This is a genomic window from Enterobacter cloacae complex sp. FDA-CDC-AR_0132, assembly GCF_003010695.1.
Taxonomy (GTDB): Bacteria; Pseudomonadota; Gammaproteobacteria; order Enterobacterales; family Enterobacteriaceae; genus Enterobacter; species Enterobacter ludwigii.
Genome location: NZ_CP027618.1, coordinates 691,426 through 749,096, shown reverse-complemented (window position 1 = coordinate 749,096; position 57,671 = coordinate 691,426). Strand labels below are relative to the sequence as shown.

The 57,671-nt window shown below is 54.7% G+C and carries 51 protein-coding genes and 1 pseudogene (2 of these 52 only partly in view); 31 read left to right on the top strand and 21 right to left on the bottom strand.

The features are described from left to right. Both AM379_RS03545 and manA read left to right on the top strand, forming a co-directional pair. Positions 1-634, top strand: partial view of a glycoside hydrolase family 1 protein gene (locus tag AM379_RS03545; protein WP_032678911.1) — the 3' end only. Its footprint begins 785 nt before the window's first position; 634 of the gene's 1,419 nt are visible here — the last part of the coding sequence; its start codon lies off the left edge, out of view; the stop codon is at positions 632-634. Then, a complete protein-coding gene (gene manA, locus AM379_RS03540; RefSeq protein WP_047743579.1) occupies positions 631-1,797 on the top strand; it encodes a mannose-6-phosphate isomerase, class I in 1,167 nt (388 codons plus the stop codon). Before AM379_RS03545 ends, manA begins: the two co-directional genes overlap by 4 nt. A gap of 77 nt (positions 1,798-1,874) precedes the next feature. Here the strand turns inward: manA and AM379_RS03535 are convergent, their stop codons facing one another. From AM379_RS03535 to AM379_RS03515, 5 genes are all read right to left on the bottom strand, one after another. Further along, complete coding sequence (locus AM379_RS03535) at positions 1,875-2,945, bottom strand: ABC transporter ATP-binding protein (RefSeq protein ID WP_020883751.1); 1,071 nt, start codon at positions 2,943-2,945, stop codon at positions 1,875-1,877. Continuing rightward, positions 2,938-4,707: an ABC transporter permease gene (locus tag AM379_RS03530; RefSeq protein WP_020883752.1), complete on the bottom strand. Its 1,770-nt coding sequence runs from the start codon at positions 4,705-4,707 to the stop codon at positions 2,938-2,940. The genes AM379_RS03535 and AM379_RS03530 overlap by 8 nt, the downstream gene beginning before the upstream one ends. A 78-nt stretch (positions 4,708-4,785) precedes the next feature. Further along, on the bottom strand, positions 4,786-5,874 hold the full coding sequence (locus tag AM379_RS03525) for an ABC transporter substrate-binding protein (protein ID WP_020883753.1): 1,089 nt from the start codon (positions 5,872-5,874) through the stop codon (positions 4,786-4,788). 168 nt (positions 5,875-6,042) lie between these two features. Then, on the bottom strand, positions 6,043-6,744 hold the full coding sequence (locus AM379_RS03520) for a response regulator (protein WP_014171487.1): 702 nt from the start codon (positions 6,742-6,744) through the stop codon (positions 6,043-6,045). Positions 6,745-6,747: 3 nt separating this feature from the next. Continuing rightward, positions 6,748-8,385 carry an ATP-binding protein gene (locus AM379_RS03515; RefSeq protein WP_032678909.1) on the bottom strand — a complete coding sequence of 546 codons (1,638 nt, stop codon included), beginning with the start codon at positions 8,383-8,385 and terminating at the stop codon, positions 6,748-6,750. Positions 8,386-8,563: 178 nt separating this feature from the next. On the opposite strand from AM379_RS03515, the gene yjdI reads away from it, so the two are divergent. Together yjdI and AM379_RS03505 are read left to right on the top strand one after the other, a co-directional pair. Continuing rightward, positions 8,564-8,794 carry a 4Fe-4S mono-cluster protein YjdI gene (yjdI, locus tag AM379_RS03510; RefSeq protein ID WP_020883756.1) on the top strand — a complete coding sequence of 77 codons (231 nt, stop codon included), beginning with the start codon at positions 8,564-8,566 and terminating at the stop codon, positions 8,792-8,794. A 10-nt stretch (positions 8,795-8,804) separates the two neighbouring features. Then, a complete protein-coding gene (locus tag AM379_RS03505; protein ID WP_047743577.1) occupies positions 8,805-9,077 on the top strand; it encodes a GNAT family N-acetyltransferase in 273 nt (90 codons plus the stop codon). A gap of 28 nt (positions 9,078-9,105) precedes the next feature. Here AM379_RS03505 and AM379_RS03500 read toward each other — a convergent pair whose 3' ends face one another. Then, the gene (locus tag AM379_RS03500; RefSeq protein ID WP_014171483.1) at positions 9,106-9,717 is read right to left on the bottom strand and encodes a LysE family translocator; all 612 of its coding nucleotides are present in this window, start codon (positions 9,715-9,717) and stop codon (positions 9,106-9,108) included. Between the two features lie 116 nt (positions 9,718-9,833). Here AM379_RS03500 and AM379_RS03495 point away from each other — a divergent pair, with 116 nt between their 5' ends. Beyond that, a complete protein-coding gene (locus tag AM379_RS03495) occupies positions 9,834-10,307 on the top strand; it encodes an Lrp/AsnC family transcriptional regulator (protein WP_032670215.1) in 474 nt (157 codons plus the stop codon). 32 nt (positions 10,308-10,339) lie between these two features. Here AM379_RS03495 and AM379_RS03490 read toward each other — a convergent pair whose 3' ends face one another. Both AM379_RS03490 and AM379_RS03485 read right to left on the bottom strand, forming a co-directional pair. Continuing rightward, positions 10,340-11,569 carry an amino acid permease gene (locus tag AM379_RS03490; protein WP_047743576.1) on the bottom strand — a complete coding sequence of 410 codons (1,230 nt, stop codon included), beginning with the start codon at positions 11,567-11,569 and terminating at the stop codon, positions 10,340-10,342. Positions 11,570-11,687: 118 nt separating this feature from the next. Then, a complete protein-coding gene (locus AM379_RS03485) occupies positions 11,688-12,149 on the bottom strand; it encodes a multidrug/biocide efflux PACE transporter (protein ID WP_014171480.1) in 462 nt (153 codons plus the stop codon). Positions 12,150-12,252: 103 nt separating this feature from the next. Between AM379_RS03485 and AM379_RS03480 the strand changes: the two genes are divergently transcribed. The 3 genes from AM379_RS03480 (at position 12,253) to AM379_RS03465 (ending at position 15,392) form a co-directional block, all read left to right on the top strand. Further along, a complete protein-coding gene (locus AM379_RS03480) occupies positions 12,253-13,119 on the top strand; it encodes a LysR family transcriptional regulator (RefSeq protein ID WP_014171479.1) in 867 nt (288 codons plus the stop codon). 93 nt (positions 13,120-13,212) lie between these two features. Further along, positions 13,213-14,391 (top strand): acetyl-CoA C-acetyltransferase, encoded by a 1,179-nt coding sequence (locus AM379_RS03475; protein ID WP_020883759.1) that lies wholly within the window; start codon positions 13,213-13,215, stop codon positions 14,389-14,391. Positions 14,392-14,708: 317 nt separating this feature from the next. After that, the gene (locus AM379_RS03465) at positions 14,709-15,392 is read left to right on the top strand and encodes a porin (protein WP_014171477.1); all 684 of its coding nucleotides are present in this window, start codon (positions 14,709-14,711) and stop codon (positions 15,390-15,392) included. Positions 15,393-15,544: 152 nt separating this feature from the next. Here AM379_RS03465 and AM379_RS03460 read toward each other — a convergent pair whose 3' ends face one another. Further along, positions 15,545-16,720, bottom strand: coding sequence for an oligogalacturonate lyase family protein (locus AM379_RS03460; RefSeq protein ID WP_020883760.1), 1,176 nt, complete (start codon positions 16,718-16,720; stop codon positions 15,545-15,547). Positions 16,721-17,018: 298 nt separating this feature from the next. Between AM379_RS03460 and kduI the strand changes: the two genes are divergently transcribed. From kduI to araE, 3 genes are all read left to right on the top strand, one after another. Next, positions 17,019-17,855, top strand: coding sequence for a 5-dehydro-4-deoxy-D-glucuronate isomerase (gene kduI, locus AM379_RS03455; RefSeq protein WP_020883761.1), 837 nt, complete (start codon positions 17,019-17,021; stop codon positions 17,853-17,855). 63 nt (positions 17,856-17,918) lie between these two features. Then, positions 17,919-18,680, top strand: a complete 762-nt coding sequence (gene kduD / locus AM379_RS03450; RefSeq protein ID WP_014171473.1) for a 2-dehydro-3-deoxy-D-gluconate 5-dehydrogenase KduD — start codon at positions 17,919-17,921, stop codon at positions 18,678-18,680. Between the two features lie 295 nt (positions 18,681-18,975). After that, entirely contained in the window at positions 18,976-20,409 is a 1,434-nt protein-coding gene (gene araE, locus AM379_RS03445) for an arabinose-proton symporter AraE (RefSeq protein ID WP_257791443.1), read from the top strand. Between the two features lie 38 nt (positions 20,410-20,447). Here araE and AM379_RS03440 read toward each other — a convergent pair whose 3' ends face one another. From AM379_RS03440 to AM379_RS03425, 4 genes are read right to left on the bottom strand one after another with little or no spacing between them, the layout of a single operon-like run. Then, positions 20,448-21,734, bottom strand: coding sequence for an ABC transporter substrate-binding protein (locus AM379_RS03440; RefSeq protein WP_050737351.1), 1,287 nt, complete (start codon positions 21,732-21,734; stop codon positions 20,448-20,450). 14 nt (positions 21,735-21,748) lie between these two features. Then, positions 21,749-22,876, bottom strand: a complete 1,128-nt coding sequence (locus tag AM379_RS03435; RefSeq protein ID WP_014171470.1) for an ABC transporter ATP-binding protein — start codon at positions 22,874-22,876, stop codon at positions 21,749-21,751. A gap of 12 nt (positions 22,877-22,888) precedes the next feature. After that, positions 22,889-23,791 carry a carbohydrate ABC transporter permease gene (locus AM379_RS03430; protein WP_025203331.1) on the bottom strand — a complete coding sequence of 301 codons (903 nt, stop codon included), beginning with the start codon at positions 23,789-23,791 and terminating at the stop codon, positions 22,889-22,891. Then, positions 23,784-24,674 carry a carbohydrate ABC transporter permease gene (locus tag AM379_RS03425; protein WP_014171468.1) on the bottom strand — a complete coding sequence of 297 codons (891 nt, stop codon included), beginning with the start codon at positions 24,672-24,674 and terminating at the stop codon, positions 23,784-23,786. Before AM379_RS03425 ends, AM379_RS03430 begins: the two co-directional genes overlap by 8 nt. A 541-nt stretch (positions 24,675-25,215) precedes the next feature. Between AM379_RS03425 and wzz(fepE) the strand changes: the two genes are divergently transcribed. After that, complete coding sequence (wzz(fepE), locus tag AM379_RS03420) at positions 25,216-26,340, top strand: LPS O-antigen length regulator Wzz(fepE) (RefSeq protein WP_040018883.1); 1,125 nt, start codon at positions 25,216-25,218, stop codon at positions 26,338-26,340. Between the two features lie 41 nt (positions 26,341-26,381). Here the strand turns inward: wzz(fepE) and AM379_RS03415 are convergent, their stop codons facing one another. After that, positions 26,382-26,705 (bottom strand): cupin domain-containing protein, encoded by a 324-nt coding sequence (locus AM379_RS03415; protein WP_063156816.1) that lies wholly within the window; start codon positions 26,703-26,705, stop codon positions 26,382-26,384. Positions 26,706-26,841: 136 nt separating this feature from the next. Here AM379_RS03415 and AM379_RS03410 point away from each other — a divergent pair, with 136 nt between their 5' ends. Next, positions 26,842-27,534: an aspartate/glutamate racemase gene (locus tag AM379_RS03410; protein ID WP_068794984.1), complete on the top strand. Its 693-nt coding sequence runs from the start codon at positions 26,842-26,844 to the stop codon at positions 27,532-27,534. On the opposite strand, the gene AM379_RS03405 is transcribed toward AM379_RS03410, so the two are convergent. Further along, positions 27,529-28,452 carry a LysR family transcriptional regulator gene (locus tag AM379_RS03405; protein WP_063156815.1) on the bottom strand — a complete coding sequence of 308 codons (924 nt, stop codon included), beginning with the start codon at positions 28,450-28,452 and terminating at the stop codon, positions 27,529-27,531. The two genes, AM379_RS03410 and AM379_RS03405, sit on opposite strands and share 6 nt — an antisense overlap. 122 nt (positions 28,453-28,574) lie before the next feature. Here AM379_RS03405 and lysA point away from each other — a divergent pair, with 122 nt between their 5' ends. Next, entirely contained in the window at positions 28,575-29,837 is a 1,263-nt protein-coding gene (gene lysA / locus AM379_RS03400; protein WP_025203335.1) for a diaminopimelate decarboxylase, read from the top strand. On the opposite strand, the gene AM379_RS03395 is transcribed toward lysA, so the two are convergent. Further along, the gene (locus AM379_RS03395; protein WP_032678896.1) at positions 29,807-30,844 is read right to left on the bottom strand and encodes a LacI family DNA-binding transcriptional regulator; all 1,038 of its coding nucleotides are present in this window, start codon (positions 30,842-30,844) and stop codon (positions 29,807-29,809) included. The two genes, lysA and AM379_RS03395, sit on opposite strands and share 31 nt — an antisense overlap. A gap of 300 nt (positions 30,845-31,144) precedes the next feature. On the opposite strand from AM379_RS03395, the gene AM379_RS03390 reads away from it, so the two are divergent. The 4 genes from AM379_RS03390 (at position 31,145) to AM379_RS03375 (ending at position 35,242) form a co-directional block, all read left to right on the top strand. Continuing rightward, positions 31,145-32,470, top strand: coding sequence for a PTS sugar transporter subunit IIC (locus tag AM379_RS03390; RefSeq protein WP_020883770.1), 1,326 nt, complete (start codon positions 31,145-31,147; stop codon positions 32,468-32,470). A gap of 7 nt (positions 32,471-32,477) precedes the next feature. Continuing rightward, on the top strand, positions 32,478-33,905 hold the full coding sequence (locus AM379_RS03385; RefSeq protein WP_106504345.1) for a glycoside hydrolase family 1 protein: 1,428 nt from the start codon (positions 32,478-32,480) through the stop codon (positions 33,903-33,905). Between the two features lie 90 nt (positions 33,906-33,995). Beyond that, positions 33,996-34,769, top strand: a complete 774-nt coding sequence (locus AM379_RS03380; protein WP_014171459.1) for a GntR family transcriptional regulator — start codon at positions 33,996-33,998, stop codon at positions 34,767-34,769. Further along, positions 34,766-35,242 (top strand): GNAT family N-acetyltransferase, encoded by a 477-nt coding sequence (locus AM379_RS03375; RefSeq protein ID WP_106503464.1) that lies wholly within the window; start codon positions 34,766-34,768, stop codon positions 35,240-35,242. Before AM379_RS03380 ends, AM379_RS03375 begins: the two co-directional genes overlap by 4 nt. Here the strand turns inward: AM379_RS03375 and galR are convergent. Then, entirely contained in the window at positions 35,203-36,219 is a 1,017-nt protein-coding gene (gene galR / locus AM379_RS03370) for an HTH-type transcriptional regulator GalR (RefSeq protein ID WP_106503463.1), read from the bottom strand. The two genes, AM379_RS03375 and galR, sit on opposite strands and share 40 nt — an antisense overlap. A gap of 424 nt (positions 36,220-36,643) precedes the next feature. Here galR and aas point away from each other — a divergent pair, with 424 nt between their 5' ends. After that, complete coding sequence (gene aas, locus AM379_RS03360; protein ID WP_106503462.1) at positions 36,644-38,803, top strand: bifunctional acyl-ACP--phospholipid O-acyltransferase/long-chain-fatty-acid--ACP ligase; 2,160 nt, start codon at positions 36,644-36,646, stop codon at positions 38,801-38,803. After that, positions 38,796-39,989: a lysophospholipid transporter LplT gene (gene lplT, locus AM379_RS03355; RefSeq protein ID WP_025203340.1), complete on the top strand. Its 1,194-nt coding sequence runs from the start codon at positions 38,796-38,798 to the stop codon at positions 39,987-39,989. The genes aas and lplT overlap by 8 nt, the downstream gene beginning before the upstream one ends. Positions 39,990-40,066: 77 nt before the next feature. Here lplT and AM379_RS03350 read toward each other — a convergent pair whose 3' ends face one another. The 4 genes and pseudogenes from AM379_RS03350 to AM379_RS24305 all read right to left on the bottom strand — a co-directional run. Further along, positions 40,067-41,107, bottom strand: coding sequence for an NADP(H)-dependent aldo-keto reductase (locus AM379_RS03350; protein WP_047956049.1), 1,041 nt, complete (start codon positions 41,105-41,107; stop codon positions 40,067-40,069). 132 nt (positions 41,108-41,239) lie between these two features. Beyond that, positions 41,240-41,458 carry a YgdI/YgdR family lipoprotein gene (locus AM379_RS03345; RefSeq protein WP_020883776.1) on the bottom strand — a complete coding sequence of 73 codons (219 nt, stop codon included), beginning with the start codon at positions 41,456-41,458 and terminating at the stop codon, positions 41,240-41,242. Between the two features lie 128 nt (positions 41,459-41,586). Then, positions 41,587-42,279: a DNA mismatch repair endonuclease MutH gene (gene mutH / locus AM379_RS03340; RefSeq protein ID WP_032678891.1), complete on the bottom strand. Its 693-nt coding sequence runs from the start codon at positions 42,277-42,279 to the stop codon at positions 41,587-41,589. A gap of 154 nt (positions 42,280-42,433) precedes the next feature. Beyond that, positions 42,434-42,499: pseudogene (locus AM379_RS24305) on the bottom strand (hypothetical protein); the annotation flags it as partial. Between the two features lie 463 nt (positions 42,500-42,962). Here AM379_RS24305 and rppH point away from each other — a divergent pair. The 11 genes from rppH to recB all read left to right on the top strand — a co-directional run. Beyond that, positions 42,963-43,493 (top strand): RNA pyrophosphohydrolase, encoded by a 531-nt coding sequence (rppH, locus tag AM379_RS03335; RefSeq protein WP_013098553.1) that lies wholly within the window; start codon positions 42,963-42,965, stop codon positions 43,491-43,493. A 12-nt stretch (positions 43,494-43,505) separates the two neighbouring features. After that, positions 43,506-45,752, top strand: coding sequence for a phosphoenolpyruvate--protein phosphotransferase (gene ptsP, locus AM379_RS03330; RefSeq protein WP_014171450.1), 2,247 nt, complete (start codon positions 43,506-43,508; stop codon positions 45,750-45,752). Positions 45,753-45,965: 213 nt separating this feature from the next. Then, positions 45,966-46,841, top strand: coding sequence for a prolipoprotein diacylglyceryl transferase (lgt, locus tag AM379_RS03325; RefSeq protein ID WP_014171449.1), 876 nt, complete (start codon positions 45,966-45,968; stop codon positions 46,839-46,841). A gap of 6 nt (positions 46,842-46,847) precedes the next feature. Next, positions 46,848-47,642: a thymidylate synthase gene (thyA, locus tag AM379_RS03320; protein WP_032678890.1), complete on the top strand. Its 795-nt coding sequence runs from the start codon at positions 46,848-46,850 to the stop codon at positions 47,640-47,642. 184 nt (positions 47,643-47,826) lie between these two features. After that, entirely contained in the window at positions 47,827-48,291 is a 465-nt protein-coding gene (locus tag AM379_RS03315) for a prepilin peptidase-dependent protein (RefSeq protein WP_032680368.1), read from the top strand. Next, the gene (locus AM379_RS03310; RefSeq protein WP_106503461.1) at positions 48,282-48,842 is read left to right on the top strand and encodes a prepilin peptidase-dependent protein; all 561 of its coding nucleotides are present in this window, start codon (positions 48,282-48,284) and stop codon (positions 48,840-48,842) included. Before AM379_RS03315 ends, AM379_RS03310 begins: the two co-directional genes overlap by 10 nt. Continuing rightward, on the top strand, positions 48,839-49,240 hold the full coding sequence (locus AM379_RS03305) for a DUF2509 family protein (protein ID WP_106503460.1): 402 nt from the start codon (positions 48,839-48,841) through the stop codon (positions 49,238-49,240). Before AM379_RS03310 ends, AM379_RS03305 begins: the two co-directional genes overlap by 4 nt. Further along, entirely contained in the window at positions 49,225-49,548 is a 324-nt protein-coding gene (locus tag AM379_RS03300) for a prepilin-type N-terminal cleavage/methylation domain-containing protein (RefSeq protein ID WP_106503459.1), read from the top strand. The genes AM379_RS03305 and AM379_RS03300 overlap by 16 nt, the downstream gene beginning before the upstream one ends. A gap of 12 nt (positions 49,549-49,560) precedes the next feature. Continuing rightward, positions 49,561-52,935, top strand: a complete 3,375-nt coding sequence (recC, locus tag AM379_RS03295) for an exodeoxyribonuclease V subunit gamma (RefSeq protein ID WP_106503458.1) — start codon at positions 49,561-49,563, stop codon at positions 52,933-52,935. Positions 52,936-53,074: 139 nt separating this feature from the next. Beyond that, positions 53,075-55,957 carry a pitrilysin gene (gene ptrA / locus AM379_RS03290; RefSeq protein WP_020883783.1) on the top strand — a complete coding sequence of 961 codons (2,883 nt, stop codon included), beginning with the start codon at positions 53,075-53,077 and terminating at the stop codon, positions 55,955-55,957. After that, positions 55,954-57,671, top strand: partial view of an exodeoxyribonuclease V subunit beta gene (gene recB / locus AM379_RS03285; RefSeq protein WP_106503457.1) — the start only. The gene runs 1,825 nt beyond the window's last position; the window shows 1,718 of its 3,543 coding nt (coding positions 1-1,718); it begins with the start codon at positions 55,954-55,956; its stop codon lies off the right edge, out of view. The genes ptrA and recB overlap by 4 nt, the downstream gene beginning before the upstream one ends.

Genomic DNA, 57,671 nt, shown 5'->3' with positions numbered 1-57,671 from the left:
AGAACTGTGCGAAATCTTAACCGCAAACGGCTGCTTACCAGAGGTTTCACGGCAGGATGTGGAGACGATCCTGCAGTCGAGAATTGATTTTCTGGGGGTGAATTATTATGTGCCGAGAAGGGTGAAAGCGCGGGAAAGCGTTTACGCGCTCGATTACTTCACGCCGGAAGTCTATTTCGAAAATTACATTGATCCTCAGGGACGGTTTAACCCTTATCGCGACAATAACGAGATCCACCCGGAAGCTATCTATGACATTGCCTGCAATATTCGCGATAACTACGGCAACATCAAATGGTATCTGGCGGAAATTGGCATCGCGATGGATCTGCAGTCCGAAGGGCCGGTGCAGGCCGATGGCGTGATAGATGACACCTTCCGTATCGCTCTGATGGAGGAACATCTGGCTCAGCTGCATCGTGGTATCGCTGACGGCGCCAACTGTTTTGGTGTTCATCAGTGGACCTTCATTGATAACTGGTCCTGGATCAACAGCTTCAAGCGGCGATATGGCTTCTGGCGTCTGGATTTAGCCACCGGGGAGCGACAAATCAAACGTAACGCATTGTGGTTTGCGCAGCTGGCGGCTGAAAATGGCTTCACCCCTGGCGAATGTGAAAAGGATACGCAATGAGTCAGCCTTTTTACCGGATGCGTAACGGCATCAAAAATTACGCCTGGGGCAGTCGCGTAGCGCTTAATCATCTTTTTGGCCTGCTCAACCCTGACGATCAACCCCAGGCCGAGGTCTGGATGGGAAGCCACCCCGCAGGCTGCTCGGAGATTGAAACCGATACAGGGTTACGCTCTTTACAGGACCTTATTTCACAGAGGCCGGCAGAGATGTTGGGCGCGTGCGCGGGAGAAACTGCGGGGCAGTTGCCCTACCTGCTGAAGTTGCTGTCAGCGGAGCGCGCACTGTCGCTGCAGGTACATCCCAATAAGCGCCAGGCAGAAGACGGGTTCGCCCGTCAGGGCAACCTGCCCGGAGAGGATTACACCGATGCGAACCATAAGCCCGAGCTGGTTTTTGCCCTGACGCCTTTTATGGCCATGAACGGCTTCCGGCCGTATCAGGAGATTGCTAATCACTTTTTGCGCCTGGATGCCCCGGCCCTGACGTCCGCGCTGTCGCTGTTTCGCAACAACCTGCATGCTGAAGGGCTTAAGGCCTTTTTTACGCGTCTGATGGCGCTTGAGCCGGCGGAAAAAGAGGGCGTGCTGACGTGTCTTGAAGCGCGACTTGCATGCGGGGTGTTTGCTCCGGTAGCGCCCTTTATCGAACGGCTACTGCGAGACTACCCGGGGGACATCGGGGCTCTGGCCCCGCTGTATCTGCACTGCATTACGCTTGCGCCGGGTGAGGCGATGTTCCTGCGCGCCGGTACGCTACATGCTTATGTGAATGGTACGGCAGTTGAGGTCATGGCCAGTTCTGACAACGTGCTGCGTGCGGGCTTAACCCCCAAGAACATCAACGTGGCAGAATTGGTGCGCTGTACGGTGTTTGACGAAACCCCAGCCGACCGCCTCAGGATGCATCCGCAGCGGGAAGAGGGGATGCAGCAATACCCGATCCCGGTAACGGATTTTCGCTTTAGCGTCATTGAACATTGCGAGCAGCAAAACATCCGGACAGACCGTGCGCAAATTCTGCTGGTGCTGAAGGGGAGTGCCACGCTCAGCCACGCCGAGGGTGCCACCATGACGCTGAACGCCGGTCAGTCCGCGTTCATCCCGGCGGTCACAACCTTATGGACGTTGACTCAGCACGGGCAGTCTTGCCTGGTAAGCTGATGACGTAAGGCTTTCACTGCCGTGTGCAGGCAGTATGTCGGGCATAAAAAAGGCTGCTTATCGCAGCCTTTTTACATTTAGTTTTTCGGGAAGATCCACACGTGCTTTTCAGGCAGCGAAAGGTGGCAGTGCAGCGGGTCCCGGGCCTCGTGACCATAGGCGCGAATGACAAAATCATCCCCCGGCGTGCGGAACAGGTATTCCCAACGGTCACCGAGATACATGCTGGTCAGTAACGGGAGCGCCAGCTGGTTTTCCCCCGGCCCCTCGACCACCGCCACGCGCTCGACGCGGATCACCGCGGTGGCGTCTTCACCGCTTCGTACCCCTTCACCGGCCTGGCCCCACAGCACCCAGCCTTTGCCTTCGATACGCGCTTTGCCGTCGCGTACTTCCGTTACCTTGCCGTGCAGGCGATTATTGCTGCCCATAAACTCAGCGGTAAACAGCGTTTTCGGCGAGCCGTACATCTCCTGCGGTGTGCCCTGTTGCTCGATTTTACCGTTGTTAAGCAGCAGGATACGGTCGGAAATCGACATCGCCTCATTCTGGTCGTGCGTTACCATCAGCGCGGATAAGCCCAGCTTGATAATCAGTTCACGCAGGAATACGCGAGCCTCTTCGCGCAGCTTGGCGTCGAGGTTAGAGAGCGGTTCATCCAGTAAAATGACCGGCGGGTTGTAGACCAGCGCCCGGCCAATTGCCACGCGCTGCTGTTGTCCACCGGAGAGCTGGTGCGGGTGGCGTTTGCCCAGATGGCCCAGCCCGAGCTGGTCCAGCACGTCCTGTACGCGCTGCTGGATCTCTTTGGCCGGAACCTTGCGCAGCTTGAGCGGATAGGCCACGTTTTCAAAAACGGTTTTGTGCGGCCACAGCGCATACGACTGAAACACCAGGCCCAGGTTACGCTCTTCCGCCGGGATCTCACTGCGCGGCGTGCCGTCATAGACTTTGTTTTTGCCAATGATAATCGAGCCCTGAGTCGGTTTTTCCAGGCCCGCCACCGCACGCAGCAGGGTGGTTTTCCCGCTGCCGGATGGCCCCAGCAGGGACACCACTTCGCCGCGGTTGAGGTTCATGGAGACCCCTTTTAAAACAGGATTGTCACCGTAGGTCAGGTGCAGATCGTTAACCGCTAATTCAATCATGTATTTTGACTCCGAAACGAAGGGCAATGCCCAGACCTACCACCACCAGCAGGATGTTAATAAAAGAGAGCGCCGCCACAATATCAATGGCTCCCGCGGCCCAGAGGGATACCAGCATTGAGCCGATGGTTTCCGTGCCGGGTGAAAGCAGGTATACACCCGTTGAATATTCGCGTTCAAAAATCAGGAACATCAGCAGCCACGAACCGATAAGGCCGTAGCGGGAGAGCGGGATCGTGACATGGCGGGTGATCTGGCCACGCGTAGCCCCCGTACTGCGGGCGGCCTCTTCAAGCTCCGGCGCGACCTGCAGCAGGGTGGACGAGATGAGTCTCAGCCCATACGCCATCCAGACCACCGTATAGGCCAGCCAGACGCTGAAAATGGTGCTGCGCAGCGAACGTAGCCAGACAATCAGGTTTTCGCGCATCCAGTCGCTCCAGGCGAACCCGGAAAGCCAGCCCGATTTCAGCGAGTTATCCAGCCACATTGGCAGGAACAGGAACACCCAGAGAAAGGCCAGACCCGCGAGCAGGCCAGGCACGGCGCGCGGCACCAGGACGCTGTAATCCAGGAAACGCGTGGTATTGTCCGGTTTGCGGTGCATGGCGATACCGACAAACAGGTAGCACGCCACGGCCAGCGCGCCGCCAATGACCCCAATGGACATGGAGTTGACGATGGCGCGCAGCAGGTTCGGCTGCGCCCATATCGTGCGAAAAGTACTCAGGGAAAGCTCGTCCCACAGCGAAACGCCCACGCCCCAGTTTGAGATAAACGCGCGCAATACCACGCCGAGCAGGGGAACGCCGATCGTGACGGTAAGCCAGAAGGCGACCACCGCGCCCGCCACCCAGCGCCATTTACCCAGAGGTAAGGCCCGGGCCTGAGACGCTTTGCCTTTCATGGTCACGAATCGGTTGGCGGTACGCATCAGGCGACGCTGCAGCATGACCAGCGGAATGGTGATACAGATAAGCACCACCGCAACCGCCGCCATCAGGTGGTAGGAAGGGGTACCAAGCTTGTTGGTCAGCTGGTACAGGTAGGTTGCCAGCACCATGTTGCCTTCCGGATCGCCGAGGACCAGCATCAGACCAAACACTTCAAGACCGAGGAAGAACAGCAGAACGATGGCGTACAAAATGGACGGTCGCACCATCGGCAGGCTGACCGAGGTCATCACCTGTAACGGCGACGCACCCGCGGTACGTGCGGCCTCTTCCACATCGGAACCGACGCTTCGCAGCGCGGACGAAATATAGAGATAGGCATGCGGAACATGCGTCAGGCCAGCAATGACCACGATGCTCGACATGTCGTAGATATTCCACGGTACGAAACCAATCAGCGCCTGCGCCCAGAGGGATAAAAAGCCCACCGGACCGGCGGCCACCACGTAGCCGAATCCCAGCACCATTGGCGACACGAAAACCGGAACGAGGATCAGCGGTTCAATCAGGCGGCGGCCGGGCAGGTCGGTACGCACCATCAGAAAGGCCAGCACGCCCCCTAACGGAATGGCGATGATGACCAGCCCGAAAGCGAGAATAAAACCGCTTTTCAGCGCCTTATAGAAATCAGGGTCGGTGAAGATAAAACCAAATGATTCAAGGCTCCACTCTTTTGCCGGTGAAAAGAACGGGGCGGACAAGAAGCTCTGTATCACGATAAACGACAGCGGCGTGTAGATAACCAGGGCGGTTATCAACACGACAATACCGCGCGGCAGGCTTTGCCACTTTCTGCGTAATGTATTCATGGGGTATCCCTGGTGTTGCAGCCCAGCAAAACGAACTCAGGTAACAGGAGCGCGACGACCCGCGTCGCGCTCAGACGCTTATTTGGCGGCGGCGGTACGCCACTGTTTGATGTACTCCAGGCGTTTTTTCGGCTGCAGATACTCCAGCAGGCTTTCATCAACCGGGATAGGTTTCAGCGCATTGCCGAGCACTTTCGTCAGGCCGTCGATATCATTTTTGCCGTCGATATCGTTACGAATGGACGGGATATCCGCCTGGCTTGCCAGAATACTTTGTCCTTTTTCAGACAGGACGTAGTCCAGCCACAGTTTCGCGGCATTGCTGTTTTGCGCCTGCTGGCTGATGAACGACACGCGTGATAACACCAGGGTGTAATCTTTTGGATAGGCGATCCCCAGCGACGGATCGTTCTTCGCACGCGCTTCCGCGTAGGAACCGAGGATATTAAAACCGATCAGGTTTTCCCCTGATGACACCCTCTCCATCATGGTGCCGGTTGAAGACTGAACGGCTAGGCCCCCTTTGGCGATATCGGCCAGGGTTTTGAAGTAGTTAGGATCGGCCTTGTGATCCTGCACCGAGAGCATAAAGCCCAGACCCGATTTTTCGATGTCGTAGGTGGTGACTTTGCTCTTGAATTTATCCGTCTGGCTGGCAATAAGCTTAGCCAGCGCCGCATGGGAATCTGGCACGTCGCCCGCCGGGATCAGCCGTTTGTTGTAGATAAACACGACGGGTTCATAGGTGGTGCCGTAGGCTTTATCTTTCCAGACCGCCCATTTCGGCAGCTGGCTTTGCTCCGGTGATTTGTACTCCATGGCGTAGTCGGTAGCGAGCTTCAGCCCGGTGTCCATGGAGGAGCTCCAGACCACATCGCCGCTACCGCCACCCGAGGCCTGTTCGCTGATAAAACGGTTGTACAGCTCGGTGCTGTTCATGTCGTTATATTCAACTTTTATGCCCGGATAGGTTTTTTCGAAGCCCTCAATCAGCGGCCCGGCAGCTTTGGTGTCGGTGGTGGAGTAGATCACCACTTTGCCCTCTTTGGTCGCGGCATCGACCATTTTTTGATAGTCAGCAGGATAGCCCTGCGGCAAAGCAGACAGTGCGGAAGCAGAACACAGTACGGTAGCGGTAATCAGAGAAATTCGGAAGATGTTCGACATTATAGTTAACCTTTTAGTTACATTTGAGGAACTAATTGTCAACATAGCGTATGGCTCCGCGCCGACAATAGGGGGGCGCGGGTTGCGGTTCCGAAGTGTGATTGTCGGCGTCGTTTCAGCAATTAACACCATAAAATCCGCGACGCTTAGCAAACGAACGGTTGCGGATTACGTTTTCTCCGCCGCTTTGCGGTAAAGCCTTCTGGGATGACCGATATTGCCATACAGCATTTCGATGCTGATTAACCCACTTTCCACGCAGTATTCCAGATAACGGCGGCCCGTGGTTTTGCTGATCCCGACGTATTCCACCACCTCTTCCACCGACATTGTTTTTTCGGGGTGTTCCGCAAATAAACGCTTAATACGGTCCAGGGTGTGGGGCTCAATACCCTTTGTGGACGGGGTCTGCGAGGTGTCCGCGGCGGGGAGGTTAAACAGGCGATCCAGCGCATGCTGGTCGACAACCTTCACCTGCTGCACGGTGTGGATGAAACGCATAAAACGCTCCAGCGAGGCGTGCAGACGCTGGAAAAAAACGGGCTTAATCAGGTAGTCAAACGCGCCGCTGCGCATGGCATGGCTACAGGTCTGCATATCGCTGGCTGCGGTGATAAAGATCACCGAGCATTCATAGCTTTTCAGGAGCGGGTTATCGATTAACGCCACGCCTTTACCGTCCGGGAGATAATTGTCCAGCAGTATCAGCCTCGGCTGATGCTGGCGTATCAGGTTACACGCCTGCTCAATCGACGCGGCAATGCCCACCACGCGCAAATGGAAATTTTGCTCGATATACTCGCGATGCAGTTCCGCCAGGTGCGGCTCATCCTCAACAATCACAACATCAAGTGCTCGGGTCGTGGTCATGCGTTAGCCCTGTCGAACGGGGAGTGGATTGGGAATAAACACAGAGAATATCGTGCCTTGAGGAGCGTTATCCGTTATCTCAATGCTGCCGCCCGCCTTGTTGATATAGCCTGCCACCAGAAACAGGCCAATACCGTGCTCTGTGCCCACAATGTCGTTCTCGCTTTCCGGCTTACTGCTGAATCCCTGGCGGAAAAGATGCGGTTTCATCGCCTCATCCACCCCGCAACCCCGATCGGCCACCTCTATCAGCAACTCCTGGTTGCGATCGGAAATGTAAAGCTCTACAGGTGCGGGAACCGGGGCTTTCAGGGTGGCGTCAACGGCGTTATCCAGCAGGTTGCCAATCACCGACACCAGCTCCGTTTCCGTGATGCTGGCAGGCATGCGGGTGAGCTGGCAGGCGGGATCAAACTGCAGTTCAACGCCCTTTTCCCGGGCGCTGACATATTTCCCTAGCAGCAATCCGCACAGGGCCGGCGAGACAAAATGGGCTGAGACGAAGTCCAGCACGCGCTGCGCTCCTTCTGACTGTGCCTGGATGTAACGGATCGCCTCGTCATAGTGTTTCATCTGCAGCAACCCCACCAGCGTGGCGGTCCAGTTCAGCTGTTCATGACGCATAATGCGCAGGTTATCCGCATAGCGTTTAATCTGGCTTAGCTGGCTGCTGAGAGTGTTGATATCATTCTTGTCGCGAAAGCTATAAACCCAACCGCTTTCAACACCAGGTTCAACCTCAATCGCCACGCGGTTCACAATCACCTCGCGCTGGTTAAGCACCGCAATCTGGTCGTGGCTGCCGCGGCTAACCGAGGCGTAGCGCTGAGATAAAAAACCGGGGGACGTTTGCAGAACGTCTTCCAGCGGTTTGCCGATAAGCGCTTTCTCACTTTGATGAATATCCAGCATCTCTCTGGCGGCACGGTTAATTAAAATCAGCTGCTTTTCTTCATTGACGGCAAATACCCCTTCATACATTGCTTCCAGCAGCGCGCGTTGCTGTAAGACCAGTTGCGCAATATCTTTTGGCTCAAGGCGGAACATCTGCTTTTTAAGATTGCGGGTAAACAACCAGGAAAAAATAAACAGTAACAGCAACAGACCCATACCGTATAACCCGGACTGCCAGAGAATACGCGCATTGATATTAGCAATGTACGACGTCAAATAACCGACCGAGACAATCCCAATCACCTGATGCTGCGCATTAAAGATGGGCGCTTTGCTGCGCAGTGATACCCCAATCCCACCCTTACGCACCGAAATAATTGTTTTGCCTTGTAATACCTCCGCATTATCCCCGCCGATCATCGGTAAATTGATGCGTTCCGGTGATTCTGAATGATAGAGATGCTGTTCCCGGGTATCGCCAATGACAATATAACTGGCATCACTTTCGGCCCGTATAGGCTGAATTAAACGGGCGATGGCGGGGATATTTCTGGCCGCGACGTTTTCCGCCAGACCCGGCATCAACGCGATTTCGCTGGCCTGAACCCGGGCGCGCTGGCCGAGATCGTGATGCAATTGCCGGTCAATAAAATGAAACAGGATGGTTCCCAGCAGAACTAACAGCAGGCAGGAGAAGCACACCAGCGCTAAAAAAAGTTTTACCTGAAAAGAGAGTCTGCGTTTCATACGACCTGACGCGGGGAGTCTGATTAGAGCGGTCTGCGCAGACTGACATGAGGAAATGGGGGATGCAATCTGGCGAAAACAGAGTTGTGACCTGGCTTTTCGTTTTGGGGGTTATAGCTATCAGGATCGCGTAAGGCTATGCTTCATTCAGCACCCGAATAATTACAGAGGCAATGTCGTGGATAAAGCGCTACTGGATGCAGGCTACCGGGCCTATACCGGAGAGAAAATTGACGTTTACTTCAACACCGCGATCTGCAAACACTCAGGAAATTGCGTGCGCGGGAGCGCTAAGCTCTTCAACCTGAAACGTAAACCGTGGATTATACCGGATGAAGTGGACGTCGAAACGGTTGTACATGTGATTGATACCTGCCCGAGCGGTGCGCTGAAGTATCGCCAAAAATAAGCGAGGAACCATGGATATTCTGGAAGGCCATAACAAGTTTTACGTCAACGATGCTGACGGTAACCAGGTTGCAGAGATTGTCTTCGTACCGACCGGTGAGCATCTGAGCATTATTGAGCACACCGATGTGGATCCGAGCCTGAAAGGGCAAGGTGTGGGTAAAAAGCTGGTGGCAAAAGTGGTCGCGAAGATGCGCGGTGAAAATCGAAAAATTATCCCGCTATGCCCGTTTGCCAAACATGAGTTTGATAATACGCGGGAATATGACGATATTCGGGCGTAGAAACACACCGGCAATGGCCGGTGTTTTTTCATCCGATCTGTTCAAACAGCAGCACCACCGCAATCACTACCATCATTCCCCCTGATGCTCTGCTCACCAGACGCGCGGCCTGCGGGCGGGTGGCCAGGATGGCTTTTGAACCGTATCCCACCAGCAGATAGACCAGCGTACAGGTGATGAGGTGTAGCAAGCCCAGCGCGGACATCTGCATCGCAACCGACCAGCTTCCCTTCGGGTCAGTAAATTGTGGAAGCAGGGCCAGGAACAGCAAAAAAACTTTCGGGTTAAGGCCGCTGATACATAATCCCTTCACCGCCCACTGTTTCCAGTTTGCCGCCGAGGTTGTGGCGCTTTCCGGTGCGCCAGGAGCGCGTAACAGTGAGATACCAAGCCACAGCAAGTAAAGCGCTCCCGCTATCGTCAGCCCGGATAATGCCAGCGGATGTTGCGCCATCATGACGCCCACGCCCGCGACCACAATCAGTGTCGCCAGCAGATGCCCGGACATGAGGCCCATCACTGCGGGTACCACGCGCCGCCCGTGGATGCCGGCGCTAATAGCGTAAGCCCAGTCGGCGCCCGGCGTCATGATGAGCAGGAAAGACACCACCCAAAACCCAGCCACAATACTCATTTCCATCGTCTGTAAAACTCCAGAATTACGCCCGTCAACAGAGAGAAAGCATATCGGTATCCGGACGAAATGAGTTTTCAATGTTATGCTCAAAAGACGGTGAAATTGACAAAATCTTCCACATGGACAGCATCGATCGAAAAATTCTTGCGCAGTTGCAGGCTGATGGCCGTTTATCTCTTACGGAGCTGGCTGAACGGGTGAACCTGAGCCTCTCGCCGTGTCACCGGCGCGTGCGGGCACTGGAGCAGAGCGGGGCCATTACGGGATACCGGGCCAGTCTCGATCCCGCCAAAATGGGGTTTAACTTTCTGGCGATCGTGTTTGCGACGCTGAAAGAGGGCGACAGAAAGGCGGTGAGCGCATTTGAGGAGGCGGTGGAAGAGATCCCGCAAATTGTGCTGGCGCAGCGTTTATTTGGCGATCCTGATTATCTGATGCACGTCGTGACCCGCGACCTGCCGGCTTTTCAGAAACTCTATGATGAGAAGCTCTCTGCGATGCCCGGCGTTCAGCATCTTCGCTCAACGCTGGTCATGAAAACGGTCGTGCAGGACAGGCCGTTTCCGCTCGACATCTCAGGGCGTGACGAATAACGCGCCCGGCAGAACGCCGGGCGCAGGGGCGTTTAACCTACAAACATCACTGACACGCACAGTACGCCAACGATCAGCGTCAGCAGGTTGCCGACAGATCGGTACGGTTTCAGGGACGGGATCAGGTACGTCGACAGCGTCGGCATGATAAACAGGATCATGGCGATAAGCGGACCGCTGATGGCATAAATCATCGAAATGGCATTCGGATTAATGCAGCACACCGCAAAGGTGATTAACGACACCCCCATGATGGAGATCGCGCGGTTAAAGGCGCGGCTCTTTTTCACGCCCACCTGGTTCAGCGATGACTTCACAATCTCCGTCGCCCCTTCGATCACCCCAAAATAGGTGCCGAGGAACGATTTCGACATGGCGATAATCGCCACAATAATCCCGGAAATCCCCAGCCATGCCGGAGAAGAGGGCATCATCGACAGCGCCGACAGAATGGTTACCCCTTCCTGTTTTGCCGAAACGATATAGGACGGTGGAATAGAGAGCAGGCAGCTGAACACGAAGAACAGCACGCTCAGGCAGATAATCAGGTACGCCACCTTCATGATTTTCTTGCACTTGTCCATGGCGGCGTCGCCAAACTTCTCACGGCGGTCAACGGCAAACGTCGAGATAATCGGCGTATGGCTGAAAGCGAATACCATCACCGGGATCGAAATCCAGACCTGATGCAGCGTATGGCGGTCAAATGCCATCTGGCTTGTGAGCAGCGCGGGTTGCCAGCTTCCGGTCAGATAGAGCGAGACAAACAGGAAGTAGGCAATCAGCGGAAACACCAGGAAGCCCATCACTTTTATGGTGATATGCCGTCCCATCAGGAAGATCAGATTTAACACCAGCACCACGCCAAAACTGACCAGCACGCGAACGGCGGTATCCACCGTCATGTGTTTTGCCAGTTGCTCAGTGAACGAGTTGGTGATGGCCACTGCATAAATCTGCACCACCACGAAGAAGGCGATGAAATAGAGCGTGGTGATCAGGTTGCCTATCTTCCTGCCGTAATAATGGGAAACGGCGCCGGTGATCCCTTCATTGCCTTTTGTTTTCGACGACAGGATGAATTGTGCCAGCGCGCGGTGCGGCCAGTAGGTTAATGGGTAGGCCACAAGGGCAGTGATAAACAGGACGATAGCGCCTGCGGAGCCCAGCTGAATGGGCAAGAACAGCGTTCCTGCGCCCACGGCCGTGCCATAGAGAGCGAAACTCCAGAGAGTCTCATCTTTTGACCAAATTTTCGACATTAGAGCAACGTATCAACTATCAAACCAACAGAATGGAGCGCAATTTACCATAATTATGGGTTGAGAGCGCAGTTGCTTCGAAGGAGTTTGGCCGGAGCGGGCGTCCGGCCAGAGGGAATTAGCCTGCGAGGGCGCGTCGCTGCTGGCGACGTTTAAGGAATTTCTCGCGCAGCGTATCGTAAGCCCAGTTATAGAACATGGTGTACGGCAGGAAGAACAGGAAGAAACCAATTTCCAGTGTGAATGCCTGCAGCAGCGTGACGCCCAGCACCGCGGCGACTATCGACACGCCGATCACAATAAACCCGCACTCGAATCCCAGCGCATGCAGTGCGCGGATTTTTGCCGTGCGTGTGATGCGGTGAACCGGCCAGAAACGGTCGAAGCCGACGTTATAGATAATGTTCCAGAGCATGGCCGTGGTTGCCAGGATAATGGTCAACCCACCCATCTCCACCACGGAACGTTGCATAAGCCACGCCGCCGTCGGGGCGAGGATCGCCGTGGCAATCCCTTCGAAACAGACGGCATGAAAGATCCGCTCCGGCAGTTTACGTTGGAGTGCATCCTGATGTTGCATAGTTTTAGACCTCGTGAATACGCATTTTGGCGTTGATGCGGCCTATTGTTATCGCTAAAGGTGATATATTAAAGATGGTATCCATCGATAAAGTAGATAGTGCATGCGTTATTCACCTGAAGCCCTTACCGCATTCGTTGAGACCGTCGCGGCGGGCTCTTTTTCTGCCGCCGCGCGTCGGTTACGTAAAAGCCAGTCGACCGTGAGCACATCGATCGCCAATCTTGAAGCCGATCTGGGCTTCGATCTGTTTGACCGTTCGGCCCGTCAGCCGGTGTTAACCGCCCAGGGCGAACAGGTGCTGGGTTATGTGCAGGCGATCCTCGCGGCCAGCACGCGGCTTGACGAGCTGGCGGTGTCGTTAACGGCACAAACGGAGGCGCGCCTGACGTTTGTTCTTTCCGATACCCTCAACCCGGACGTGCTGGAAGACCTGATGAACCAGTTCGACCAGCGCTTTCCCCATACCGAATTTGAATGCCTGATTGGCGAGGAAGAGGACGTTATCGATCTGCTGCAGAAGTCGCGTGCGCAGGTTGGTCTCACGGAAGCGCGTGACAGTTATCCGACCGATATTGGTTTTACCCGGTTGCCGATACAGACCCGGATGGCAATCTATGTCGCGACCAACCATCCTCTGGCCGGGCAGCAAGAAATCCAGGCCGATGAGCTGCACGGCTGGCGGGAATTGCGGCTCAGCACCTATCTGGAGCGGGAGGCAACGCTCGCACGCGGACCCGTCTGGTCGGCACCCAACTACCTGTTACTGCTGAGTATGGCCGTGCAGGGATTTGGCTGGTGCGTGCTGCCGTGCGCGCTGGTGGATGAATTTGCCGCCGCGAAATCGCTGGTGCAGCTGAATGTCCCCGGCTGGCCACGGGCGATCGGTATCGATCTGCTCTGGAATAAACGATCCCCGCCCGGCGTTGCCGGAAGCTGGCTGCGGCAGTATCTGCAGGATGCGCGCTAATCCTTGTGATTAAACTCACTATTTTTAAACAATTAAGATAATTGCTAATAACAATCCACTACTATCGTCATGTCATTTAACACAGAGGTTGTGATGAAAGATGTCGTTATAGTGGGTGCGTTGCGTACGGCTATCGGCTGTTTTCAGGGGGCGCTTGCACGCCACTCGGCTGTTGATTTGGGCAGCGTAGTGGTGAAAGCGCTGGTGGAACGCAGCGGGATTGCAGCACATGAAATTGATGAGGTGATCCTGGGACAGGTGCTGACCGCCGGTGCCGGGCAAAACCCTGCCCGTCAGGCGGCGCTCAAGGGTGGCCTGCCCAATACCGTCTCCGCTATCACCATCAACGACGTCTGTGGCTCAGGGTTAAAAGCGCTGCATCTGGCGACGCAGGCCATTCAGTGTGGTGAAGCGGATGTCGTGATTGCCGGCGGACAAGAAAATATGAGCCGGGCACCACACGTGCTGACCGACAGCCGTACCGGCGCGCAGCTGGGCAACAGCCAGTTGCTCGACAGTCTGGTGCATGACGGTCTGTGGGATGCGTTCAATGACTATCATATGGGCGTGACGGCGGAAAATCTGGCACGTGAGTATGGTATCAGCCGTGAGTTGCAGGACGCTTACGCGTTAAGCTCGCAGCAAAAAGCGCGCGCGGCGATTGATGCCGGGCGCTTTCGGGATGAAATCGTCCCGGTCAGCACGCAGCGTCAGAACGGTGAGGTTGCCGTGGTGGATACCGATGAGCAGCCGCGCACCGACGCCAGCGCTGAAGGGCTGGCGAGGCTCAATCCTGCGTTTGAAACTCAGGGCTCAGTGACGGCGGGAAACGCCTCCTCCATTAATGATGGCGCTGCGGCCGTGATGATGATGAGTGAAAGCAAAGCCCTCGAGCTGGATCTGCCCGTTCTGGCCCGCATTAAGGCATTTGCCAGCGTGGGTGTTGATCCTGCGTTAATGGGTATCGCCCCGGTTTATGCTACCCGTCGCTGCCTGGAACGCGCAGGGTGGCAACTCTCTGATGTGGATCTGATTGAAGTCAACGAGGCCTTTGCCGCACAGGCAATCTCGGTTGGCAAAATGCTGGAATGGGATCCCCTGCGGGTAAACGTGAACGGTGGGGCAATCGCACTGGGTCATCCTATCGGCGCGTCCGGTTGTCGAATTCTGGTATCGCTGGTGCATGAGATGAAAAAGCGCAATGCCCGCAAAGGCATTGCGACGCTCTGTATCGGTGGTGGACAAGGTGTCGCCCTCGCCATTGAACGCTAAAATCCCGCCCGCATAAAAGAGCCTCCCTTCAGGAGGTTTTTTTTTACATAACGTATGACGAATTAACCGTTATTAGCACACTCTCACTCTGTTATTGAATAATTACGGCCTTAATTATTATCGTTGTTAACATCTTAGTGTGATCCCCCTCCGGTAATTTCACGTTAATACACCCTGTTTGTTGATGGGTGTCACGTCCATCTTTGCCAAAAAAAATGAAACAAATAATTACGATCTTTGTCACTAAAATAATGTTCTTTAAAAAATAAACTGCAGTTTCATAAATAAGAAACATTATTTCAGTTGAGGGTTTTTTCATGTTTAAGAAATCTCTGGTCCTTACTTCCCTTATCGGTACGTCCTTCATGGCTCAGGCCGTTACCGTCGATCTGCGCCATGAATATATCGACAGTGGTGCCAATGCTGACCGTGTCTCGGTCTCACATCGCTTTGCTAACGGGGTCGGTTTTTCTGTAGAAGCTAAATGGAAATCCGGTGGTGATAAAGCCGACCAGCCGTTTGCGGATGTGGTGGGTAACGGGCATGAAGATCAAATTAGCTGGCGCTGGAAAGCGACTGAGAATATTGCACTGACGCCGGCGTTTACCCTTGAAAGTAACGACAGCCGCACAATATATAAACCGAATCTGCATCTGCAATATAGTTTCGACAATGGCTTCTACGTTGCCGCGCGTTATCGTTATGAATATACCCGCTACCCGTCAAGCTCGAATAAAGATGACGACAAAGTTAACCGTGGTGATGCCTGGGTTGGCTGGGTAATGGGTGACTGGCGTACCGAACTCAATTATGTTTATGCGAAGAGTTCTGAAGGTATGGTTCGTAATAATAACAAAGATTATTCCAACGAATATAACGCCAAGCTGGCGTATAAATGGGATAAAAACTGGGCACCGTATGTTGAAGTGGGTAACATCGGCGTGAAAGACACCGATGAACGCCAGACCCGCCTTCGTTTAGGCGTGGCCTATTCTTTCTGATATCACGTTATTCCGCTGAACATTGCCGGGTAGCGCCAGTGCCTACCCGGCTTTCCCATGTCTGATAAGCGCCGCCCAACGGGCAAAAGCCCACTGAAAAAAAAGCCCTCCGAAACGGAGGGCAAGGCCAGTTACAGAAACACAAACTCAAATCATGCATGCAACATTTCAGGTTGCTCAGGAAGTTTCGCGATATAGAGGGCGGGTTGACCGTCTTTATCGGAACTGAACAGCACCGCTTTCTCGTCCGGAGTAAAGGAGGGATGCGGGTGGGTGACCTGGCGGCTATTTGCCACCGTTGCCCAGGAGGTGTCGTGACGGGCAATGCGGAAGTAGCTTTTTTTCGCCACGTCAAAGGCGTACAGATAAGGATCGTTATCGATGGTGTAACCGTGCGTATCCTTCACATCAACCGGCGTGCCTGAACCGTCGCCCACCAGCAGGGAGCCGTCAACGTTGCTCATCAGATGGGAACAGGCGGGCATTGGCATGACTGCGTCATTGACGCCCGTATCCGGATTGAAGCTGCAGATGGTGCGGCCCTTTTGGCCCTTCAGATAAGAGACATACACAAGGGCAGAACCGTTCGGCACCCAGAATTCATGGGTACAGCTTTCGCCTTCCGCATGCGTTTTCACTTTGCGCACGTGCGTACCATCTTCGTTGACCAGCCACATGCGGGCGTCGACCAGGTCGTGCGGCCCTTCATGGCAAAACGCCACCGTGTTGTCATCAAACGGACGATAGATAGGGTGGCCAAGCCAGTTTTTCTCTTCGTGGATTGTGGTGCTTAAACCGGTTTTCAGATCCACCCGCAGCAGTCGACAGTGCGGCCCCTTATGGAAGAAGTCGTGGAAAATTTTCCAGTCGTTGAGCGGCGTCCAGTCACGTCGGGCGATTTCTATCCCAACCAGTTTGGTGCAGTCGCTGTTGGCGACCCAGGTACCGTAACCGACCCAGTCATCGGGGACACGGTACACCTCGCGTTCTACCAGGGTATGGAGATCCACCTCCAGCAGCGTGCGGTCGTTCTTCACATAGTAGAAGGATTTATCATCCGGAGAGAGGAACCCGCCAAAGGTATTATCCCCCGCGCCTTCCGTCAGCTGTACCGCTTCGGCCTTCTGCAGATCCAGCAGGTAGTAGTTCCAGTGACCGTCAAACGCTCCTGCGAACAGCAGGTGGCTGCCATCATTAAAGAAGCACTTCTGGTAGAAGTAGTTGCGGTGACAGGTCACGTCGGGTGGGGTCAGGCGGGTGACTTCCACGCCTGTATCCGGATCGTGGCTGACCTCGTAGTTCAGCTTGACCCGCATACCTTTAGCCATAATGCACTCCTTTGAACGATAAAAGTAGATTAAAAAGTGAGTATTAAATTATCAAAACAATGTTTCATTATGTGTGACTGATGGCGCACTTTGTCTGTTTCATTGGCGAGATTAATGTCTGGCTCTCTTTATCGTGATCCGAACGCCATTTCTGGTATAAACAAACAGAAAAAATGAAACGTTGTTTTAAATGTAATTGAAAACCCCCTTCTCTGGAGCTAGACTGTGCTCATCATTAAAACGGAACGTCGTTTCGTTAATTTTCTGCCTGCGGGCACGATCATTTCTGGAGGTTACGGTGGACGTCAGACAAAGCATCCACAGTGCGCACGCCAAAACGCTGGATACTCAGGGGCTGCGCAATGAGTTTTTAGTCGAGCAGGTGTTCGAGGCCGATAAGTACACCATGGTCTACAGCCATATCGACCGTATTATCATTGGCGGGATTATGCCGGTGACGCAGACCGTCTCCGTGGGCGGTGAAGTGGGTAAACAGCTTGGTGTGAGCTATTTCCTTGAGCGTCGCGAGCTGGGCGTGATTAACATCGGTGGCCCCGGCACCATCACTGTAGACGGACAGTGCTATGAGATAGGTCATCGCGACGCGTTGTATGTCGGTAAAGGGGCGAAAGAGGTCGTGTTCGCCAGCATCGACAGCGGTAAACCGGCGAAGTTTTACTACAACTGTGCGCCCGCACATACCCCGTATCCCACCAAAAAAGTGACCCCGGCGGATGTCGCCCCGGTGACGCTGGGTGACAACCTCACCAGCAACCGTCGCACCATCAATAAATACTTTGTTCCGGATGTGCTGGAAACCTGCCAGCTCAGCATGGGGCTGACCGAGCTTGCTCCGGGCAACCTGTGGAACACCATGCCGTGCCATACCCACGAGCGCCGTATGGAAGTGTATTTCTACTTCAACATGGACGAGGACGCCTGCGTGTTCCACATGATGGGGCAACCGCAGGAAACGCGCCATATCGTGATGCATAACGAGCAGGCGGTGATTTCGCCGAGCTGGTCTATTCATTCGGGCGTAGGCACGAAAGCGTACACCTTCATCTGGGGTATGGTCGGTGAAAACCAGGTCTTTGATGACATGGACCACGTCGCGGTTAACGAGCTGCGCTAGCCGCAGGCAGTTAAGCATAAACCTGCCTGTTGGTGACAGGCGCTGAAAGATTAAGGAACAAACATGATTCTGGATGCATTTTCTCTGCAGGGTAAAGTGGCTGTGGTGTCCGGTTGTGACACCGGACTGGGCCAGGGTATGGCGTTAGGGCTGGCGGAAGCGGGCTGCGATATCGTCGGGATTAACATTGTTGAGCCTACTGAAACCATCGAGCGCGTCACCGCGCTGGGGCGTCGTTTTCTGAGCCTGACCGCCGATCTGCGTAAAATTGACGCCATCCCTGAACTGCTGGATCGCGCGGTGGCGGAATTCGGCCATATCGACATTCTGGTGAACAATGCCGGACTGATTCGCCGTGAAGACGCGATTAATTTCAGCGAGCGCGACTGGGACGACGTGATGAACCTGAACATTAAGAGCGTGTTCTTTATGTCCCAGGCGGCGGCGAAACACTTTATTGCCCAGGGGAAAGGCGGCAAGATCATTAATATCGCCTCTATGCTCTCCTTCCAGGGCGGTATCCGCGTGCCGTCTTATACCGCATCCAAGAGCGCGGTGATGGGCGTTACCCGTCTGCTGGCAAACGAGTGGGCGAAGCACAACATCAACGTCAACGCGATTGCGCCGGGGTACATGGCGACGAATAACACTCAGCAGTTGCGTGCTGACGAACAGCGTAGCGCGGAAATCCTCGACCGTATCCCGGCGGGCCGCTGGGGCCTTCCGGACGATCTCAAGGGGCCGATTGTATTCCTGGCCTCTCCGGCATCCGATTACATCAACGGCTATACCGTGGCGGTCGATGGCGGCTGGCTGGCGCGTTAATTGCGTATTCCGTCTTAAACCTCTGCCGGTGGGTGGAGGTTTTTTTTGCCCAAAAATTGCCATTATCCATATGGCTCAAGACGAAAAATCCATACTAAAAAATCATAAATGATATGCATCACAGTTTTATTGCTTAAAAATTAAATGATTAATAAAAACTGGCGGTATTTCATCGTTAGTTGAAATTGTAATGTCCATCACAGATCGCTATGCCACAGCGAAATAATCCATATCTTCGCGAATTACGGCCTGACACTTTTCCGCGCTATCTCGTAATTTCAGTTAACGAATTTCGCTGTTCAGGCAGGAAAATATGACATCTATAAATGACTCTACCCTTATGCCCGCCGCGTTGCGTGATACCCGACGCATGAATCAGTTTGTCTCCATCGCGGCTGCAGTGGCCGGTTTACTGTTCGGTCTGGATATTGGCGTGATCGCCGGGGCGCTGCCCTTTATCACCGCTCACTTTACGTTGAGTAACCGCCTGCAGGAGTGGGTGGTCAGCAGCATGATGCTGGGTGCGGCCATCGGCGCGCTGTTTAACGGCTGGCTTTCGTTCCGCCTCGGGCGAAAATACAGCCTGATGGTGGGGGCGATTCTGTTTGTCGCCGGCTCCATTGGGTCAGCATTTGCCACGAACGTGGAAATGCTGCTGCTCTCCCGCGTGCTGCTCGGCGTGGCGGTGGGGATTGCCTCTTACACTGCGCCGTTGTACCTCTCCGAAATGGCGAGCGAGAACGTGCGCGGCAAGATGATCAGTATGTACCAGCTGATGGTGACGCTGGGTATCGTGCTGGCGTTTCTGTCTGACACTTATTTCAGCTACAGCGGCAACTGGCGTGCGATGCTGGGCGTGCTGGCGCTCCCGGCGCTGGTGCTGATTGTTCTGGTGATTTTCCTGCCAAACAGTCCGCGCTGGCTGGCGCAAAAGGGCCGTCATGTGGAAGCGGAAGAGGTGCTGCGGATGCTGCGTGATACCTCAGAAAAAGCACGTGAAGAGCTGAATGAGATCCGCGAAAGCCTGAAGCTGAAGCAGGGGGGCTGGACGCTGTTTAAGATCAACCGCAACGTACGTCGCGCGGTGTTCCTCGGCATGCTGCTGCAGGCGATGCAGCAGTTCACCGGGATGAACATCATCATGTACTACGCGCCACGTATCTTCAAAATGGCGGGGTTCACCACCACGGAACAGCAAATGGTTGCCACGCTGGTGGTGGGGCTGACCTTTATGTTCGCCACCTTTATCGCGGTGTTCACCGTGGATAAAGCCGGACGTAAACCGGCACTCAAGATTGGCTTTAGCGTCATGGCGCTCGGTACGCTGATCCTTGGCTACTGCCTGATGCAGTTTGATAACGGCACGGCCTCAAGCGGTCTTTCCTGGCTCTCTGTTGGCATGACCATGATGTGTATTGCCGGATATGCGATGAGCGCTGCGCCCGTCGTGTGGATCCTGTGTTCCGAAATTCAGCCGCTCAAATGCCGCGACTTTGGTATCACCTGTTCCACGACCACCAACTGGGTGTCGAACATGATCATCGGCGCGACCTTCCTGACGCTGCTGGATTCAATTGGCGCGGCAGGAACCTTCTGGCTCTATACGGTGCTCAACGTCGCGTTTATCGGGGTCACGTTCTGGCTGATCCCTGAAACCAAAGGTGTCACGCTGGAGCATATCGAGCGCAGGCTGATGTCCGGCGAGAAGCTGCGTAATATTGGCGTGTAATCTGTTGCCGGGTGGCGAAGAGGCCACCCGGCTTTTTGTTAGCGCATCGCGCGTTTCAGAATACGTTCAGCCTGACGCTGGAAGTCAGCGGCGGTCTCTTCCACGGATTTCTGTCCATAATCGATGTACTGCAGAGAGGTGCCGAACTGGGCCACAATCTGCGGATCGTCAAAGTAAGGTGACACGGAAAGTTTGGCCGGCAGAGACTGCGCCAGACGCAGCCCCGCGACCGACGGATCGCTCTCTTTGATGGTGCCGTCTTCGGTCAGGAACTGCACCGCGGCTTTACTCAGCGGCACGCCACGCTCCAGACCCAGCGTGTCTACTCCCTCTTTGCTGTTCAGCAGGAAGTTAATCAGTTTCGCCGCCGCTTCCGGGTTTTTGGTGGATTTACCAATCGAGAGCATCTGCGCCGGTTTGAAGAAAAGGCCCGCATCGGTTGCGCCCGGCAGCATCGGGTAACTACCCAGCACCAGTTTTGCCGGTGGCTTCAGGTTATCGGAATACTTATTGATGGTGGAGTTCCACATGTAGGTTCCCGCCCATTCTCCCTGGATCCACGGCTTCATCTCATACATGTTACTCTTACCAAACGACGCATAGTATTTGGTGTCCGGCATGACGTGGCTATCCACCAGCGTTTTGTAGGTCTGGAAGAATTCCACCCACTGCGCTTTGCTGTAGGCGAACTTCTTGGTTTTTTCGTCCACGGCAGGGATGTTGTACTTCTGAATCATGTACGAGTTCAGCAACGCCAGCGTGTCCTGATGCTCCAGCACGACCGGGTAATACTGCTTGCCGAGTTTACTCTCGAAGGTTTTACCCGCCGCCATTAGCTCGTCCCAGGTTTTCGGGTATGCAATACCGGCTTTTTTCCATGTCTCGTCGTTGAAGTAGAACACGCGTGCGGTGACGGAGATCGGAATGCCGTTCAGCTTGCCGTTGATGGTGGTGGACTGAAGTTCTTTGGGATCGAACTGGGTCAGGTCGATCACGTCTTTCATTTTGTTCAGGTCGTAGAACCCGTCGCCGGTTTTCGAGAAGATTGGCAGCCAGTTCCAGTTGGTCTGCATCACATCCGGCTCGGTGCCGCCCGCAATTTGAGTGGTCAGGCGGGAGAGGTGCCCATCCCAGCCGGTGTACTCTGCTTTAACGTTGATATCCGGGTTCTGCTTATGGAATTCCTCCAGCGCTTTCAACGTCACCTGATGGCGGCCATTACCGCCCCACCAGGACATGCGTAATTCGACATCTTGCGCCATCGATGGCAAAGCGGTAAGGGCCAGCGTCGCGGAGATTGCTGCGCTTAAAAGCACTTTTTTCATTTTTATAAACTCCATCAGAGAGAGAGGTTCTGTTCAGTTTTTGCGTCAAAAATATGACATTTATTCATATCAAATTTGAAATACACCTTGCGATGAAGGCCTTTATCAATCATTGGCTTAGCTTCATCGGATGGAATTCTGGCGGTCAGTTCGTAGTCCGCAACCTTCAGATAGACGAAGAATTCGTGGCCCATGTTTTCCACGCGAACCATTTCGCCACTGCAGCCCCCGTCAACGAATGGTGCGTCGGAGAGGGAAACGAATTCCGGACGTACGCCGTAGTAAATGGCCTGCCCGGCATAAGCGGAGACTTTCTCCTGCATCCCGGCGTTCAGCGGCATGGTTTCATTGCCGATGGCGATGTGCAGTTTCCCGGCGCTTTCCACCAGCTGGCTTTGACGAATGTTCATCTCCGGCGCGCCGATAAAGCCTGCCACGAACATGTTTTTCGGCTTGTGGTAGAGGTTGTCCGGGGTATCAACCTGCATGATGTGGCCGAGTTTCATCACGCAGATGCGGTCGCCCATGGTCATCGCTTCGGTCTGGTCGTGGGTGACGTAGACGGTGGTCGCCGGTTTACCGGATTTCTTCAACTGCTTGTGCAGGTCGGAAATACGAATGCGCATTGAGGCGCGTAGTTTGGCGTCGAGGTTTGACAGCGGTTCGTCGAACAGGAATACATCCGGCTTTTTCACAATCGCACGGCCTACCGCCACGCGCTGTGCCTGGCCGCCGGAAAGCTGGCGTGGCAGGCGGTCGAGTAACTCTTCCAGCTCAAGGATTTTGGCCGCTTCGTTGACCTGAGATTCAATCTGATCTTTTGGCAGTTTGCTCAGCTTCAGACCAAAGGCCAGGTTTTCGCGCACCGTCATGTGGGGATAGAGCGCGTAGTTCTGGAACACCATCGCAATCCCGCGCTCTTTCGGCGCGAGGTTGTTCACAATCTTATCGCCGATGCGGACTTCACCCCCGCTGATGGTTTCCAGGCCGGCCAGCATGCGCAGGGTGGTGGATTTGGCGCAGCCGGAGGGGCCAACGATCACCATGAACTCTCCTTCAGCGATTTTCAGGTCAATGGCATGTACCGCTTTAAAGCCGTTGGAGTAGACCTTTTCCAGTTTGTTGAAGATAACTTCAGCCATAATATTTCCCTCTTAACCTTTAATTCCGCTGCTGGTGACGCCCTGGACGAAGTAGCGCTGTGCCAGGAAGAAGACAATGATGGATGGCAGAATGGAGATGCTCGCCATTGCCAGAATTTCGTTCCACGGCGCCCCTTCGGTGACGTCGATGGACATTTTCAGAGCCAGTGCTATCGGGTATTTATCCACGCTGTAGACATAAATCAGCGGCCCGATAAAGTCGTTCATTGACCACATGAACTGGAACAGGGCGACGGAGATAATGGCCGGTTTCAGGATCGGCACCACCACGTACCACAGCACCTGAAGCGAGTTACAGCCGTCAATTTGCGCCGCCTCCTCCATGTCACGCGGCACGCCGCGCAGGAACTGGATAAGCATGAAGACGAAGAACCCCTGGGTGGCGAAGGCCAGCGGCAGGTACAGCGGCATATAGCTGTTGAGCATGCCCATTTCACGGAACATCAGGTACTGCGGGATCAGCAGCACGGTGCTGGGGAGCAGCATGGTGGTGATGAGGGTAGCGAACCAGAATTTCTTCCACGGGATTTCAAAGCGCGCAAAGCCGTACGCCACGATGGTGGAGGAGATAATGGTCAGGATCACTTTCGGGATCACATACTTAAAGGTGTTCAGCATGTAATGGCCGAAGTTGTATTCGGTACCGGTTTTCCAGCCATTCACAAAACCGTCCCAGGTCGCATGGGCAGGCCACAGGCTGAGAGTGGTGAAAATCTCGTGGTTCGGTTTGAACGACGCCGAGAACATCCACACCAGCGGATAAAGCATCAGCAGGCCGACAAACAGCAGGATCACGTAGCGCACAGCGGCGTTAATTTTCTCTCTGCGCAGCGTGCGGGCGACTTCACGCTCGGCAATCGTCCTCGCCGTGGAAAGTTGTTGGATATCAGCCATTTTTGCCTCCTTTATCGGCGGAGTAGAACACCCAATATTTCGATGACTTAAAGGCGATACCGGCAAAAATGGCCACCACCAGGAACAGGATCCACGCCAGTGCTGCGCCGTAACCCATGTCAAAGTATTTGAACGCGGTGTCGTAGATGTAGAGTGAGAACAGGTAAGTGGAATACGTTGGCCCGCCGCCGGTAATGACATACGGTCCGGTAAATTCCTGGAACGCCTGGGTGGTCTGCATAATGAAGTTGAAGAAAATCACCGGCGTGATCAGCGGCACGGTCACTTTCGTGAACATCTGCCATTTGGATGCCCCATCGATCATCGCCGCTTCATACTGCGACTGCGGAACGTTTTGCAGCGCGGCCAGGAAGATGACCATCGCGGAACCGAACTGCCAGACGCGCAGCAGGGTGACCGACATCAGGGCCAGCGAGGGCTCCCCCAGCCAGTTCACCGGGTCAAAACCAAATACGCCAATAAAGCTGTTCAGCAGACCATCAATGGCAAAGAGCGCGCGCCACAAAACAGCAATGGCCACGGAGCTGCCGAGGATGGACGGAATATAGTAGGCGGTACGGAAGAATCCAATACCGCGTAATTTAAAGTTCAGAACAAACGCAATCCCTAATGCAAAGGCGAGCTTCAGGGGGATGGTCAGAAATACATACGCAAACGTCACTCCCATTGATGTCCAGAAGAGCGTGTCTTCCGTAAACATGTAGCGATAATTTTCAATGCCGTTAAATACCGGCGGGCTCATCAGGTCGTAATCCGTAAAACTCAGGAAAAACGATGAGACGAAGGGGAAAGCCGTAAAGAGTATCAACCCAATGATGTAGGGTGATATCCACGCGAGCCCCAGCAGCTTGTTTTCATTCATACTTACCTACCTGGTAATCAATGGTTTAAAACGGAATCTGCGTCTGTAACAACCTTTCAGGCTGTCGAAACCGAGCCTGAACGGCAATGTTCTGGGTAATACGTGTCACGGTTACTTCATTTAACTTTGTTTTATAAGACTTTTTCCGATTTCATCGTTGAGCGAAACGCCTGGGTTTCAATACGGTAGAACTCGTGTTCCTGGATAATAAAACGCCGTTTTATTTTATATTATTGCTATTTGTTTCTGCGTCATTCGCTTAATAGCGGAAATGTGATCAAAGTCGGAACAGTGTTTCAATAAGGTGATGAGGATGGCATTTTTGCGCTATTTCAGGCGTTCAAAGAAGAGAGAGGCGGGCGGGGCGGAAAGAACCGGATGATTAGTAAAGAAAATACCGTGGAGAAACTAACTACTAATTCTGATAGCAGGTCTACAGCTGGATCATTCTTTCGTTCAGATAATTCTTACTTTCTTGTATCATCGGACCACTGTAACCAATCAGGCAGAAATGGTCTGCACCCTCAAAAGAAGAATGGCTATGTCAGCAATGGATTTAAAAAAAAATACGGATCTCGACTTCCCCCATTACGCGGCCCCGGCAGTCAGTTCCAAAGAAATTGACCTTCTGGGACTGTTAGAAGTTCTTCTGGCGGCAAAAAAACGTATCATCGTGATTGCCTTCGCATTCGCACTGGTTGGACTGGCCATCGCGTTCTTACTGCCACAAAAATGGACCAGTAAAGCGGTGATCACACCGGCGGAACAGACGCAGTGGAACCCGCTGCGCCAGATGATGGTCGCCCTGCAGGTGCTCGACGTGGACGTGAAAATTACCCGTCCGGACGTGTTTAATCAGTTTATTAAAAAGTTCCAGTCGCAGTCGTTGCTTGAGGAGTACATGAAATCCTCACCTTACGTGATGGCACAGCTGGAAGGCACTGATGTGGATCCGCTTGAGCTGCATCGTGCGGTGGTCAATATCTCCGAAAAGATGAAAGCGGTAGATAACACCCTGGCAAAAGACGCGGATAAAGCGCCGTACGTCTCGTGGACATTGAGCTTCACCGCGCCGACGGCGGGGGATGCGCAAACGGTTCTTAAAGGTTACGTGGATTACATCTCGCAGATTGTTGAGCAGGAAACCATGGAGAATATCCGTAACCAGATCACCCTGAAAACCAAAGTGGTGGAGCAGCAGCTGGAGCTGGATCGGGTACGTCTGACGAATGTTCACAACACCAATCTGCAGCGTCTTAACTATTCTCTGGAAGTGGCCAACGCGGCGGGTATCAAAAAGCCGGTCTACAGCAACGGTCAGGCGGTTAAAGACGATCCGGATTACTCCGTCGCGCTCGGTGCCGACGGTATCGCGCAAAAACTGCAGATTGAAAAAAATCTCAAGGATATCGCTGAGCTGAACGCGGACTTCCAGAACCGGGAATACTACCTGGCGCAGCTGAAAAAGCTGTCGGTCGAAGACGTCAAACTTGAACCGTTCAAGTATCAGCTCTCTCCATCTATGCCGGTGAAAAAAGACGGTCCGGGCAAAGCCCTGATTGTGATCCTGGCGGGACTGCTGGGCGGGCTGTTTGCCTGTGGCAGTGTATTACTGCGTGAGGCCATGCTCAGCCGCAATCCTCTGGTCGAGCCTGTAACGGAATAAAAAACGCAGACGAGAAGGGCGCTGTCATCAGCGCCCTTTTTTTATTTCAAAAAATCCTCACGTACCGGCGTGAAGGTATCCAGCAGCGTGCCGGGTTTAAGACACACGCAGCCGTGCATCACATGTGGCTTTTTGTAGAGGGTATCCCCGGCTGTCACCACATGTTTTTCATCTCCAATCGTGAACTCAAACTCGCCGGACAGCACATAGGTTAACTGTTCATGAGGATGGTTATGCAGTGGGCCTGTCGCGCCCTGTTCAAAATTCACCTCCACCGCCATCATTTTACCGGCATGGGCAAGAATACGGCGCGTCACGCCGTTCCCCAGATCGTCAAGCGTGGTCTCGTTGTGGAAAATAAACATATCGTCACCCCAGAATGTATTAAAACAATGTTTCATTTAATTTATATCACCATGGGTTAAAAAGAAACGACGTGACAAAGAACTGGAAACACGATCACAAGTTTGCTTCACTGGGATAAACACATAAGGAGGGATGATGAAAACGATCGGCCTGTTAGGGGGGATGAGCTGGGAATCGACAATCCCCTATTACCGCCTGATTAATGAAGGGGTGAAGCAACGTCTGGGGGGCCTGCATTCTGCCAGCCTGCTGCTGCACAGCGTAGATTTCCATGAAATCGAAGCCTGCCAGTCGAGCGGTGAATGGGATAAAGCCGGGGAAATACTGGCCGAGGCCGCGCTGGGGCTGGAGCGTGCGGGAGCAGAGGGGATTTTGCTCTGTACCAACACCATGCATAAAGTCGCGTCCCATATCGAAGCGCGCTGTTCGCTGCCCTTCCTGCACATTGCTGATGCAACCGGGCGGGCCATCACCGCAACCGGATTACGTCGTGTGGCGCTGCTGGGAACGCGCTACACCATGGAGCAGGATTTTTACCGCGGTCGGTTGAGCAGCCAGTTTGGCATTGAAAGCCTGATCCCGGATGAGGTAGACCGGGCCCGCATCAACCAGATTATCTTTGATGAACTCTGCCTCGGCACCTTTAGCGAATCATCCCGGGCATATTACGTCAGCGTGATTGCAAAACTCGCGCAGCAGGGGGCGGAAGGGGTGATCTTCGGCTGTACGGAAATCGGTTTACTGGTGCCGGTTGAGCAAAGCCCGATTCCGGTCTTCGATACCGCCGCGATTCATGCCGCCGATGCCGTGGAGTTTATGCTGTCATAAATTTTGCCGATCGGATAAGCGAAGCGCCACCTGACGGGCATGGGCTATCAGGTGCTCCGTAAACGCCTCCACCAGCGCTGAGACCGGGCGATGGAGGGGGCGGATCAGGCTCACGGTGAACGGGACTGACAGGCTAAACGGGCGGATCACAATATCGCGCCCGGCGTAATCCAGCGCCGTCAGTGGATTCACCACCGAAACGCCCACCCCGGCGCGCACCATGGCGCAAATGGAGGCCGCACTGTGGGTCTCGACCACCATCCTGCGCTTCACCTGATGCTCGGCAAACAGTGAATCCAGCAGCTGCCGGTAGCTGTCGGTTTGTGACAGGCTAATGTAGTTCTCACCGTGAAAATCCGCTGGCGTCAGAATCTGCTTGCGGGCAAGCGGGTGCCCGGCTGGCAGCACGCACACCTCATCTAAAGAGAGCAATTCCGTTCGTTCCGTTCCCGCGGGCGTAGAGAGGGTTTCGGTCAGGCCTAAATCATGGCGCTGTGCGGAGAGCCACTCCTCGAGCAGCGGTGACTCCTGCGGGACAATCGTGAGATTCACCTCCGGATATCGGGCCAGAAAAGGCTGGAGCAGCGTCGGCAAAAAAGACTGCGAAAAGACGGGCAGGCAAACAATCGATAGCTCGCCCTGCCGAAACTCGCGCAGGCTTTCCGCCGCACTGACAATGCGATCCAGGCCGTACCATGAGCGCTGCACTTCCTCGAACAGGCGCAGCCCCTGTACCGTCGGGTGAAGCCTGCCGCGGGTGCGTTCGAACAGCTTCAGTCCCAGCACTTTCTCGAATCGCGCCAGCTCGCGGCTGACCGTTGGCTGCGAGGTATGGAGCATCTGCGCAGCCTCGGTGAGGTTGCCCGTGGTCATCACGGCGTGAAAAATCTCGATATGGCGTAAATTGACGGCGGGCATAGGTCACCTGAATACAAAGAACTGTCCATATCATTTTTGCATAGACTCGCGATAAAACGATATTTTTTATTCTCTTCCTGCTGTGGCGTAATCATAAAAAAATATCACCCCGGAGAAAGACCATGCCACGCCCGCTTAACCAGACTGATACTGATTTGAATGCCGAAAACCTGCTACGCCTGCCTGCCGAGTTTGGCTGTCCGGTGTGGGTCTACGACGCGCAGATTGTTCGCGAGAAGATTGCTGCCCTGCATCAGTTTGACGTGGTGCGTTTTGCCCAGAAGGCGTGCTCCAATATCCACATTCTGCGTCTGATGCGTGAGCAGGGTGTGAAGGTCGACTCCGTCTCCCTGGGGGAGATTGAGCGCGCGCTGGCGGCCGGGTTTGATCCGAAAGCCGATCCTGACGCGATTGTGTTTACCGCCGATGTGATCGACGACGCCACGCTTGCTCGCGTCCATGAGCTGCAGGTGCCGGTAAACGCCGGGTCCGTGGATATGCTGGAACAGCTTGGGCAAGTTTCTCCGGGCCACCGCGTCTGGCTGCGCGTGAACCCTGGTTTTGGTCACGGTCATAGCCAAAAAACCAATACCGGCGGCGAAAACAGCAAGCACGGTATCTGGTATGCCGATATGCCCGCTGCCCTGGACGTATTGCAGCGCTACAATCTGAAGCTGGTGGGCATTCATATGCACATCGGCTCCGGCGTGGATTACGCGCACCTTGAGCAGGTCTGTGGCGCAATGGTGCGCCAGGTGATCGAGTTTGGTCAGGATCTGGAGGCGATCTCCGCCGGGGGCGGTCTTTCCATTCCTTACCGTGAAGGGGAAGAGGCGATCGACACCGATCACTATTACGGCCTGTGGAGCGCCGCGCGTGACCAGGTCGCCGCGCATCTTGGTCATGCCGTGAAGCTGGAAATTGAGCCGGGTCGTTTCCTGGTGGCTGAATCCGGGGTGCTGGTGGCGCAGGTTCGCAGCGTGAAAGAGATGGGCTCGCGCCACTTTGTGCTGATTGACGCGGGCTTTAACGATCTGATGCGCCCGTCAATGTACGGCAGCTATCACCACATTTCGGCTCTGGCTGCCGATGGCCGCGATTTAACTCACGCGCCGCGTATCGAGACGGTTGTTGCGGGCCCGCTGTGTGAGTCAGGTGATGTCTTTACCCAGCAGGAAGGGGGGAAAGTGGAAACCCGCGCGCTGCCGGAAGTTAAACCAGGCGACTATCTGGTGCTGCACGATACCGGTGCCTACGGGGCGTCAATGTCCTCAAACTACAACAGCCGCCCGCTGCTGCCAGAAGTGTTGTTTGATAACGGCAAGGCGCGGCTGATCCGCCGCCGCCAGACCATTCAGGAACTGCTGGCGCTGGAACTCGTCTGAGTGAAGTACGGCCCCGTCGTGACCGAGTCGCGTAATACCAGCGTACCGGTGAACGGCGGGATCGCGTCGACCGGTTGGTTTTTTGCCAGCCGGATCGCCTGATCGATAGCCGTAACGATCATATTGTCGATAGGCAGGTAAACCGACGAGAGCGCAGGCTCCAGCCATTTCGCGCATGGGGCATCGTCAAAGCCAAACAGGGAAATATCCTGTGGGATCCGCAACCCCGCCTGGTGTAGCGCCTTGGACGCACCCAGCGCCATATCATCGTTACAGGCAAACAGAGCGCTAAACGCTATACCGTCGGCAATCAGCTCTTTGCAGAGTTCATATCCTCGCGTCATTCCCGCATCGCCATACTTAATCCGCCGCTCGTCCAGACGAATGCCGTGCTTTTCCAGCGCCTTACGGTAGCCCATCAGCCTCGCTTTCCCGGTTGGCGTGTGGATCGGGACGGTGATACAGGCGATCTCCCGGTGGCCCTGGTTGATCAGGTAATCCACGGCCTTAAAGGCGGCATCCTGCTGTTCGAAGAACACGCAGCGATCGGGCGCCTGGCTGACTTCACGGTTGATGACCACCAGCGGGGTTTGCACTGAATGGATCAGCTTCATGATCGCTTTTTCGCTCATGTAGCGGGTGTAAAGCACGATGGCATCGCATTTGCGATCGGCCAGCATTTGTACCGCCTGCTCTTCCTGCTCCGGGGCGTCGTGACCATCCGTGACGATCAGCTGTTTGCCGTGGGTTTCCGTCTGCCGGGAGGCCTGCTGAAGAAGACGACCAAAGTAAAAACCATCAAAGGTAGAGACCACCAGACCAATGCTGTTGCTGGTCTGGTTTGCCAGCGAACGCGCGAGAAAATTTGGGCGGTAGCCCAGCTCTTCCATCGCATTAAACACCTGCTGACGCGTACTCTCTTTAACCTGACCTGTGCCGTTCAGCACGCGCGATACCGTGGCTTTCGACACGCCCGCGCGCAATGAGACATCCAGCATTGTTGCCATTAGACATTCCTGATTCCACGTAACGATCTGCAGTTTAACACAGACCATCCGGTGCATAAGCGATGCGGGAAGGGCAAAACTTCCAGCACGATCACGCTTTTAGGTAACGATCGGTCAGTTCGAAATACCGGGTTTTAAGTGGTATGCCAAAATCGATATAAACCGCATTTTGGAATACCTGTCACGTCGTTGAGAGCTTAATCACAGAACAAAACCCGACATGAAGCTATTTTTGGTATGCCAATAGTATCCGGCTGTACACCTTATCCAATAAAAGCCCTTTTACTGAGGTATTACCCTATGGCATTACAGGAAAAACTGATCGACGCTCTGGGCAGTTTTGCCACAAAATTCAACAGTTATCGCTATATCATGGCGATCAAGTCTGCCTTTATTACCTTAATGCCGGTCATCATCGTTGGGGCATTCTCTGTCTTGATCTCCAATATGGTACTGGATCCGAAAAATGGCCTGGCGAGCTTCCAGTCCCTCTCTTTTCTCGCCACGCTAAAACCCATCACCAGCGCGCTCAATTACGCCACCCTGAATTTCCTTAACATTGGCGCGGTGTTCTTAATCGGCATCGAACTGGGCCGCATCAACGGGATCAAATCCTTATTCCCTGGCCTGCTGGCGGTGATCTGCTTTATCTGCGTGACGCCGACCACCGTCGAGATGCTGGTGGATGGTGAAATGCACGTGGTGAAAGACGTGCTGCTGCGTCAGTTCTCTGATACCCGCAGCCTATTCCTCGGCATGTTTATCGCGATTCTGTCGGTAGAAATTTACTGCTGGCTGGAAAACCGCAAGGGGCTGAAGATCAGGATGCCGGACACCGTACCGCCAAACGTGGCGGCATCGTTCTCCGCGCTGATCCCGGCGATCATCACCACTACCGCGATTGCCACTTTGGGTTTCGTCTTCCATCAACTCACCGGCATGTATCTCTATGACGCGGTCTATCAGGTGGTGCAACAGCCGCTGGAGCGCGTGGTGCAAAGCCTGCCGGGCATTCTGCTGCTGATGTTTGTCGCACAGCTTTTCTGGGTGATTGGTATTCACGGCAACCAGATGATCAAACCGATCCGCGAGCCGCTGCTGTTAGGCGCCATCACCGTTAATATGAGCGCCTTTGAGCAGGGCAAAGAGGTGCCGAATATCATCACCATGCCGTTCTGGGATGTGTACATGAGCATCGGCGGGTCGGGGCTGACCATCGGCCTGCTGATCGCGGTCATGATTGCCACCAAACGCAAAGAGATGAAAGAGATCGCCAAGCTTTCCATTGGTCCGGGGCTCTTTAATATCAACGAGCCGGTGATCTTCGGCATGCCAATCATGCTTAACCCGATCCTCGCCATTCCTTTCATTATCACGCCGCTGGTGACCGGCTCTATCGGTTACTTTGCCACTGTGACCGGCTTTGCCGGTAAAGCCGTGGTAATGGTGCCGTGGACCACGCCGCCGCTGATCAACGCCTGGCTCTCCACCGCCGGATCGATGGGGGCGGTCATCACTCAGCTTATCTGCATTGTGACTGCCGTCATTATCTACCTGCCGTTTGTGAAGATTGCTTCACGACGTGCCGAACAGGCCGCACTGCAACAGGCGACCGACAATGCATGAGGATGTGATGACGACAAAACAGATAACCATTCCGCAGGATTTCATTCTGGGCGCGGCCGCGTCAGCCTGGCAAACCGAAGGCTGGTGCGGCAAAAAGGCGGGGCAGGATTCGTGGATCGATCTCTGGTACAAAAACGATCGTCACGTCTGGCACAACGGCTATGGCCCGGCGGTGGCGACCGACTTTATCAACCGCTTTCGTGAGGATGTGGCGCTGATGAAGCAGGCGGGGCTGACGCACTACCGAACCTCGATTAACTGGTCACGTTTTTTAACCGACTATGAAAAAGTGACGGTGGACGAGGAGTACGCCGCCTATTACGACGCGTTGTTCGATGAGATGCACCGTCAGGGTATTGAGCCGATGATCTGCCTTGAGCATTACGAGCTGCCGGGCGTGCTGCTTGACACTTACGGCGGCTGGGCTTCAAAGCAGGTTGTCGACCTGTTTGTCCGCTATGCGGAAAAAGTCTTTGAACGCTACCACGGTAAAGTCACCCGCTGGTTTACCTTCAATGAACCGATCGTGGTACAGACCCGCGTTTATCTCGATGCGCTGCGCTGGCCCTACGAGCAGAATACCGGTAAATGGATGCAGTGGAACCACCATAAGGTTCTGGCGACGGCAAAGGTTCTGCAGCTGTTTCGCGCCAAAGGGTACCCTGGCTCGGTTGGCTGTATTCTCAACCCCGAAGTCACCTATCCTCGCTCGTGCGCACCGCACGATGTTAACGCCGCAGAGAAGTACGATCTGTTCTATAACCGCGTATTTCTCGATCCGCTGGTGCACGGGCGCTACCCGCCAGAACTCTTTACGCTGCTGGAACAGCATCAGGTGGCGTGGGACTACACCGCAGAAGAGCTGGAACTGATTGCGCAGAACACCGTCGATGAGCTGGGGATAAACCTCTATTACCCGCATCGGGTGAAAGCGCCGTCTCGTGCCTGGCATCCGGAGACACCGTTCCACCCGGCGTACTACTACGAACCGTTCGAACTGCCAGGACGGCGAATGAATAAATCCCGCGGCTGGGAAATCTACCCCCGCATTATCTACGATATGGCGATGCGGATAAAAAATGACTACCGCAACATCGACTGGTTCGTGGCGGAGAGCGGGATGGGCGTGGAGAACGAAGCGCAGTTTCGCAACAGTGACGGGGTCATTGACGACGAGTACCGCATTGCGTTCATTCGCGAGCACCTCTATTACACGCTGCTGGCGCGGGAGGAGGGGGCAAACTGTCATGGCTATATGCTGTGGGCCTTCACGGACAACGTATCGCCGATGAACGCCTTCAAAAACCGCTACGGGCTGATTGAGATCAATCTCGATAACAATCGCGCCAGGCGGGCGAAAAGGTCGGCGAGCTGGTTCCGGCAGCTGCGCGATGCGCGCGTGCTCACGCTCCCGGTCGATGATGAATGGAAGTAAGCGAAAACCATGCTGGTTCTGGTAAAATAGCGCACAAACTGGCCGGGAGGACGCCCGGCCTGCGCATTAACTGAAAAAACAGGTGAAAACGTGGATAAGGCTGTCATCCTGCCGGAAAAAAAACAGTACCAGGAAATTGGCGAGGATTTACGGGCGCAAATTATCCAGGGGCACTATCCCGTAGGTTCCCGTCTGCCGCCCGAGCGTAATATTGCTGAGAAGTACGGCGTAAGTCGTACCATCGTGCGTGAGGCATTGTTGATGCTGGAGCTGCAGGGCACGGTGGATATCCGCCAGGGTTCTGGCGTTTATGTGATGCGCATTCCTGAAGAACACGAAAACGAAGAAGAGCGTTTTCTGAACAGCGACGTCGGCCCCTTTGAGATCCTGCAGGCGCGCCAGCTCCTCGAAAGCAACATCGCCGCGTTTGCTGCCAAAATGGCGACACGCGCAGACATCGACAATCTGCGCCGTATTATTGAGCAGGAGCAACGCGCCATTGCCGCCAACGATAACAGCCAGGACAACAATAAAATGTTTCACCTGGTGCTGGCGGGGGCAACGCAAAACCAGATGCTGCTGGCAACGGTAGAGAGTATCTGGCACCACATGGACAGCAGCCCGCTGTGGCAGCAATTCAATGGGCATATCGCCAGCCGTGCATACCGCCTGAAATGGCTGGGCGACAGACAAACCATCCTCGCGGCGCTTCGCCGTCGTGACGTGATGGGCGCCTGGCAGGCGATGTTCCAGCATCTGGAAAATGTGAAAAAGAGCTTACTTGAACTCTCCGATGAAGATGCGCCGGATTTTGACGGTTATCTTTTTGAATCTGTGCCCGTGTTTCAGGGGAAGCTGGTGTGACTATTCTGCCTCTCTATGCCGCGCCTCAGTATGCGGAACAGGTAACTGACTGGATCTGGCAGGCGTTCGGTGACGGGCTTACGCGGGCGTTTTTCCAGAGCATCGTTGAACATAGCCAGACGCCGGGCGCGTTACCGTTGACCTTTATTGCTCTGAAGGGCGAACAGCTTCTGGGTACGGTCGGGATCTGGCGCTGCGATTTAATCACCCTACAGGATCTTTGTCCGTGGCTGGCTGCGCTGTACGTTGATGAAGCGGCGCGTGGTAACGGACTGGCGGGAAAACTGCAGCAGCATGTTATCGCCTATGCCGCGCAGGCCGGGTATCACGAACTGCATCTGTGGTCTGCCTGCCGCGACTTCTACGAACGTTACGGCTGGCAGTACATTGGCGATGCGCTCGAATACCCGAACAAAACGGTACATCTGTATCGCTATTCCTCTCCCGCTTCTGCTGGCGAACCTACGGAGTGACGGCGGACTAAGGTGGGGCTGAACAGGTGGGTGATATCCGGTGGCTGGCGTTGTTCGGCCAGCGCCAGTGCCAGCTCCGCAGCCTGCGTTGCCATTGTGATAATCGGGTAACGTACGGTGGTCAGGCGGGGACGCACGTAGCGGGACACCAGCACATCATCGAAGCCAATGAGTGAAATTTCTTCCGGCACCTCGATTCCATTGTCATTTAACACCCCCATTGCCCCGGCGGCCATCGAGTCGTTATAGCTGGCAACCGCCGTGAAATTCCGTCCACGCCCCAGCAGCTCTGTCATTGCCTGTTCGCCGCCACTCTCATCCGGCTCGCCGTAGGCCACCAGCCGGTCATTACACGGCAAACCGTTTTCGCGCAGGGCATCGTAGTAGCCCTGCAGGCGATCTTCGGCATCGGAAATCGGGTGATTGGAGCAGAGATAACCAATGCGGGTATGGCCCTGCTGAATCAAATGGCGGGTAGCAAGCCAGGCGCCGTAGCGGTCGTCGAGTGCCACGCAGCGTTTCTCAAAACCGGGAATAATTCGGTTGATGATCACCATGCCGGGGATCTGCTTCATCAGATGAATGAGTTCAGCATCGGGGATCATTTTGGCGTGAACAACCAGCGCAGCGCAGCGGTGGCGCATCAGCTGTTCGATAGCCTGGCGTTCTTTTTGTTCGTTGTGATAGCCATTGCCGATCAGCAGAAAATTGCCGGTCTGATAAGAAACCTGTTCAACCGCTTTTACCATGGCGCCGAAAAACGGGTCAGACACATCGCCCACCACCAGTCCGATGGTTTCAGTAGACTGTTGGGCAAGGGCGCGGGCGTTGGCATTGGGATGATAATTCAATGATTCCATGGCGTTTTGCACCGCCTGGCGTGATGCGTCACTGGCTTTAGGGGAGTCGTTAATCACGCGTGAGACGGTCGCCACGGAAACACCAGCCAGACGGGCCACATCCTTTATTGTCGCCATTACATACCTTCTTAGTGGGGGTAAGCGTTTACACACGAAATAGTGTTGCGGAAAAGCGCCGTGCATTCAAGGGGCGCGGGGGTTCGCCCTCCACAAACGTGACGCAGCACAACCCTGGCCGTGTAATCGTTACACGGGCAGTCATGTCTGAATAATGTCAATCTGAACCTTTAGTTACACTTTGCCTCAGGCTGTTGCGATTGTCCGATGGCGAGGATGAGGGGGAGATTGATAGAGTCGAGATCCCAGAGGTATTGATTGGTGAGAATTCTTAGTACGGTTTCGTACTCTTCTCTTGCACCAACCTGCGCGGATGCGCAGGTTTTTTTTCGCCTCAACTTTGCAGTCGCTCCCGTATCACTTCTCGTGTAATCTGCCACCATTTACTATCAACCCTTCACACTGGCTGGCAAAGGGAGTTGAGATGCTTTTTGGGTTCTTCCGTACACTCTTCCGTATTCTCTTTCGCATTCGCGTCACTGGCGATGCTCAGGCGCTTCGCGGCGAACGCGTTCTTATCACACCAAACCATGTTTCCTTTATCGACGGCATTCTGCTGGCGCTATTTCTGCCCGTGCGTCCGGTGTTTGCGGTTTATACCTCCATCAGCCAGCAGTGGTACATGCGCTGGCTCACGCCGCTGATTGATTTTGTGCCGCTCGACCCGACCAAACCGATGATGATTAAACATCTGGTGCGTCTGGTAGAGCAGGGGCGTCCGGTGGTTATTTTCCCGGAAGGGCGCATCTCGGTGACCGGTTCACTGATGAAAATCTACGACGGCGCCGGGTTTGTCGCGGCGAAGTCAAAAGCAACCGTGGTGCCACTGCGTATTGAAGGGGCGGAGCGCTCCTATTTCAGCCGTCTGAAAGGGCTGGTAAAGCAGCGCATGTTCCCAAAAATTACGTTGCATATCCTGCCGCCAACGTCGTTACCGATGCCTGACGCACCCCGTGCACGCGATCGCCGTAAAATTGCCGGAGAGATGCTGCACCAGATTATGATGGAAGCGCGTATGGCGGTCCGCCCGCGCGAGACGCTGTATGAATCCCTGCTGTCGGCACAGCACCGCTACGGCGCGAAGAAAAACTGCATCGAAGACATCAACTTTACCCCGGATACCTATCGCAAGCTGCTGACCAAAACATTGTTCGTGGGCCGTATTCTTGAGAAGTACAGTCAGCAGGGCGAAAAGATTGGCCTGATGCTGCCCAACGCAGGCATCAGTGCGGCGGTGATTTTTGGAGCCGTTTCCCGTGGCCGTATTCCGGCGATGATGAACTACACGGCGGGCGTGAAAGGGCTGACTAGCGCCATCACGGCAGCGCAAATCAAAACCGTCTTTACCTCCCGCCAGTTCCTCGACAAAGGCAAACTGTGGCATCTTCCTGAACAGCTTACCCAGGTACGCTGGGTCTTCCTGGAAGATCTTAAAGCGGACGTGACGACAGGCGACAAACTGTGGATTTTTGCTCATCTGCTGATGCCGCGTCTGGCCCAGGTGAAACAGCAGCCGGAAGACGACGCGATTATCCTCTTCACCTCTGGCTCTGAAGGCAACCCGAAAGGTGTCGTCCACAGTCACAAGAGTATTCTGGCGAACGTTGAGCAGATCAAAAGCATTGCCGACTTTACCGCGAAAGACCGGTTTATGTCAGCGCTGCCGCTGTTCCACTCTTTTGGTCTGACGGTGGGGCTTTTCACGCCGCTGCTGACCGGTGCCGAAGTCTTCCTTTATCCAAGCCCGTTGCATTACCGCATTGTGCCGGAGCTGGTGTATGACCGTAACTGTACCGTGTTGTTTGGAACCTCAACCTTCCTCGGAAACTACGCGCGTTTCGCTAACCCTTATGACTTCTTCCGCGTGCGCTACGTGGTTGCTGGCGCGGAAAAACTGCAGGAGAGCACGCGACAGATCTGGCAGGACAAATTTGGTCTGCGCATCCTCGAGGGGTATGGCGTGACAGAGTGTGCGCCGGTGGTCTCTATCAACGTGCCAATGGCGGCGAAACCGGGGACAGTAGGCCGAATTCTGCCTGGGCTGGATGCTCGTCTGCTGGCGGTGCCTGGTATTGAAGACGGCGGCCGTCTGCAGCTGAAAGGGCCAAACGTGATGAACGGCTATCTGCGCGTGGAAAACCCCGGCGTGCTGGAAGCACCGACCGCAGAAAACGTTAATGGCGAGATTGAATCGGGCTGGTACGACACCGGCGATATTGTACGTTTCGATGAGCAGGGCTTTGTGCAGATCCAGGGGCGTGCAAAACGCTTTGCCAAGATTGCGGGTGAAATGGTCTCTCTTGAGATGGTTGAACAGCTGGCATCGGGCGTCTCCGCCGACAAGATGCATGCCACGGTTGTGAAGAGTGATGCAAGTAAAGGCGAGGCGCTGGTGCTGTTCACCACCGACAGCGAGCTTAAGCGCGACCAGTTACTGAGCTATGCCCGCGAGCACGGCATTCCGGAGCTGGCGGTACCTCGTGATATTCGCTACCTGAAACAGCTTCCGGTGCTCGGCAGCGGTAAGCCCGACTTCGTGACCCTCAAGGGCATGGTTGAACAGGCGGAACAACATAATGCGTGAGTCAGTACACACTAACACCTCTCTGCGCTCAAAAGGCATGATGGCGGTGATTGCCGCCCAGTTCCTTTCCGCCTTTGGCGATAACGCGCTGCTGTTTGCCACGCTGGCACTGCTCAAGGCTGAGTTTTACCCCGACTGGAGTCAGCCGGTTCTGCAGATGGTGTTTGTGGGCGCTTACATTATCTTTGCACCGTTTGTCGGACAGGTTGCGGACAGCTTCCCGAAAGGCCGGGTAATGATGTTTGCCAACGGTCTGAAACTGCTGGGAGCGGCCAGCATTTGTTTCGGTTTCAATCCGTTTATTGGCTATACGCTGGTCGGCATTGGCGCCGCAGCCTACTCCCCGGCGAAGTATGGCATCCTCGGGGAGCTGACCACCGGTGATAAGCTGGTGAAAGCCAATGGGCTGATGGAGTCCTCCACCATTGCGGCAATCCTGCTTGGCTCCGTCGCAGGCGGTGTCCTCGCTGACTGGCACGTGCTGGCGGCCCTCGGCGTGTGTGCCGTGGTGTACGGTGGCGCGGTAGTCGCTAACCTGTTTATTCCGAAACTGCCGGTGGCGCGTCCGGGGCAATCCTGGCGCTTTAAGCCGATGACCGGCAGCTTCTTCAATGCCTGCCGCGTGCTGTGGCGTAACGGTGAAACGCGATTCTCTCTGATGGGCACAAGTATGTTCTGGGGCGCTGGCGTTACGCTGCGCTTCCTGCTGGTATTGTGGGTGCCGGTGGCGCTGGGGATCACGGACAACGCGACGCCAACCTACCTTAATGCGATGGTGGCGATCGGGATTGTGGTGGGCGCGGGGGCAGCGGCAAAACTGGTGACGCTCGACACCGTTGCTCGCTGCATGCCGGCAGGGATCCTGATTGGCGTTGCGGTGCTTTTTTTCGCACTGCAACACGCGTTATTGCCAGCCTACGTACTGCTGATCCTGATTGGTATTCTGGGGGGCTTCTTCGTGGTGCCGCTGAATGCGCTATTACAGGAGCGTGGCAAGCAGACGGTCGGGGCGGGCAATGCTATTGCGGTGCAAAACCTCGGTGAAAACCTGGCGATGCTGCTGATGCTGGGCCTGTATTCGCTGGCGGTTAAAGCCGGTGCGCCTGTGGTGGGGATTGGCGTCGGGTTCGGTGGACTGTTCGCGCTGGCGATTGCCGGCTTGTGGGTCTGGCAGCGCCGCCGCTGATTCGGGTCGTCTTCAGCGCCTTTTCACAAGCGGGTGCAAACATTAAAAACGGCAACAGAAGTTGCCGTTTTGTTTTTTTACGGTGCCGGATAGGTATAAACCTGATGCACCGCGTCAATCTCCGCCAGCACGTCCTCGCTCAGGTCCAGATGGAAACTCTCAATGTTGGTTTTCAACTGTTCCATCGTCGTTGCGCCCAGCAGGGTACTGGCCACAAACGGCTGACGGCGTACGAAGGCCAGCGCCATCTGGGCAGGGTCGAGCCCGTGACGCTTCGCAATATCAACGTAGGCCGCGACGGCTTTCTGCGTCTGCTCGCCGCTATAGCGGGTAAAGCGGCTGAAGAGCGTATTACGCGCGCCGGCTGGCTTCGCACCGTTCAGGTATTTACCCGTCAGCGTACCAAAGCCCAGGCAGGAATAGGCGAGCAGCTCAACCTCTTCATATTGCGTCACTTCGGCCAGACCCACTTCGTAGCTGCGGTTGAGCAGGCTGTAGGGGTTCTGGATGGTGACAATGCGCGGCAGATCGTGTTTATCAGCCAGGTGCAGGTAGCGCATAACGCCAAAAGCCGTTTCGTTAGACACGCCGATGTAGCGGATTTTACCCGCTCGCTGGCATTCGGTCAGCGCTTCCAGCGTTTCAAGCAGCGTAACGGCGGGAGCGCTTTCGTTCCAGCTGTAGCCGAGCTTACCAAAGCAGTTGGTTGGACGCTGCGGCCAGTGTACCTGGTAGAGATCAAGATAATCGGTTTGCAGGCGCTTCAGGCTGGCATCCAGCGCGGCACGGATATTCTTGCGATCGAGGATCTGGTTTGGGCGGATCCCGGCATCGCTGTTACGCGCAGGGCCGCTGACTTTCGAGGCGACAACCAGTTTCTCGCGGTTGCCGCGTTTTGCCAGCCAGTTGCCGACGTAGGTTTCGGTAAGCCCCTGCGTTTCCGGGCGTGGAGGAACAGGGTACATCTCTGCGACATCAATCAAGTTAATGCCCTGGCTGACGGCATAATCGAGTTGTGCATGGGCATCGGCTTCGCTGTTTTGTTCACCAAATGTCATCGTGCCCAACCCCAGTTGGCTTATCTCCAGAGAGCTGTGGGGGATACGGTGATAATGCATAGCCGGCTTCCTTCAATAGACATGTAGACCGCGTCAGGAACCTCCCGACAAAGGAATATAAACATGGCAGAGGGGAAGCAAAAGGGGAAGAAAAAAATCAAAAAGGCCAGCAAGGTACTGACCTCTCTCTGTTTATCGCTCGATAATTTGCGAGACTTCGTCGCGATTGATCTGCATTTTATTCCCGGACTGATCGCGGTAGCTGACCAGACCGGTGTCATCATCGACTTCCGGCTTGCCGTCTGTCAGGATCATCCGGCCATCTTTTGTCGCCATCACGTAATCGCTGCTACAGCCCGATACTGCAAACGCTAATCCGACTGCTGAAATTAACACTGCCCATTTTTTCATCGTTATCGTCCTCACCTGGCTCGTATCAAATCATAGTGTAGTAATAACCCGATATTTCGACAGGAGGAAGCGGTAAAATCTTAAAAACCAGGTGATTATGTTTGAGAGCTCTCAAAATAAGTAAAAAACTACGTTTTGAGTAAGAAATGGCGAGCAAGGAGCGCCCCGGTAAAGTTCTTTTTGAGATAAAAACCACGTGGCAATGTCAGTATCGGCTCGCCCCGGGCACCGATTGCTTCCGTGAGCGCTTTACTGTTCGCCGCCTTTGGCCGCAGCTGTAACACCTCTCCGTGTCGGGCGGTGATGCGCTCAACCTGACCGAGGACAATCATATCCATCAGCTCTTCCCAGTCCAGACGCAGCTGATGCTCTTCATCTTCATCCGGACTCCACAGCAGCGGTGCGCCAACCCGGCGTTCAGCCAGCGGGATCTGACGTTCTCCTTCTACGGGGACCCAAAGCACGCGCTTCAGTTTATGGCGAACGTGACTGGTTTCCCACGTCACACCGGTATTCCCGGTTAACGGTGCAACGCAGACGAATGTCGTTTCCAGGGGCTTACCAAGGCTATCGATGGGAATGGTTTTTAACTCTACGCCCAGGGCGGCGAAATCCTGCTCCGGTTTACTCCCTGCGCTTGCACCCAACCACAGCTCCAGCAGCATGCCGATCCAGCCTTTATCCCGCTTCAGATCCTGAGGGATCGGCAGGCCAGCCATTGCCGCCAGCTCGCCAAGCGAAAAGCCAGCCAGACGCTGCGCCTGCTGTAGCAACTGGGTTTCGCTGGACGGCGGTGAAAGCAAGGGTAAAAGCGAATGCATGAAGGTAACCTTTTGATTAAAAAATACACTAAGAAATTGTCCCCTGTGGATAGAGTTTAACTTTTTCTGTACGAATATGCCATGTGTATGATTTATAGGTTTTTTTAGCACGCTAAAAATGGATGGCAAAGGACAAAAATTCGGTTGTTCAATTCTGGTCACTGACAATGAACAGGATCTTACACCATGTTATCCACAGAAAAGTGGGATAACTGGGCATAACCCTGACTACTGTTTCAATTTACAGCCTTGACGTGCGACGAAAATCCAATTTTCAAACAAATTGTGCCTAACTTATTGGCACAATCTGTGGATAAAACCGACGCTGTTCGATCTTTCATCAGCACAACGATCCCTGATGTGACGATCGTCACGCTTAAGCAGTGTGGGTTGGTTTTATTGTGATTAACTTTATGAAAATAATGATTTTATTTTCTTTCGGTAATGGAGAGGGATTGACGGCGGCTGAGGTTGTTCATCGGTAATCAGACACTTCTTCACAACTATATCCACAGAAAAGGTGAATAAAATTCCCCTCAGAGCCGCTCATCTGTTTATAACTCTGCCTGTATTTGTGAGTTATTCAAATGTTATTAGGTTGCAGCCCTGTAAGAGAGTGGTTTACCGCCTCCCTGTAGTGTGAAACAATCATTCATATATAAGGTTTAGTTTGGGGTAGTCCGGTGATTGATGACGATGGCTACCGCCCGAACGTAGGAATAGTAATTTGTAATCGTCAGGGCCAGGTGATGTGGGCCCGTCGATATGGTCAGCACTCCTGGCAGTTCCCGCAAGGCGGGATCAACCCGGGAGAGTCCCCAGAACAAGCGATGTACCGGGAGCTGTTTGAAGAGGTTGGTTTAAGCCGAAAAGATGTTCGCATCCTGGCTTCGACCCGCAACTGGTTGCGTTACAAGTTACCGAAACGTTTGGTGCGTTGGGACACAAAGCCGGTTTGTATCGGCCAGAAACAAAAATGGTTTCTACTGCAGTTGGTGGGCAACGATTCAGATATCAATATGCAAACCAGCAGTACGCCGGAGTTTGATGGCTGGCGTTGGGTGAGCTATTGGTATCCTGTTCGTCAGGTCGTGTCATTTAAACGCGATGTTTACCGTAGGGTGATGAAAGAGTTCGCAAGTGTTGTCATGCAGCTTCAGGAGATCCCGCCTAAGCCGCAGAGCGCACCTGCCTGGCGACGTAAAAGAGGTTAAGCTACGCAAATCATGCTCACCCGCTTGCGAGAAATAGTCGAGAAGGTGGCCAGTGCGCCGCGTCTGAATGAGGCGCTGAACATTCTGGTTACCGACATCTGTCTTGCGATGGAGACCGAAGTCTGTTCGGTGTATCTGGCCGACCATGATCGGCGTTGCTATTACCTGATGGCGACCCGTGGTTTGAAAAAGCCACGTGGACGCACCGTAACGCTCGCGTTTGATGAAGGTATCGTTGGTCTGGTTGGGCGACTCGCCGAACCTATCAACCTTGCCGACGCGCAAAAACACCCCAGCTTTAAATATATCCCCTCCGTAAAAGAAGATCGTTTCCGCGCCTTCCTGGGCGTGCCGATTATTCAGCGCCGTCAACTGCTTGGTGTGCTGGTGGTACAGCAGCGTGAGTTGCGTCAGTACGATGAAAGCGAAGAGTCTTTCCTCGTCACGCTGGCCACGCAGATGGCCGCGATCCTCTCCCAGTCCCAGTTGACGGCACTGTTTGGTCAGTACCGCCATACGCGTATTCGCGCGCTTCCGGCGTCGCCGGGCGTCGCTATCGCCGAAGGCTGGATGGATGCCACCCTGCCGTTGATGGAGCAAGTGTACGAAGCCTCAACGCTTGATGAAGCGCTTGAGCGCGAGCGTCTCACTGCCGCACTGGAAGAGGCGTCGAATGAGTTTCGTCGCTACAGCAAGCGCTTTGCCGCTGGTGCGCAAAAAGAGACGGCGGCCATTTTTGACCTCTACTCGCACCTTCTCTCCGATGCACGTCTGCGCCGCGAGCTTTTTGACGAAGTCGACAAAGGTGCGGTTGCGGAGTGGGCGGTTAAAAAGGTCATCGAAAAATTTGCCGAGCAGTTTGCGGCACTGACCGACGGTTACCTGAAAGAGCGGGCCGGTGATTTACGCGCCCTGGGGCAGCGTTTACTGTTCCATCTTGATGACACTATTCAGGGCGCGAATGCCTGGCCAAAACGTTTTGTGCTGGTTGCCGATGAACTCTCCGCGACAACGCTGGCTGAACTGCCTCATGACCGCCTGGCGGGCGTGGTGGTACGCGATGGCGCGGCGAACTCGCACGCGGCCATTATGGTGCGCGCGCTGGGAATTCCCACCGTTATGGGGGCGGATATCCAGCCATCGGTGCTGCACCGACGCACCCTGGTGGTCGACGGTTATCGCGGTGAGCTGTTGGTTGATCCTGAGCCGGTTCTGCTTCAGGAATACCAGCGCCTTATCAGCGAAGAGAATGAATTAAGCAAGCTGGCAGAGGATGACGTTAATCTGCCCGCGCAGCTCAAAAGCGGCGAGCGAATCAAAGTCATGCTCAACGCAGGTTTAAGCCCCGAGCATGAAGAGAAGCTTGGCAGCCGCATCGACGGTATCGGCTTATACCGCACCGAAATCCCGTTCATGTTGCAAAGTGGCTTTCCCTCTGAAGAGGAGCAGGTCGCGCAGTATCAGGGCATGCTGCAGATGTTTAACGACAAACCGGTCACCCTGCGCACCCTTGATGTCGGGGCAGATAAACAGCTGCCGTACATGCCGATCAGTGAAGAAAACCCGTGCCTGGGCTGGCGTGGGATACGCATTACGCTCGATCAGCCTGAGATCTTCCTGATCCAGGTGCGTGCCATGCTGCGCGCGAATGCGGCGACGGGTAACCTCAGCATTTTACTGCCGATGGTCACCAGCATTGATGAGATTGACGAGGCGCGGCGTCTGATTGAGCGTGCCGGTCGTGAAGTCGAAGAGATGATTGGCTATGCGATCCCCAAACCACGAATTGGGGTGATGCTTGAAGTGCCGTCAATGGTCTTTATGCTGCCGCAGCTGGCTAACCGTGTCGACTTTATCTCGGTCGGTACCAATGACCTGACGCAGTATATTCTGGCCGTCGACCGTAACAACACGCGTGTTGCCAGCATCTATGACAGCCTGCACCCTGCGATGATCCGGGCGTTAGCGATGATCGCGCGAGAAGCCGAACAGCACGATATTGATTTGCGCCTGTGTGGTGAAATGGCCGGAGATTCGATGTGCGTTGCAATCCTGATTGGGCTGGGATACCGCCACCTCTCCATGAACGGCCGTGCGGTTGCCCGCGTGAAGTACCTGCTGCGGCATATCGATATTGAGGATGCCCGCGAGCTGGCTGAACGCAGTCTTGAAGCGCAGCTGGCCGCCGAAGTGCGTCATCAGGTGGCTGCTTTCATGGAACGACGCGGTATGGGCGGCCTGATTCGCGGCGGTCGCTAATACGTACTTTTCCCCTTACTCCGTCCTCGTCCTTTGTGACAGGGCGGCGGTGAGGATATAACACCCTCCTCTATACACATCTTTTACATCTCTGGCGCATCCTCCGCGTCCGCCTTATGCTATGATTCGCAACTTTGGAGCCTCTGCTAACAGCAGAATCGCATTTCTACCGCTGTCCACTTTCAGCGGAATAACAACATCTTGTGGTGACAGATGAACAGTGGTTATCTGCATTTTCCGGAATTTGATCCGGTCATTTTCTCAATAGGACCTGTTTCGCTTCACTGGTACGGTCTGATGTACCTGGTCGGCTTCATTTTTGCCATGTGGCTTGCTGGCCGTCGCGCCAGTCGTCCCGGCAGTGGCTGGACCAAAAACGAAGTCGAGAACCTGCTGTATGCAGGCTTCCTTGGCGTGTTCCTGGGCGGCCGTATTGGCTATGTTCTGTTCTATAACCTCCCGGTATTCCTGAACGATCCACTCTACCTGTTCCGCGTCTGGGATGGCGGCATGTCCTTCCACGGCGGGCTGATTGGTGTGATCCTGGTGATGGTGATTTTTGCCAAACGCACCAAACGCAACTTCTTCCAGGTGTCAGATTTTATCGCGCCACTGATCCCGTTTGGTCTGGGAGCAGGACGTCTGGGCAACTTTATCAATGGTGAGCTCTGGGGGCGTGTCGACCCGAGTGTCTCCTTTACCATGCTATTCCCGGGCTCGCGTGCAGAGGACATGGCGCTGCTGCCGTCTCATCCTGAGTGGCAATCCCTGTTCGATACTTACGGTGTTCTGCCGCGCCACATGTCTCAGCTTTACGAGCTGGCGCTGGAAGGTGTGGTGCTGTTTATCATCCTGAATCTGTTTATCCGTAAACCGCGTCCGATGGGGTCTGTCTCCGGTCTGTTCCTGATTGGCTACGGTGCATTCCGTATCATCGTCGAGTTCTTCCGCCAGCCGGATGCACAGTTCACCGGCGAATGGGTACAGTACATCAGCATGGGGCAGATCCTCTCCATTCCGATGATTGTCGCGGGTGTCATTATGATGATTTGGGCGTATCGTCGTCGTCCACAGCAACAACTTTCCTGAGGAACCATGAAACAGTATCTTGAACTGATGAAAAAAGTGCTCGATGAGGGCACGCCGAAAAATGACCGTACCGGTACCGGCACGCTCTCCATTTTTGGCCACCAGATGCGCTTCAATCTGCAGGAAGGTTTTCCGCTGGTAACGACAAAGCGCTGCCACCTGCGCTCGATCATTCATGAACTGCTTTGGTTCCTGCAAGGCGATACCAACGTTGCGTATCTGCATGAAAACAACGTCTCTATCTGGGACGAATGGGCAGATCAAAACGGCAACCTGGGCCCGGTGTACGGTAAGCAGTGGCGCGCATGGCCTACGCCGGATGGCCGCCATATTGACCAGATCACCACCGTGATGAACCAGCTGAAAAACGATCCGGACTCGCGCCGTATTATCGTTTCCGCCTGGAACGTCGGCGAGCTGGATAAAATGGCGCTGGCACCGTGCCATGCGTTCTTCCAGTTTTATGTGGCAGACGGCAAGCTCTCCTGCCAGCTCTATCAGCGCTCCTGCGACGTGTTCCTCGGCCTGCCGTTCAACATTGCCAGCTATGCGCTGTTAGTGCATATGATGGCGCAGCAGTGCGATCTGGACGTGGGCGATTTCGTCTGGACCGGTGGGGATACCCATCTCTACAGCAACCATATGGAACAGACGCATCTCCAGTTGACCCGCGAACCGCGCGCCTTGCCTAAGTTGATTATCAAACGCAAACCGGAATCCATTTTTGATTACCGCTTTGACGATTTTGAGATTGAGGGTTATGACCCTCATCCAGGCATCAAAGCGCCCGTCGCTATCTGAGGCCGTCAATCGTGACATAACCGGTGCTGTTTAGCGCCGGTTTTTTTTCGCCTTCTTCCCGCTTTCCGACGCGTTATCCAGAACGTATGCAACGCGCTGCAACCGTTTAACTTTCCTTGATAAGGGCTCGTAAAACGGTCATCCGTAGCTCGTCAATTCCAGGCCATTTCGCCACACTCCCGGCATGAAAAAAGAGAACGGTTTTACGCTTATCGAAACCCTGGTGGCTATCTCGCTGGTGGTCATTCTCAGCGCCTCCGGGCTATACGGCTGGGACAACTGGCAACGGCAGCAACGGCTCTGGCAAACTGCCGGGCAGGTGCGTGATTACCTGGTCTTTCTGCGTAATGACGCAAACCGGCACAACCGTGACCACCAGGTCACACTGCGACGCGACAGGGGCGTCACCTGTCTGATGAGCGCATTCGTGCAGGGCTGTGATAAGGGCAGTCCGTTTGTATTTATTCCCCTGTGGCCGGAGGTCACGGTAAGTGAAATAACGCCGTTATTTGGCTTCTATGGACTCAGGGATACGGCATGGGCAGGGCGAATACGCCTGCAAAGTCGTGCAGGAGAATGGCTCGTCATTGTCTCGAATGGAGGGCGAATCAGGATGTGCAATGTCACAGGAGAAGGTTCATGTCCCTAAACCAGCAGGGTTTCTCACTGATGGAAGTTCTGATTGCCACGGCGATCAGCAGTCTTGTACTGATAAGCGCCTCGCGCTTTTTACCGGGCTTGCAGCGGGCTGTTTTACAGCAATCCGGTCAGCGGGAGCTTGAGGAGGAGGTGTGGCAACGCCTTTTTTCCCTCGGCAAACAGCTTCAGCGTGCGGGGTATTGCGCCGGAAACTGTGCGGGGCAGGGACTGACGATCGGCAGGCAAGGTCGCTGTGTCATTGTACGGTGGGATGCAAACAGTAACGGTAACTGGGATAGCTCGTCTTCGGAAAACGACAGTACAGGTTTTCGTCTGGAATCAGGTGCACTGGAGACCCTGCATGGGGCGACCTCATGTGAGGGTAAAGGATGGGAGAAACTCACTGACCCCAACAGGCTTCTCATCCAGCACTTTGTGGTGAGTCAAGTTGAGCATGCGGGGTTTGCCCCCCAGTTGAATATTGAAATGACCGCCCTTCGTCAGGGCGAGCAGGGGGCGCCCTGTCAGGCTTTTTATGGCGTCACGGGGTACAACCTGTGAACCGGCAACGCGGAATGTCCTCGCTGGCGCTGGTATTACTTTTACTGGTGTTGGGCACGCTGATCCTCACCGGCCTCAATCAGCAGCTGACCACGTTTAGCGCACTGGTGGGCGGTGAGAGCCGCTCGGTTCAACAGCAGGCATCCGTGCAGTCAGCGCTTGAATGGGGACGCGTTCAGAGCTGGTTGTCTGAGCCTGAGATCCAGTGCAAAAAGGTATCGGCATGGCGAGTTTGCCTGCGGCTACTGAATGAAACGCGTGTGCTGCTTATCGCCGGGAGTGATGACCTGCTGCTATGGCGCAGAGGCGAAATCATCGACGGTAAGATCTATTTCTCGCCACACGGCTGGAGTGATTTTTGTCCGCTTAAGGAGAATGCGTTATGCCAGCTGCCGTGAGCAGAGAAAAAGGCTTTAGCATGGTTGAGGTATTACTGGCGATGATGCTGCTGGTGATGATCGTCACGGCACTGTCGGGTTATCAGCGGGCACTGGCGACGCGGTTCTCCATGTTTAATCAGTATCGTCAGCTCTGGCACCATGCCTGGAATCAGTCTCAGCTTTCAACAATTGCTCTCCCGGCAGGCTGGCAGGTCAGTCGGGGGCAGACAACACTCTCTGGATGTGTCAGCATCACGGTTACACTTATTTCTCCTCTGGGGCGGCGCGGCGAGATAACGCGTCTGCATTGCCCGGTTAGCCAGTAGTCGGGAGCGTCTATGTTAAGGGTCTACCACTCAAATCGTCTGGATGTGCTGGAAGCGCTGATGGAATTTATCGTTGAGCGCGAGCGGCTTGACGATCCTTTTGAGCCAGAAATGGTGCTGGTGCAGAGCACCGGTATGGCGCAGTGGCTGCAGATGTCGCTTTCGCGTAAATTCGGCATTGCCGCAAATATCGATTTCCCGCTGCCCGCGAGTTTTATCTGGGAGATGTTTGTCCGCGTGTTGCCGGACATCCCGGAACAGAGTGCCTTCAACAAGCAAAGCATGAGCTGGAAGCTGATGGCATTGTTGCCGGACATGCTGCAGCATGATGAATTCGTCATGCTGCGCCACTACCTCAATGACGACACCGATAAACGCAAGCTGTTCCAGCTGGCATCGCGCACCGCCGATCTCTATGACCAGTATCTGGTGTATCGCCCGGAATGGCTGACTCGCTGGGAAGCGGGCGAGCGGGTCGACGGGTTACCGGAGGCGCAAGTCTGGCAGGCGCCGCTCTGGAAAGCGCTGGTGGAACACACTGAGAAACTTGGCCAGCCGAAGTGGCACCGTGCAAACCTCTACCAGCGGTTTATCTCCATACTGGAAAACAGCGCTGAGCGACCAGCCCGGCTGCCCTCTCGCGTGTTTATCTGCGGCATCTCGGCATTGCCACCGGTGTATTTGCAGGCGCTGAGTGCGCTGGGTAAACACATCGACATACATATCCTCTTTACCAATCCGTGTCGCCAGTACTGGGGCGACATTCAGGATGAACGCTGGCTTTCGCGGCTGGTGTCTCGCCAGAGACGACGCCTGTTTGAAGAGCGTACCGTGCCACTGTTTAAAGACAGCGCGTCTGCCGCACAGCTCTTTGATGAGCACGGCATTCAAAACCTGCCAAACCCGCTGCTTGCCTCTTGGGGAAAGCTGGGCCGTGACTACATTCACATGCTCTCAGACATCACGTCGTCAGGCGAAGGGGATGTGGATGCCTTCGTCGAGATCGCTCCGGATAGCCTGCTGCATAATATTCAGCTCGACATTCTGGATCTCGAAAACCGCGCCGTCATGGGTGTTACGGCGAAAGAATTTGAACGCAGCGACAGTAAGCGCAAGCTGGACGGCGACGATCGCAGCGTCACGATCCACGTTTGCCACAGCCCGCAGCGCGAGGTTGAAGTCCTTCACGATCAACTGCTGGCGATGTTGCAGGACGATCCTGAGCTGACGCCACGTGACATTGTGGTGATGGTGGCGGATATCGACAGTTACAGTCCCTTTATTCAGGCTGTTTTTGGGAGTGCGACGGGTGAACGCTACCTGCCGTACGCCATTTCTGACCGACGGGCCCGCCAGTCTCATCCGGCCTTGCAGGCCTTTATTACTTTGCTTTCATTACCGGATAGCCGGTTTATCTCCGAAGATGTCCTGGCATTACTGGATGTCCCAGTCCTAGCCGCACGTTTCAATATTAATGAAGAGGGGCTGCGTTACCTTCGTCAGTGGGTTAACGAGTCCGGCGTACGCTGGGGCATTGATGATGACAACGTTCAGGCGTTCGAGCTTCCTCCTACCGGCCAGCACACCTGGCGGTTTGGCCTGACACGTATGCTGCTGGGCTATGCGATGGAAAGCAGCCAGGGCGAGTGGAATGAAGTCCTGCCCTACGATGAGTCCAGCGGGTTGATCGCTGAACTGGTCGGTCATTTAGCTTCCCTGCTGATGCAACTTAACCGCTGGCGGCTTGAGTTGATGCAGCCGCGTCCGCTGGATGCGTGGCTCCCGGTTTGCAGGGCATTGCTCAATGATTTCTTCTTGCCGGACAGTGATACCGAAGCCGCTATGGCGCTCATTGAAACGCAGTGGCAGGCAATCGTCGAAGAGGGCGTGAGTTCCCACTATAACGAGGCTATCCCGTTGTCATTGCTGCGCGATGAGCTGACGCAACGGCTCGATCAGGAGCGAATTAGCCAGCGTTTCCTGGCAGGCCCAATCAATATTTGCACCCTGATGCCAATGCGTTCTATCCCGTTCAAAGTGGTGTGCCTGCTCGGAATGAATGACGGTATATACCCACGCGCCCTGGCGCCGCTAGGTTTTGATCTGATGAGTGCGAATCCAAAGCGGGGCGATCGTAGCCGTCGTGACGATGACCGCTATCTCTTCCTTGAGGCGCTCATTTCGGCTCAACGTCAGCTGTATATCAGCTATATCGGCCGCTCTATCCAGGACAACAGCGAGCGCTTTCCTTCTGTTCTGGTGCAGGAACTGGTGGATTATATCGGGCAGAGCCACTATCTGGCGGGGGATGAAGCCCGTAACTGTGATGAAAGCGCGCAGCGAGTGAAGGCGCATATCACCCGCTTCCATAGCCGCATGCCGTTTGACCCGGTGAACTACGTGGTCAGCGATCATCAGAGCTATGCCCACGAATGGCTGCCTGCGGCGAAAAAAGAGGGGAGAGCGCATACCGATTTCATTCAGGAGCTTGATCCTCGCCCGATAGACACCCTGACCTTTGAACAGCTTCAGCGGTTTTGGGGGCATCCGGTACGCGCTTTCTTCCAGCAACGGTTGCAGGTCAATTTCCGTTCTGAAGAGAGTGAAATTCCTGATGCAGAGCCATTTACGCTGGAAGGGCTGGAGCGGTATCAGCTAAACCTGCAGCTGCTGAACGCGCTGGTTGAAGAGGAAGATGCCGACAAGCTTTACCGCCGCTACCGTGCTGCGGGGCAGTTACCCTACGGGGCGTTCGGAGAAATTGTCTGGGAGGCGCAGCGCCAGGAGATGGAAGCTCTGGCAGAACGCGTGAGGGAATGCCGGCAACCCGGAACCAGTCTTGAAATCGATCTCAACTGCCAGGGTGTGCAGCTCACGGGCTGGCTAACTCAGGTACAGCCGGATGGGCTCCTGCGGTGGCGTCCTTCCATGCTTAGCGTTTCACAAGGTTTGCAACTCTGGCTCGAACATCTTGTCTACAGTGCTGGCGGCCATAAAGGCGAAAGCCGTATTTTTGTCCGCAAAGAGGGTGAATGGCGCTTTCCGCCGATGGACGCAGAGCAGGCGTTACGTTATTTATCCTTGTACGTTGAAGGCTATCTGCGGGGAATGAATAAACCGCTCCTGCTACTGCCCGAGAGTGGTGGCGCCTGGATAAAAGCTTGTTATGACGCACAGAATGATGCCATGTTAACGGATGACGCTTCACTGCAGAAAGCACGGAGTAAATTCATGCAGGCGTATGAAGGTAACATGATGGTGCACGGCGAAGGTGAGGATGTCTGGTATCAACGTTTATGGCGAACGCTTGAGCCTGAATACTTCGAGGCTATCACGGAAGAAGCACAACGCTACCTGTTACCGTTGTTCAAATTTAATCAGTCCTGAGTGCTGTATAAAAATTGCGCAGCATGGGGTGTTCATTTATGATGCACTTCTTATCACGGACTGATGTACCCAAAGAAAGAGATGTTGGTGAGTCCAGCACGCAGTTTGTTAATGATGTAGCCGTGATAAAGAGGTCGTAATGCCAGGCAGCACCTTGTTCAAAGCGTTTGTTTTGTTTGTCGCCCTTTGGGCACCTTTCACTCAGGCAGGCTCCGGTTGGCAACCCATTCAGGAAACTATCCGTAAGAGCGAAAAAGATACCCGTCAGTATCAGGCTATTCGCCTTGATAACGGGATGACTGTGCTGCTGGTTTCCGATCCGCAGGCGGTAAAATCCCTGTCGGCACTGGTGGTGCCGGTTGGGTCGCTGGAAGATCCGGAAGCCCACCCTGGGCTTGCACACTATCTGGAACATATGACGCTTATGGGTTCCAAAAAATACCCACAGCCAGATAGCCTGTCCGAATTTCTCAAAATGCATGGCGGCAGCCACAACGCCAGCACGGCGCCGTACCGTACAGCCTTCTATCTCGAAGTTGAGAATGATGCGCTGGGAGGTGCAGTGGATCGTCTGGCGGATTCTATCGCGGCTCCCCTGCTGGATAAAAAATACGCTGACCGCGAACGCAATGCCGTTAATGCTGAACTGACCCTTGCCCGTACGCGAGACGGGATGCGCATGGCGCAGGTGAGTGCAGAAACCATTAACCCGGCGCACCCGGGATCGCGTTTTTCCGGTGGTAACCTGGAGACGCTGAGCGATAAACCGAACAGCCCGGTGCTGGATGCCCTGCATGCCTTTCGCGATAAATACTACTCCGCCAATCTGATGAAAGCGGTCATCTACAGCAACAAACCGTTGCCTGAGCTGGCAAGCATGGCGGCACAGACGTTTGGCCGGGTACCGAATAAAAATATCGACCTGCCGCAGATAAACGTTCCTGTGGTCACGGACGCGCAAAAAGGGATCGTTATCCACTACGTTCCTGCACTGCCGCGTAAAGTGTTGCGCGTTGAGTTCCGCATTGATAACAATACGGCGCAGTTTCGCAGCAAAACCGATGAACTGGTCACCTACCTGATTGGCAACCGTAGCCCGGGAACACTTTCTGACTGGCTGCAAAAACAAGGGCTGGTGGAAGGTATCCGTGCCGACTCCGATCCGGTTGTGAACGGCAACAGCGGCGTGCTGGCGATCTCCGCCACCCTGACTGACAAAGGTCTGGCTCACCGTGATGACGTCGTGGCGGCTATCTTCAGCTACCTCTCTTTGCTACGCGATAAAGGCGTCGATAAACGTTACTTTGATGAACTGGCGCACGTGCTGGATCTCGATTTCCGTTATCCGTCCATTACCCGCGACATGGATTACGTTGAGTGGCTGGCAGATACCATGATCCGTGTACCGGTGGAACATACCCTCGACGCGGTCAATATTGCCGACCAGTATGACGCCGACGCGGTAAAAGCCCGCCTGGCGATGATGACGCCGCAGAATGCCCGCGTCTGGTATATCAGCCCGAACGAACCGCATAACAAAATGGCCTATTTTGTCGATGCCCCTTATCAGGTGGATAAAATCAGTGACCAGACCTTCGCCGACTGGCAGAAAAAGGCCGGTGAGATCGCGCTTAAATTGCCGGAGCTGAACCCCTACATTCCGGATGATTTCTCGCTGATTAAAACCACGAAAGCCTATCCGCACCCGGAACTTATCGTTGATGAGCCGACGCTGCGCGTGGTGTATACGCCAAGCCGCTATTTCGCGAGTGAACCGAAAGCCGATGTGAGCGTGGTTCTGCGTAACCCAAAAGCAATGAACAGCGCTAAAAATCAGGTGATGTTTGCGCTCAATGACTATCTTGCCGGTATCGCACTCGATCAGCTTAGCAATCAGGCGGCCGTCGGCGGGATAAGCTTCTCGACCAACGCCAATAACGGTCTGATGGTCAATGCCAACGGCTACACCCAGCGTCTGCCGCAGCTGTTCCAGGCGTTACTGGAAGGTTATTTCAGCTATACCCCGACGGAAGAGCAACTTGAGCAGGCCAAATCCTGGTATGCGCAGATGATGGATTCTGCCGAGAAGGGTAAAGCGTATGACCTGGCGCTCATGCCGACGCAAATGCTTTCGCAAATTCCCTATTTCCAGCGCGAAGATCGCCGGGCGCTACTGCCCTCTATCACCTTAAAAGATGTGCTGGCGTATCGTGATGCGCTGAAAACGAACACGCGTCCGGAGTTCCTTATCGTCGGAAACATGAGTGACGTACAGGCTAAAACACTGGCAGAAAATGTCCGTACGCAGCTTGGTTCGAAGGGCGATGAGTGGTGCCGCAATCAGGACGTACTGGTTGAGAAAAAACAGAATGTGATTTTTGAAAAGGCGGGTAACAGCACGGATTCTGCCCTGGCCGCTGTGTTTGTACCCACGGGTTATGATGAATTCACCAGTACCGCGCAGAGTGCGGTGCTGGGGCAGATTATTCAGCCGTGGTTCTACAACCAGCTGCGTACAGAAGAGCAGCTTGGTTACGCGGTCTTTGCCTTCTCCATGAACGTAGGTCGCCAGTGGGGGCTGGGCTTCCTGCTGCAAAGCAGTGATAAACAGCCTGCTTATCTCTGGCAGCGTTATCAGGCATTCTTCCCACAGGCGGAAGCGAAGCTGCGGGCGATGAAGCCGGAGGAGTTTGCTCAGATTCAGCAGGCCGTCATCGCGCAGGTGATGCAGCCGCCGCAGACGCTGGGTGAAGAAGCATCACAACTGAGCAAAGATTTTGATCGCGGTAATCTGAAATTTGATTCGCGTGATAAAGTAGTGGCCGAGATAAAACAGCTGACGCCGCAGAAGGTTGCTGATTTCTTCCACCAGGCGGTAGTTAAACCGCAGGGAATGGCGATTCTGTCGCAGGTTTCCGGTAGTCAGAACGGGAAAACGGACTACGTTAACCCGAAAGGCTGGACGATCTGGAAGAGCGTCAGCGCGCTGCAGCAATCTATGCCCTGGAGTAAGAAAGAATGACCGATACCGCTGAGCCCCTTAATCCCTTACGTTTACCTCTACAGGGTGAACGATTGATTGAAGCCTCAGCGGGAACGGGAAAAACCTTCACCATTGCCGCGCTCTATCTGCGTCTTCTGTTAGGGCTTGGTGGTAACGCCGCTTTTCCACGTCCGTTAAGCGTGGAAGAGCTGCTGGTGGTCACCTTCACCGAGGCCGCTACCGCTGAGCTGCGCGGTCGTATTCGTGCCAATATTCACGAGCTGCGCATCGCCTGCCTGCGCCAGACCACGGATAACCCTCTCTACGCCAGCCTTCTTGAAGAGATTGCAGATAAGCAACAGGCCGCCCAGTGGCTGCTGTTGGCGGAACGGCAGATGGACGAAGCGTCCGTTTTCACCATTCATGGTTTTTGTCAGCGCATGCTGAGCCTGAATGCGTTTGAATCCGGAATGCTGTTTGAACAGCAGCTAATTGAAGATGAATCTGTGCTTCGCTATCAGGCCTGTGCGGATTTCTGGCGTCGCCACTGTTACCCTTTATCGCGCGATATCGCTGAAGCGGTCCATGCGTTGTGGAAAGGTCCCGAAGAGCTTCTTCGCGCTATCGACCGTTACCTTCAGGGCGAAGCGCCGGTTATCAAATCCCCGCCACCTGCAGACGAAACGCTGGCTTCACGTCATGAAAAGATTGTCGGAAAAATTGCTGCGCTCAAGCAAAAATGGAATGAGTCTGTCGGTGAGATTGAGGCGATCATCGAAAACTCCGGGATCGACAGGCGTAAATTTAACCGCGGCAACCAGGGTAAATGGATCGAGAAGATCAGCGCCTGGGCGCAGGAAGAGACGCGCGGTTATCAGCTTCCGGACGCACTGGAGAAATTCTCGCAGCGTTTTTTGATTGAGCGGACTAAAGCCGATGGCATTGTGCCTGAGCACCCCCTGTTTGTTGCGATTGAATCACTGCTCGCTGAGCCACTCACGCTCAATGACCTGATGATCACCCGCGCCATGACGGAAATTCGCGAAGCCGTATCACGTGAGAAACGTCGCCGTGGCGAACTGGGTTTTGACGATATGCTGAGCCGCCTTGATGCGGCGCTGTGCAGTGAAAACGGTGAAGCCCTTGCCTGCGCGATCCGCACCCGCTTCCCGGTAGCGATGATTGACGAATTTCAGGATACGGATCCTCAGCAGTACCGTATTTTCCGCCGCATCTGGCGACAACAGCCCGACACCGCGCTGTTGTTAATCGGCGATCCGAAACAGGCCATTTACGCCTTCCGCGGTGCGGATATTTTCACCTACATGAAGGCCCGCAGTGAGGTAGAGGCGCATTATACGCTGGATACCAACTGGCGCTCTTCCCCGGGCATGGTGCAAAGCGTCAATGCGCTGTTTAGCCGCATGGATACGGCGTTTATGTTCCGTGAGATCCCCTTTCAGCCGGTAAAGTTTGCCGCAAAAAACCGCTCGCTGCGTTTCGAATTCAACGGGGTGACGCAGCCAGCCATGAACTTCTGGCTGCTGGACGGTGAAGGCTGTGGCGTCGCGGACTATCAAAATGCCATGGCCCAGCATTGTGCCGCGCAGATCCGTGACTGGCTCAGCGCTGGTGCGCGTGGCGAGGCGCTGTTGTGGAAGGAAAATGAGTCAGCCCCCGTGAAGGCGTCTGATATCACGGTGCTGGTGCGCAGTCGTCAGGAGGCGTCGCTGATCCGTGATGCGCTTACCCT

Coding starts and splice junctions, on each gene's coding strand:
- AM379_RS03505 (WP_047743577.1), top strand. CDS start 8,805: ATGGATATTCTGGAAGGCCATAACAAGTTTTACGTCAACGATGCTGAC.
- ptsP (WP_014171450.1), top strand. CDS start 43,506: ATGCTCACCCGCTTGCGAGAAATAGTCGAGAAGGTGGCCAGTGCGCCG.
- lplT (WP_025203340.1), top strand. CDS start 38,796: ATGCGTGAGTCAGTACACACTAACACCTCTCTGCGCTCAAAAGGCATG.
- lysA (WP_025203335.1), top strand. CDS start 28,575: ATGCCACGCCCGCTTAACCAGACTGATACTGATTTGAATGCCGAAAAC.
- AM379_RS03345 (WP_020883776.1), bottom strand. CDS start 41,458: ATGAAAAAATGGGCAGTGTTAATTTCAGCAGTCGGATTAGCGTTTGCA.
- AM379_RS03390 (WP_020883770.1), top strand. CDS start 31,145: ATGGCATTACAGGAAAAACTGATCGACGCTCTGGGCAGTTTTGCCACA.
- AM379_RS03535 (WP_020883751.1), bottom strand. CDS start 2,945: ATGATTGAATTAGCGGTTAACGATCTGCACCTGACCTACGGTGACAAT.
- AM379_RS03500 (WP_014171483.1), bottom strand. CDS start 9,717: ATGGAAATGAGTATTGTGGCTGGGTTTTGGGTGGTGTCTTTCCTGCTC.
- AM379_RS03475 (WP_020883759.1), top strand. CDS start 13,213: ATGAAAGATGTCGTTATAGTGGGTGCGTTGCGTACGGCTATCGGCTGT.
- AM379_RS03395 (WP_032678896.1), bottom strand. CDS start 30,844: ATGGCAACAATGCTGGATGTCTCATTGCGCGCGGGCGTGTCGAAAGCC.
- AM379_RS03415 (WP_063156816.1), bottom strand. CDS start 26,705: ATGTTTATTTTCCACAACGAGACCACGCTTGACGATCTGGGGAACGGC.
- AM379_RS03310 (WP_106503461.1), top strand. CDS start 48,282: ATGTCCCTAAACCAGCAGGGTTTCTCACTGATGGAAGTTCTGATTGCC.
- AM379_RS03480 (WP_014171479.1), top strand. CDS start 12,253: ATGCGTTATTCACCTGAAGCCCTTACCGCATTCGTTGAGACCGTCGCG.
- AM379_RS03490 (WP_047743576.1), bottom strand. CDS start 11,569: ATGTCGAAAATTTGGTCAAAAGATGAGACTCTCTGGAGTTTCGCTCTC.
- AM379_RS03530 (WP_020883752.1), bottom strand. CDS start 4,707: ATGAATACATTACGCAGAAAGTGGCAAAGCCTGCCGCGCGGTATTGTC.
- AM379_RS03410 (WP_068794984.1), top strand. CDS start 26,842: ATGAAAACGATCGGCCTGTTAGGGGGGATGAGCTGGGAATCGACAATC.
- galR (WP_106503463.1), bottom strand. CDS start 36,219: ATGGCGACAATAAAGGATGTGGCCCGTCTGGCTGGTGTTTCCGTGGCG.
- ptrA (WP_020883783.1), top strand. CDS start 53,075: ATGCCAGGCAGCACCTTGTTCAAAGCGTTTGTTTTGTTTGTCGCCCTT.
- AM379_RS03485 (WP_014171480.1), bottom strand. CDS start 12,149: ATGCAACATCAGGATGCACTCCAACGTAAACTGCCGGAGCGGATCTTT.
- AM379_RS03525 (WP_020883753.1), bottom strand. CDS start 5,874: ATGTCGAACATCTTCCGAATTTCTCTGATTACCGCTACCGTACTGTGT.
- AM379_RS03495 (WP_032670215.1), top strand. CDS start 9,834: ATGGACAGCATCGATCGAAAAATTCTTGCGCAGTTGCAGGCTGATGGC.
- aas (WP_106503462.1), top strand. CDS start 36,644: ATGCTTTTTGGGTTCTTCCGTACACTCTTCCGTATTCTCTTTCGCATT.
- AM379_RS03515 (WP_032678909.1), bottom strand. CDS start 8,385: ATGAAACGCAGACTCTCTTTTCAGGTAAAACTTTTTTTAGCGCTGGTG.
- AM379_RS03520 (WP_014171487.1), bottom strand. CDS start 6,744: ATGACCACGACCCGAGCACTTGATGTTGTGATTGTTGAGGATGAGCCG.
- AM379_RS03440 (WP_050737351.1), bottom strand. CDS start 21,734: ATGAAAAAAGTGCTTTTAAGCGCAGCAATCTCCGCGACGCTGGCCCTT.
- AM379_RS03430 (WP_025203331.1), bottom strand. CDS start 23,791: ATGGCTGATATCCAACAACTTTCCACGGCGAGGACGATTGCCGAGCGT.
- lgt (WP_014171449.1), top strand. CDS start 45,966: ATGAACAGTGGTTATCTGCATTTTCCGGAATTTGATCCGGTCATTTTC.
- kduD (WP_014171473.1), top strand. CDS start 17,919: ATGATTCTGGATGCATTTTCTCTGCAGGGTAAAGTGGCTGTGGTGTCC.
- AM379_RS03350 (WP_047956049.1), bottom strand. CDS start 41,107: ATGCATTATCACCGTATCCCCCACAGCTCTCTGGAGATAAGCCAACTG.
- AM379_RS03425 (WP_014171468.1), bottom strand. CDS start 24,674: ATGAATGAAAACAAGCTGCTGGGGCTCGCGTGGATATCACCCTACATC.
- AM379_RS03300 (WP_106503459.1), top strand. CDS start 49,225: ATGCCAGCTGCCGTGAGCAGAGAAAAAGGCTTTAGCATGGTTGAGGTA.
- mutH (WP_032678891.1), bottom strand. CDS start 42,279: ATGCATTCGCTTTTACCCTTGCTTTCACCGCCGTCCAGCGAAACCCAG.
- manA (WP_047743579.1), top strand. CDS start 631: ATGAGTCAGCCTTTTTACCGGATGCGTAACGGCATCAAAAATTACGCC.
- thyA (WP_032678890.1), top strand. CDS start 46,848: ATGAAACAGTATCTTGAACTGATGAAAAAAGTGCTCGATGAGGGCACG.
- recC (WP_106503458.1), top strand. CDS start 49,561: ATGTTAAGGGTCTACCACTCAAATCGTCTGGATGTGCTGGAAGCGCTG.
- AM379_RS03315 (WP_032680368.1), top strand. CDS start 47,827: ATGAAAAAAGAGAACGGTTTTACGCTTATCGAAACCCTGGTGGCTATC.
- AM379_RS03405 (WP_063156815.1), bottom strand. CDS start 28,452: ATGCCCGCCGTCAATTTACGCCATATCGAGATTTTTCACGCCGTGATG.
- AM379_RS03385 (WP_106504345.1), top strand. CDS start 32,478: ATGACGACAAAACAGATAACCATTCCGCAGGATTTCATTCTGGGCGCG.
- AM379_RS03465 (WP_014171477.1), top strand. CDS start 14,709: ATGTTTAAGAAATCTCTGGTCCTTACTTCCCTTATCGGTACGTCCTTC.
- AM379_RS03435 (WP_014171470.1), bottom strand. CDS start 22,876: ATGGCTGAAGTTATCTTCAACAAACTGGAAAAGGTCTACTCCAACGGC.
- AM379_RS03460 (WP_020883760.1), bottom strand. CDS start 16,720: ATGGCTAAAGGTATGCGGGTCAAGCTGAACTACGAGGTCAGCCACGAT.